The sequence below is a fragment of the Bradyrhizobium sp. HKCCYLRH3059 genome (assembly GCF_051168035.1).
Taxonomy (GTDB): domain Bacteria; phylum Pseudomonadota; class Alphaproteobacteria; order Rhizobiales; family Xanthobacteraceae; genus Bradyrhizobium.
Map to the genome: position 1 here is coordinate 1 of NZ_JBNPUF010000007.1, position 57,671 is coordinate 57,671.

At 66.6% G+C, this 57,671-nt stretch carries 49 protein-coding genes and 1 pseudogene (1 of these 50 running past the window's edge); 13 read left to right on the plus strand and 37 right to left on the minus strand.

The window, feature by feature from the left end:
* The 10 genes and pseudogenes from ACQR13_RS21665 to ACQR13_RS21710 form a co-directional block, all read right to left on the minus strand.
* Positions 1-203: pseudogene (locus ACQR13_RS21665) on the minus strand (flagellin); the annotation flags it as partial.
* A 345-nt stretch (positions 204-548) separates the two neighbouring features.
* On the minus strand, positions 549-1,985 hold the full coding sequence (locus tag ACQR13_RS21670) for a pyridoxal phosphate-dependent decarboxylase family protein (RefSeq protein WP_315713620.1): 1,437 nt from the start codon (positions 1,983-1,985) through the stop codon (positions 549-551).
* 68 nt (positions 1,986-2,053) lie between these two features.
* On the minus strand, positions 2,054-3,244 hold the full coding sequence (locus ACQR13_RS21675) for an ATP-grasp domain-containing protein (RefSeq protein ID WP_315753289.1): 1,191 nt from the start codon (positions 3,242-3,244) through the stop codon (positions 2,054-2,056).
* 52 nt (positions 3,245-3,296) lie between these two features.
* A complete protein-coding gene (locus tag ACQR13_RS21680) occupies positions 3,297-4,925 on the minus strand; it encodes a hypothetical protein (RefSeq protein WP_434863232.1) in 1,629 nt (542 codons plus the stop codon).
* Between the two features lie 11 nt (positions 4,926-4,936).
* Positions 4,937-5,743: a hypothetical protein gene (locus tag ACQR13_RS21685; protein WP_315712667.1), complete on the minus strand. Its 807-nt coding sequence runs from the start codon at positions 5,741-5,743 to the stop codon at positions 4,937-4,939.
* 92 nt (positions 5,744-5,835) lie between these two features.
* Positions 5,836-7,707 (minus strand): flagellar protein, encoded by a 1,872-nt coding sequence (locus ACQR13_RS21690; protein ID WP_315753153.1) that lies wholly within the window; start codon positions 7,705-7,707, stop codon positions 5,836-5,838.
* Between the two features lie 15 nt (positions 7,708-7,722).
* Positions 7,723-9,585, minus strand: a complete 1,863-nt coding sequence (gene flgK / locus ACQR13_RS21695; RefSeq protein ID WP_315753154.1) for a flagellar hook-associated protein FlgK — start codon at positions 9,583-9,585, stop codon at positions 7,723-7,725.
* A 44-nt stretch (positions 9,586-9,629) separates the two neighbouring features.
* The gene (locus tag ACQR13_RS21700) at positions 9,630-11,432 is read right to left on the minus strand and encodes a flagellar hook-basal body complex protein (protein WP_315712671.1); all 1,803 of its coding nucleotides are present in this window, start codon (positions 11,430-11,432) and stop codon (positions 9,630-9,632) included.
* 295 nt (positions 11,433-11,727) lie between these two features.
* A complete protein-coding gene (gene msrB / locus ACQR13_RS21705) occupies positions 11,728-12,231 on the minus strand; it encodes a peptide-methionine (R)-S-oxide reductase MsrB (protein ID WP_315753155.1) in 504 nt (167 codons plus the stop codon).
* Positions 12,232-12,328: 97 nt separating this feature from the next.
* Positions 12,329-13,756 carry an NAD(P)/FAD-dependent oxidoreductase gene (locus ACQR13_RS21710; RefSeq protein WP_315753156.1) on the minus strand — a complete coding sequence of 476 codons (1,428 nt, stop codon included), beginning with the start codon at positions 13,754-13,756 and terminating at the stop codon, positions 12,329-12,331.
* A 105-nt stretch (positions 13,757-13,861) separates the two neighbouring features.
* Here ACQR13_RS21710 and ACQR13_RS21715 point away from each other — a divergent pair, with 105 nt between their 5' ends.
* The 3 genes from ACQR13_RS21715 (at position 13,862) to ACQR13_RS21725 (ending at position 15,359) form a co-directional block, all read left to right on the plus strand.
* Entirely contained in the window at positions 13,862-14,404 is a 543-nt protein-coding gene (locus ACQR13_RS21715; protein ID WP_315753157.1) for a SixA phosphatase family protein, read from the plus strand.
* 53 nt (positions 14,405-14,457) lie between these two features.
* Positions 14,458-14,883: a universal stress protein gene (locus ACQR13_RS21720; protein ID WP_315712676.1), complete on the plus strand. Its 426-nt coding sequence runs from the start codon at positions 14,458-14,460 to the stop codon at positions 14,881-14,883.
* A gap of 116 nt (positions 14,884-14,999) precedes the next feature.
* Entirely contained in the window at positions 15,000-15,359 is a 360-nt protein-coding gene (locus ACQR13_RS21725; protein ID WP_316167237.1) for a DUF6404 family protein, read from the plus strand.
* Between the two features lie 174 nt (positions 15,360-15,533).
* Here the strand turns inward: ACQR13_RS21725 and ACQR13_RS21730 are convergent, their stop codons facing one another.
* On the minus strand, positions 15,534-16,121 hold the full coding sequence (locus ACQR13_RS21730; protein ID WP_315753158.1) for a YdcF family protein: 588 nt from the start codon (positions 16,119-16,121) through the stop codon (positions 15,534-15,536).
* Between the two features lie 89 nt (positions 16,122-16,210).
* Positions 16,211-16,801, minus strand: coding sequence for a hypothetical protein (locus ACQR13_RS21735; protein WP_409998676.1), 591 nt, complete (start codon positions 16,799-16,801; stop codon positions 16,211-16,213).
* 48 nt (positions 16,802-16,849) lie between these two features.
* On the opposite strand from ACQR13_RS21735, the gene ACQR13_RS21740 reads away from it, so the two are divergent.
* Positions 16,850-17,284 (plus strand): hypothetical protein, encoded by a 435-nt coding sequence (locus tag ACQR13_RS21740; protein ID WP_434863233.1) that lies wholly within the window; start codon positions 16,850-16,852, stop codon positions 17,282-17,284.
* Positions 17,285-17,360: 76 nt separating this feature from the next.
* Here ACQR13_RS21740 and ACQR13_RS21745 read toward each other — a convergent pair whose 3' ends face one another.
* A complete protein-coding gene (locus tag ACQR13_RS21745; protein WP_315753160.1) occupies positions 17,361-17,867 on the minus strand; it encodes a ferritin-like domain-containing protein in 507 nt (168 codons plus the stop codon).
* Positions 17,868-18,238: 371 nt separating this feature from the next.
* On the opposite strand from ACQR13_RS21745, the gene ACQR13_RS21750 reads away from it, so the two are divergent.
* Together ACQR13_RS21750 and ACQR13_RS21755 are read left to right on the plus strand one after the other, a co-directional pair.
* Complete coding sequence (locus ACQR13_RS21750; protein WP_315712684.1) at positions 18,239-19,330, plus strand: lysylphosphatidylglycerol synthase transmembrane domain-containing protein; 1,092 nt, start codon at positions 18,239-18,241, stop codon at positions 19,328-19,330.
* Between the two features lie 103 nt (positions 19,331-19,433).
* Positions 19,434-21,380 (plus strand): hypothetical protein, encoded by a 1,947-nt coding sequence (locus ACQR13_RS21755; protein ID WP_315753161.1) that lies wholly within the window; start codon positions 19,434-19,436, stop codon positions 21,378-21,380.
* 203 nt (positions 21,381-21,583) lie between these two features.
* Here ACQR13_RS21755 and ACQR13_RS21760 read toward each other — a convergent pair whose 3' ends face one another.
* From ACQR13_RS21760 to ACQR13_RS21770, 3 genes are all read right to left on the minus strand, one after another.
* Positions 21,584-21,964, minus strand: coding sequence for a DUF3551 domain-containing protein (locus ACQR13_RS21760; protein ID WP_315753162.1), 381 nt, complete (start codon positions 21,962-21,964; stop codon positions 21,584-21,586).
* Between the two features lie 77 nt (positions 21,965-22,041).
* Entirely contained in the window at positions 22,042-22,650 is a 609-nt protein-coding gene (locus tag ACQR13_RS21765; protein ID WP_316167239.1) for a DUF2147 domain-containing protein, read from the minus strand.
* Positions 22,651-22,822: 172 nt separating this feature from the next.
* A complete protein-coding gene (locus tag ACQR13_RS21770) occupies positions 22,823-23,851 on the minus strand; it encodes an NAD(P)/FAD-dependent oxidoreductase (RefSeq protein WP_315712687.1) in 1,029 nt (342 codons plus the stop codon).
* A 174-nt stretch (positions 23,852-24,025) separates the two neighbouring features.
* Here ACQR13_RS21770 and ACQR13_RS21775 point away from each other — a divergent pair, with 174 nt between their 5' ends.
* On the plus strand, positions 24,026-24,490 hold the full coding sequence (locus ACQR13_RS21775; protein ID WP_315828161.1) for an acyl-CoA thioesterase: 465 nt from the start codon (positions 24,026-24,028) through the stop codon (positions 24,488-24,490).
* A gap of 50 nt (positions 24,491-24,540) precedes the next feature.
* Here the strand turns inward: ACQR13_RS21775 and ACQR13_RS21780 are convergent, their stop codons facing one another.
* Together ACQR13_RS21780 and ACQR13_RS21785 are read right to left on the minus strand one after the other, a co-directional pair.
* A complete protein-coding gene (locus ACQR13_RS21780; RefSeq protein ID WP_172115065.1) occupies positions 24,541-24,861 on the minus strand; it encodes a 2Fe-2S iron-sulfur cluster-binding protein in 321 nt (106 codons plus the stop codon).
* 83 nt (positions 24,862-24,944) lie between these two features.
* On the minus strand, positions 24,945-25,319 hold the full coding sequence (locus ACQR13_RS21785) for an Hpt domain-containing protein (RefSeq protein ID WP_315753165.1): 375 nt from the start codon (positions 25,317-25,319) through the stop codon (positions 24,945-24,947).
* A 381-nt stretch (positions 25,320-25,700) separates the two neighbouring features.
* On the opposite strand from ACQR13_RS21785, the gene ACQR13_RS21790 reads away from it, so the two are divergent.
* Positions 25,701-31,313, plus strand: a complete 5,613-nt coding sequence (locus ACQR13_RS21790; protein WP_434863234.1) for a methyl-accepting chemotaxis protein — start codon at positions 25,701-25,703, stop codon at positions 31,311-31,313.
* 283 nt (positions 31,314-31,596) lie between these two features.
* On the opposite strand, the gene ACQR13_RS21795 is transcribed toward ACQR13_RS21790, so the two are convergent.
* The 3 genes from ACQR13_RS21795 to ACQR13_RS21805 all read right to left on the minus strand — a co-directional run bounded on the left by ACQR13_RS21795 (position 31,597) and on the right by ACQR13_RS21805 (position 34,531).
* The gene (locus ACQR13_RS21795; RefSeq protein WP_315753167.1) at positions 31,597-32,469 is read right to left on the minus strand and encodes an MlaD family protein; all 873 of its coding nucleotides are present in this window, start codon (positions 32,467-32,469) and stop codon (positions 31,597-31,599) included.
* Between the two features lie 151 nt (positions 32,470-32,620).
* A complete protein-coding gene (locus ACQR13_RS21800; protein WP_315753168.1) occupies positions 32,621-33,391 on the minus strand; it encodes an ABC transporter ATP-binding protein in 771 nt (256 codons plus the stop codon).
* A 6-nt stretch (positions 33,392-33,397) separates the two neighbouring features.
* A complete protein-coding gene (locus ACQR13_RS21805; protein ID WP_315713623.1) occupies positions 33,398-34,531 on the minus strand; it encodes an ABC transporter permease in 1,134 nt (377 codons plus the stop codon).
* 158 nt (positions 34,532-34,689) lie between these two features.
* Between ACQR13_RS21805 and dgcA the strand changes: the two genes are divergently transcribed.
* Complete coding sequence (gene dgcA, locus ACQR13_RS21810) at positions 34,690-35,685, plus strand: N-acetyl-D-Glu racemase DgcA (protein ID WP_316169656.1); 996 nt, start codon at positions 34,690-34,692, stop codon at positions 35,683-35,685.
* On the opposite strand, the gene ACQR13_RS21815 is transcribed toward dgcA, so the two are convergent.
* Complete coding sequence (locus tag ACQR13_RS21815) at positions 35,667-36,854, minus strand: MFS transporter (RefSeq protein WP_434841843.1); 1,188 nt, start codon at positions 36,852-36,854, stop codon at positions 35,667-35,669. The genes dgcA and ACQR13_RS21815 overlap by 19 nt on opposite strands.
* Positions 36,855-36,929: 75 nt before the next feature.
* On the opposite strand from ACQR13_RS21815, the gene ACQR13_RS21820 reads away from it, so the two are divergent.
* Together ACQR13_RS21820 and ACQR13_RS21825 are read left to right on the plus strand one after the other, a co-directional pair.
* The gene (locus tag ACQR13_RS21820) at positions 36,930-38,540 is read left to right on the plus strand and encodes a hypothetical protein (RefSeq protein ID WP_434841842.1); all 1,611 of its coding nucleotides are present in this window, start codon (positions 36,930-36,932) and stop codon (positions 38,538-38,540) included.
* A 205-nt stretch (positions 38,541-38,745) separates the two neighbouring features.
* Entirely contained in the window at positions 38,746-40,425 is a 1,680-nt protein-coding gene (locus ACQR13_RS21825) for a caspase family protein (RefSeq protein WP_434841841.1), read from the plus strand.
* Positions 40,426-40,435: 10 nt separating this feature from the next.
* Here ACQR13_RS21825 and ACQR13_RS21830 read toward each other — a convergent pair whose 3' ends face one another.
* The 5 genes from ACQR13_RS21830 to ACQR13_RS21850 all read right to left on the minus strand — a co-directional run bounded on the left by ACQR13_RS21830 (position 40,436) and on the right by ACQR13_RS21850 (position 46,442).
* The gene (locus tag ACQR13_RS21830; RefSeq protein WP_315753172.1) at positions 40,436-41,425 is read right to left on the minus strand and encodes a threonine ammonia-lyase; all 990 of its coding nucleotides are present in this window, start codon (positions 41,423-41,425) and stop codon (positions 40,436-40,438) included.
* A 47-nt stretch (positions 41,426-41,472) separates the two neighbouring features.
* Complete coding sequence (locus ACQR13_RS21835; RefSeq protein WP_315828168.1) at positions 41,473-42,285, minus strand: UDP-2,3-diacylglucosamine diphosphatase; 813 nt, start codon at positions 42,283-42,285, stop codon at positions 41,473-41,475.
* 192 nt (positions 42,286-42,477) lie between these two features.
* Entirely contained in the window at positions 42,478-43,896 is a 1,419-nt protein-coding gene (gene pyk, locus ACQR13_RS21840; RefSeq protein ID WP_315753174.1) for a pyruvate kinase, read from the minus strand.
* A 155-nt stretch (positions 43,897-44,051) separates the two neighbouring features.
* Entirely contained in the window at positions 44,052-45,125 is a 1,074-nt protein-coding gene (locus ACQR13_RS21845) for a tartrate dehydrogenase (RefSeq protein ID WP_315753175.1), read from the minus strand.
* Between the two features lie 21 nt (positions 45,126-45,146).
* Positions 45,147-46,442, minus strand: a complete 1,296-nt coding sequence (locus ACQR13_RS21850) for a D-galactonate transporter (protein ID WP_434863235.1) — start codon at positions 46,440-46,442, stop codon at positions 45,147-45,149.
* Between the two features lie 129 nt (positions 46,443-46,571).
* Between ACQR13_RS21850 and ACQR13_RS21855 the strand changes: the two genes are divergently transcribed.
* Positions 46,572-47,489 carry a LysR family transcriptional regulator gene (locus ACQR13_RS21855; RefSeq protein ID WP_316225699.1) on the plus strand — a complete coding sequence of 306 codons (918 nt, stop codon included), beginning with the start codon at positions 46,572-46,574 and terminating at the stop codon, positions 47,487-47,489.
* 21 nt (positions 47,490-47,510) lie between these two features.
* Here the strand turns inward: ACQR13_RS21855 and glgX are convergent, their stop codons facing one another.
* From glgX to ACQR13_RS21895, 8 genes are all read right to left on the minus strand, one after another.
* Positions 47,511-49,745, minus strand: a complete 2,235-nt coding sequence (gene glgX / locus ACQR13_RS21860; RefSeq protein ID WP_316167136.1) for a glycogen debranching protein GlgX — start codon at positions 49,743-49,745, stop codon at positions 47,511-47,513.
* Positions 49,746-49,810: 65 nt separating this feature from the next.
* On the minus strand, positions 49,811-50,083 hold the full coding sequence (locus ACQR13_RS21865) for a DUF3606 domain-containing protein (protein ID WP_315712707.1): 273 nt from the start codon (positions 50,081-50,083) through the stop codon (positions 49,811-49,813).
* Positions 50,084-50,737: 654 nt separating this feature from the next.
* Entirely contained in the window at positions 50,738-50,989 is a 252-nt protein-coding gene (locus tag ACQR13_RS21870; protein WP_315828174.1) for a DUF3551 domain-containing protein, read from the minus strand.
* A 967-nt stretch (positions 50,990-51,956) separates the two neighbouring features.
* The gene (locus tag ACQR13_RS21875) at positions 51,957-52,652 is read right to left on the minus strand and encodes a VIT1/CCC1 transporter family protein (protein WP_316192937.1); all 696 of its coding nucleotides are present in this window, start codon (positions 52,650-52,652) and stop codon (positions 51,957-51,959) included.
* Between the two features lie 60 nt (positions 52,653-52,712).
* Positions 52,713-53,261: a cytochrome b gene (locus ACQR13_RS21880; RefSeq protein WP_316192936.1), complete on the minus strand. Its 549-nt coding sequence runs from the start codon at positions 53,259-53,261 to the stop codon at positions 52,713-52,715.
* Between the two features lie 108 nt (positions 53,262-53,369).
* Complete coding sequence (locus ACQR13_RS21885; RefSeq protein ID WP_434863236.1) at positions 53,370-54,788, minus strand: sensor histidine kinase; 1,419 nt, start codon at positions 54,786-54,788, stop codon at positions 53,370-53,372.
* Positions 54,785-55,450 (minus strand): response regulator transcription factor, encoded by a 666-nt coding sequence (locus ACQR13_RS21890; protein WP_315712715.1) that lies wholly within the window; start codon positions 55,448-55,450, stop codon positions 54,785-54,787. Before ACQR13_RS21890 ends, ACQR13_RS21885 begins: the two co-directional genes overlap by 4 nt.
* A complete protein-coding gene (locus tag ACQR13_RS21895) occupies positions 55,451-55,756 on the minus strand; it encodes a PepSY domain-containing protein (RefSeq protein ID WP_315712717.1) in 306 nt (101 codons plus the stop codon).
* 360 nt (positions 55,757-56,116) lie between these two features.
* Between ACQR13_RS21895 and ACQR13_RS21900 the strand changes: the two genes are divergently transcribed.
* Entirely contained in the window at positions 56,117-56,386 is a 270-nt protein-coding gene (locus ACQR13_RS21900) for a hypothetical protein (protein WP_434863237.1), read from the plus strand.
* Positions 56,387-56,419: 33 nt separating this feature from the next.
* On the opposite strand, the gene arsB is transcribed toward ACQR13_RS21900, so the two are convergent.
* Positions 56,420-57,448, minus strand: coding sequence for an ACR3 family arsenite efflux transporter (gene arsB / locus ACQR13_RS21905; RefSeq protein WP_434863238.1), 1,029 nt, complete (start codon positions 57,446-57,448; stop codon positions 56,420-56,422).
* 4 nt (positions 57,449-57,452) lie between these two features.
* Positions 57,453-57,671 carry the end of an arsenate reductase ArsC gene (locus tag ACQR13_RS21910; protein WP_316192934.1) on the minus strand. Its footprint extends 309 nt past the window's final position, so the window shows 219 of its 528 coding nt (coding positions 310-528); its start codon lies off the right edge, out of view; the stop codon is at positions 57,453-57,455.

Genomic DNA, 57,671 nt, shown 5'->3' on the forward strand with positions numbered 1-57,671 from the left:
CCGATGCCGTCGAGCAGATTGGAGATGTCGGAAGCGCGGTTGTCGAGACCCTGGGCGGTGAAGAAGTTGGTCGGATTATCGAGCGCCGAGTTGACCTTCTTGCCCGTGGAGAGATTGTTCTGGGTGGTGGCGAGGAGCTGAGCTGTCGACTGAAGCGACAGCAGATTCTGGCGCACCGACGCCGAGAGGACGATACCTGACATTTTCATACCCTTCTGGTGTGAAATAAACCCCGATCCCTTCGAGATCAGGGTGCAGCCCAGGTCGATTTGAACGACCCCGGACGACGGGCGTCACGGTGAATGGCAGTGGCTAACAAACGCTGAAGGGTTGTGGTGCGCAGCCGCCTCAATCAGCGGAACAGGCGCATCGGCGCTGCTGATTGCCGCGTCATCGCGCAAGAACGCCCTTTGAAAAGGCTCGTTGATTCAACAAACGCGCCCGTCGTTCACAACGCGTCAACCACCTTTGGAAAGGTTTCGACGCGCGGCGACATTCTGCCGGCGGTCGTCATCGACCAGCGGACGACGCCGAGATGCGGTTTGCGCTCAGAGCGCCAGCGGCGGCGCATCGACCTCGATCAACGGCGTGAGACCGGCCGCGCGCTGGCGGCCGAACATGAGGACCGCCGCAATCAGCCGGCCGATGTCGCTCGTCCCGGTACGATGATTGACGATCGCGGCACGGATCGCCAGCCGTCCGTCGAGCATCGTGGTCGACGGCGCGGCGAGGCCGGATTCGTGGATGTCGGCGACGATCTCGCCGTTGAGCGCATCGGCATCGTCGGCACGATAGCGGAAGCAGACGATGTTGAGATTGACCGGCGCCAGCAGCTCGAGCTCGGGCTCGGCGCGCACCCGCGCCTCCAGATGGCGCGCGAGCTCGCAGCTTCGCGCGATCACGGCGCCGAGCGCATCCGTGCCGAACGTCCTCAGCGTGAACCATGTCTTCAGCGCCCGGAAGCCGCGCGACAGATCAGGACCGAGATCGCAGGGCCACTCGGCGCCCGCCGCGAGACCACGGGTTTCCCGGCGCAGATAGGCGGCCGGCGAGGCGAAGGCGTCGCGATGCTTGGTGCCATCGCGCACCAGCAGGAAGCCCGCATCGTAGGGCACCTGCCCCCATTTGTGAAAATCCAGCGCAATCGAATCCGCCTGCTCGATGCCGGCGAGCTTCGGTGCGAGCTCCGCTGACAGCATCGCGAGCGCACCGAAGGCGCCGTCGACGTGAAACCAGAGCCCCTCGGCACGGCAGAGCTCGGCAATATCAGCGAGGTCGTCGATGGCGCCGATATCGACGGTGCCCGCCGAGGCGACGACGAGAAACGGATGCAGTCCCGCGGCGCGATCGCGCGCGATCGCGGTCCGCAGCTCGCCGACGTCGATGCGATGTGCGGCATCCACCGCGATGCAGCCGAGCGCGTCGCTGCCCAGTCCGCAGATGTCCATCGCCTTGGCGATGCAGCCATGCGCCGCCTTCGACGTGTAGGCGCGCAAGCGCCGCCCCTCCTCACCGAGACCCGCCGAGCGAACCGCCGCGCCGAGCGCGTTGCGGCGAGCGACCAGCACCGCCATCAGGTTGGCCATCGAGGTGCCGGTGACGAAGATGCCGCTGGCGCTTGCCGGAAAGCCGAACAACTGACGCGTCCAGTCGACGACCTGCCGCTCGACCTCGATCGGCGCGTGGTCGCGGCCGCCGAGATTGGCGTTCAATCCGGCAGCCAGCATCTCGGCGAGCATGCCGACCACGGTGCCGCCGCCATGCACCCAGCCCATGAATCCAGGATGCACGTTGCCGGTCGCGTAGGGAACGACGAGCTCGCTGAAATCGCGATAGACCTCGGCGAGATCGGTCGGCGCATGCGGCAGCGCGCTGCGGAAGCTCTGACGTGTCGCCGGCGACATCGGCTGCCACACCGGCCGGTCGCGGATATCGGCGACATAGTCGATCATGTCATCGAGCATGCGATGACCGAGCGCGCGCATCTCGTCCCAATGTCGCGGATCGAGCGTCTCCGCCGTCCGCGACGCAGGATCGATGCGCAGCCCGGCGGTCACGCCGCCTGCTCCGCCCGCGACGCGGCGCGCTTCTCGATCATGGCCGCGAAGGCCGCGAAGATCTTCTGCATCTGCGGCGGCTTGTAGGGGAAGACCTCCGGCGAATCCATGTTGTGGACGACGGCCGTATTGTCGGCCTCGAACACCAGCAGCGTGCCGTCCCTGGTCTCGGCGCAGTCGATGATGAAATAGTCGAGACCGACGCGCGCGGCGATCGCATCGAGCACGCTGCGATGACGGCGGCCGAAGCCGATGTCGAAGGTTTGCATGAAGGTCGCCTCTTCGAGGCGCTTGCTCTCGCTGCCGGCCATGTTGGCGTTGAGGTACCAGATGTCCCAGCGTCGCGCGATCGCCATGTGGCAGGCGTAGGCCGTGCCGTCGACGAACACGATGCGGTACTTGCGGAACTGACCGTCCTCGCTGGCATAGTCGACGAAGCGCGAGACGAAGAACTCCTGCTCGCTGCGCTCGTCGAGATAGAGCGACAGCTCGAGCGGCTCGTCGACCTTCTCCAGGCCGACGCCGGCATGCGAACCGCGCGGCCGCACGATGACCGGGAAGACGAGCGAGTGGTCGACGTCCGTGATCCATTCGCGCTCGTCGGCGATCCCGATCAGGCGCTCGCGGTCGACGGGAATGGTCGCCGGAATGGTGAGCCCGTCGATGCCGGCGAGCCGCGCATGCAGCTTGTCGCGATCGAGATGCCAGATCCGCTCCGGCGGATTCAGCAGCGGACGCGGCCAGCGCGCCGCGACGGCATCGATCTCGCGCAGCGCGTGCTGACAATCCTCGGAATCGGACGCGATGACGATGGCGACGTCATGAGCGGGCAAAGGCGCCAGCAGGTCCGCGCCCGGAACGACATAGAGCAGCAGCAGCTCGAAGTCGGTGTCCTCGAGCAGGAATTCGATCGGCGTGTTGCTGCCCATGTCGGTGGCCGCCGCGAGCGCGAGCACGCGCAGCCGCGGCGTCGCGCTGTTGCAGGCAACGCGGTAGAGCTGCTGCGACTGCAGAACGTCGTGCTGGATCGCGAGCCCGGACGATTTCTCGCCGATGAGCTGCGCGATCAGCGCGAGATCGAGCCCCTCGCCCGGCTCCGCGCGGCCGTCGAGCAGCTTGGCGAGCAAGGCGGCCCACATCGGTTTCAGGTCCTGGCCGTCGAAGGCGGCCTTGGCGAGCTTGGCCATGCCGATCCGGTCGGCACATCCTGCGTCGGTGGCGTCGGCCAGCGCGAGCAAATCAGTCGGCATTGCAGATGTCCCTGAGATCCTGGCTGCTCAGATCCGATACGAGCAGCTCTGTTTTGGCAACGATGTCGGCGACGCGGTCGATGTCGGATTCGAGATTGACCCGGGCCGCGGTGACGTCGTCGCACCATGCGTCTGTCACCTGGCGCGCGCCGATGCACAGCCGCAGCGCGGCCGACGGCGCCTCGCCCGCGCGTTCAATCCGCACCGGCTGGCCGATCAGGCACTGGCGCGCGGCAATCTCGGCTGCGCGTCCAGTGAAGCGGCTGCCGAGATCGCGCTGCAGCGCGCGATACACCGCCTGCGTCTCACCGAGGCCGAGCGGGCCGCCGTCACGCTGGAGCGCGAACGGGAAGATGGTGGGAAAGCCGAACTCGCCATCGCTCCCATCCGGCGCAGGCGCGCGGGCGGCGATCGGACGCAGCACCGGCGACAGCATCAGCAGGCTTTCGATGGACTCGCCGAGCTGCCGGATCGCCATCCGGCGGAACGTCTCGGGCACGGCGTGATACGCGGCGATCTCCTCCAGCGCGGCCTCCCAGCGCAGCCACTGGCCGATATTGGCGCGCGGCGCCGTGCGCGCGCGCAGATCCGTCCAGGCGAGCGGCCAATCGCTGCGATTGACATAGTCGAACAGGCCGGGCGCGATCGGATGTCCGCGGCGCAGCGCAGCCGATGCGGCCGCGGGCACCAGCAGCGCGCCGCTGAAGGCGGGGCCGCCGAAGAACTTCGAGCCCGTGACGAGCACCAGATGGCCGCGTTCGAGATGATCGCGCAGCCGCGCCGCGCCGAGCCGCATCTGGCAGGCATCGACGACAACCTGCACGCGCCCCGGCCAGCGCCGCGCCACCTCGTCCAGGCAGGCCATGTCCGGCGCGCGCCAGCCGAGCTTGGAGGAATCCATGACCTGCAGCAGGACGCCACGGCCCCTTCGCACCAGCGCCTCGACGCTGTCGAGCATCTCGGCATCGATAGCAACGCGCGGCTGCATCGATGCGCCGTCGAGCAGCGGCAGCGACACGGCGTCGCCCGAGAGCCCCTCGATCGGCGTGTTCGTCCGCACCGCCAGACCGTTCGCCGTCCGCGTGCTGAAATGGTGTCCCCGGGCGCTCGCGGCGGTGCCGCTTCCGGTCTGGTCGCTGCCGACGACGATGCTCGTGACGGCCTCGCCCAGCACCGCCCGCACCAGCGCCAGCGCATGCAGTTGCGAGTCGGTGCCGGACGGCGAGAACACGATGTCGATCTCGTCGGCAAGGCCGAGATATCCGCGCAGTTCGCGACGCATCTCCTCGGTGCGCCGGTCGAGCGCGGCGTCGAGGCCGAGCGAGATCGCCGCATGCATCAGCTGCTCGCGCGCCAGCTCGACGCGCGCATAGGCGCGTTCTGAAATCGGCGAAGCCGTGCTCGATGCGAAGCACAGCACATCGGGTTCGGGCGACGGCCCGCAGCCATAGACGTTGCGGCCCCAGGGGCGATCGAGCGCCAGGCGGGTATCGCCGCCATCGATCAGGAGATCGCCGAGCAAGGCAAAGAGATCGCGCAGTCCGGTCGCGGCGCCCTGCTCGCGCCGGTCGATCCGGGATGACTGGGATATCTGCGACCGGGTTACCGCCGGGGTCATCGCGCGGATCGTCAGGCTGCGTCGGCCGCAGCGGCGGTGGGAACCGCCACCGCCGACGCGAATTGCGAGGCGACATTGCCGTGAAACACGGACGGACCGACGTGATCGAGCCGGCTGTCGAGATCGGCCCAGATCTCGCCGCCGAGATCGGTCCATCGCCTGCAGAACGCGAAATCCTCGCTGAGATAGGTCCCGGTCGCCGGGTCGATCATGCATTCGAACAGCGCGAAGCGGTTCGGACTGCCGGCCAGCGCATCCTGCGAATGCTCGCGGAAGAACTGCAGCGGGGCGTAGGCCGGATGCGCGATCATCGTCTCGATGACGCGGCGGCGGACCATCAGGAAGCCGGTGCCGGCATAGCGCACGCGGGTGAAGCCGTTGACCACCGCAACGTGATCCGGATTGTCGATCTCCAGCACGTAGTCGAGCGATGCCGCCGGCACGTCCATGCGGTTGGAATTGATGGCACGGCGCGCCTTGTTCCAGTTGACCTTCTTGACCGGATAGACGCCGGCGACCATGTCGCCGCCGGACGCGATCAGCCGGAACACCTGCTTCGGCGTGAAGCCGATGTCGGCATCGACGAAGAGCAGATGCGTGGCCGAGGGATCGTTGAGGAACAGGGTGACGAGATTGGCCCTGGCACGGGTGATCAGCGCATCGCCGTCGCGCATGTGGACGGTGAGGTCGACGTTGGACGCGGCGCGCAACTCGCGCTGCAGGGCGAAGATCGAGCTCGCATAGATGCTCGACACCTGGCCGCCGAAGCATGGTGTCGCGACCACCAGATGAATGCGCTCGTCGGTTCCGTCACTCACGTCCGCCTCCAGACAAAGAGGCTCTCGCCCCAGATCTGAACAAAAGCTAAAGAGACGTGGTTAACGAAAACCTAACCGCCGCCCCCGGGGCGCTACAGATATTTCACCAGCGTCAACTGGGCCAGCATCGCCGTCGTCTGGTAGGACGCCTGGAGGTTGGTCTGGAGCTGCAGGATCTGGCTCGCAACCTCCTGCTGCGAGATGCCCTCGGTCTGGTCGACCATGGCCTGCATCGCCGCCTTGGCCTGGGTCTGGCGCGCCGTGGCGTCCTTCATCGTGGTCTGGGCGTTGGCGAACTCGGTCTGGATGTCCGAGATCGCCTGCTGGCCGAGCTGCGGCGTCAGGTTGGCGGCGATGCGCTGGCTGAGCGCGCCGATCTGCTGCGGAGCATTCGCTCCCGCTGGCGGCGTGTTGACGGCGGCATAGACCGCGGTCTGCTGCACGAGGTTGCGGATCGCGAACTCGTTGCCCTGGGCGCCGAACTGAATGCTCTGCGCCGTGTCGACCCGGATGGTCGCGCTCGACCGCGCCGAGCCGGGACCGCTGTTGCCGGTGTACCAGGCGACGGTGTTGGCCGAACCGTTGACGAGGCTGGTCGCCGACCCCAGCGGCGAGCCGGAGACGCGCAACGGCGGCGTCGGCGCCGTCACGGTGCCGGAGAAGCCGAGCGCCCCGAACGCACCCGCGTTCGAGCTCGACACCGAGAAGCCGGCGGCGTCGTTGGTGCGCAAGGTGATCACGCCGCCGCTGACCGTCGACGGCGTCGACGTGCCGCTGAGCGTATCGATCTTCGACAGCAGCGTCTGCACGCTGTCGCCGACATTGATCTGGTTGTTGCCGTTGGCGCCGGAGGCGACGAAGGTCAGCGTCTGCCCGTTGACGGTGATGGTGTCGCCGGTCGCAAAGCTGGTCGCGATCGAGTCGGAGCCCGCCCCGCCCGACAGCAGCGTCGCTCCCGTGATCGGCGCCGGCGTTGCGAGCTTGTTGTTGACCACCGTGCCCGACACGGAGCTCGCCGTGTTGAAGAAGTTGTCACCGGCGACGACCGCCGAGGCAGCGGTCAGCGAGGTGTTGGCCAGTGTCGACAGCGCCGTGTTGAGCGCCGCGTTGAGATTGGCGGAGGTGGCCGCCGGCGTGGCGCCGATGGCGAACGTATTGGTCGGCGCCGGCGTCGTGGTGGACGCCGTCAGCTTGATCGATTCCGCGGTGCCGTCGGGCAGCTTGAAGGTGAAGCTGATCTGGTCGCCCGCATTCGGATTGCCGGCGGTGAGATCGACCGAGATGCCCGGGGGCGAGCCGGACGGTCCGGTCACCGTGGCATTGGTCAGCGACGAGGTGACGCCGCTCAGCTTGAAGCCGAACGGCGAGCCGGCGACGTCCTCCGCCAGCGTGATCGGCATCGTGGCCGACGCCGACAGGTTCAGACGCCCGAGACCGTTGAGCCCGAGATCGGCCTGCTGCCGCTCGGCGATGACCTGCTTCAGGCCGGCCTGCGTCGTGGTGCCGTTCAGGATGTCGTCGGCCGATGCGATCGCCGGCCGGTCGGTGGCGCTGCCGGAGAAGATGTAGCGATCGCCGACCTGGGTGTTGAGGATGCCGGTGATGGCCGACAGGTTGGACAGCGCCGTCAATTGTCCCGTGGTCTGGCCGGTGCTGGTCAGGTTCTGCGGCGTCGCCGAGGCGCCACTCTGGACCTGGTCATGAATCTTGGACAGCGACTGCAGCGAGGTATTGACCGCGCCGATCACGGTATTGACGTGGGTCATCGTCAGCGTGAAGGCCGAGATGTTCGAGAGCTGCGCCCGCGCCGCGATCGCGAAGCCTTCGTCGGGGCCCATGCCGGCGTAGTTGTTCGCCTTGACGCCGCTCGAGAGCTGCGTGGAAAGGTCCGCGAGCTGGTTCGAGATGTTCCGCACGGACAGGCCGAGCAGAGAATTTCCGTAGTTGACACTGCTGATCGACATCTTACACGCGCCTCACTAAAATGCCTGGAGCAGGCTCTGCATCATGCTTTGCACGACCGACATGATATGGGCGTTGGCCGCATAGGTGTTCTGGACCTGGATCAGGTTGGACATCTCGCTGTCCATGTTGACCCCCGCCGTGCCCTGGAACTTCTCCTTCAGCGTGCTGACCACGACGGCCTGGCCCTGGCTGAGCTGGGTCGCCAGCGTCGAGGCACTGCCCTGCTGGCTGACGAACTGCTGCAGATAGCCGGACACCGTGCCCTGGAATGGCTGCGCCGCCGAGCCGAGGCCGGTGGTTGGCGAGTAGCTGAAGGTCGCCGAGGTGAGCTGCGCGAACAGGAAATCCGGTCGCGTCGCGTCGCCGGCCGCGGTCTGCGGCGAGGTCGAATAGGTCGACAGCTTGGTCGGATCGTTCAGCAATGCCGGGTTGACGTTGAGCCGCCCCGCGAGCCCCGTCATCTGCGAGCCGGTCGAGGTGATCGCACCGGTGTAGAGCGCACCGCCGTCAGTGAAAACCGGCAGTTGCGCGTTGCCGCTGGCGAGCGTCTGCACGGTGGTGGTGGCCGAGGCCGCCTTGACCGCCGCCTGGCTGGTGCCGTCATCGGTGATCCGCAGCGTGGTGCCGGAGGGATTGGAAAACTGCAGATGCGCGCCACCGAGCGCGCTGTTGAGCTGCGACACCACCGAGGCCATGCCGAGCGAGAAGTCGACGCCGACATAGGACGGGTTGGCGCCGGAGGCGTTCTTCAGCGGCAGCGCCGCGGGATCGTTGACGTTGACGATCTTGACCTGGCGCTGGACGTTGCTCGAATCCGTGTAGGTCAGGTTGATGGTGTTGCCCGCCAGCAGCCCGCTGGTCGAGACGTCGAAGCCGGCCGGAGGTCCCGCCACCGCGGTACCCGCCGTGGTCTTGTCGGACAGCGCCGAGGCCATCGTCGCCGCGAGCTGGTCGACCTGGGTCTGCGCCTGCACCAGGGTCTGGTCGCGCAGCTTGAGGTCGGCCGCGATCTGACCCGAGTTCAGGAGATTGTTCGACACGACGTCGAGCGACACGCCGTTCGACAGCTTGATGTTGAGCTGCCCGACGCCGGTCTTGGTCGGATCGCTGTTGTAGAGCGAGGTGGCGTCGAGCGTCCCCGGCGACGAGAAGGTGAACTCGGAGCTGAGGCCTGCGCCGACCAGCTGGATGCCCGAATTGGTGAACACGCTCGTGCCGTTGGTCGGATCCGACACGACGCGGATGTCGACATATTTGGCAAGCGTGTTGATCGCGTTGTCGCGCTGGTCCTGCAGGGTCGCCGCCAGCGGGTCGGAGCTGTCGAGGCCCTGCAGCTGCGTGTTGAGCGTCGCGATCTGCTTGATCGCCGCGTTGGCCTGCGTGACCGAATTGCCGATGTCCTGCTCGACATTGGTGCGCAGGGTCTGGATGCCCTTGGTGGTCGCGTTGAGCTGCAGCGCCACGCCCTGCGCCGCCGACAGCGCCACCGACTGCGCCGACTGGTTGCTCGGATTGTTCGACAGCGACTGCAGCGCCGTGGTGAAATTGTTCAGCGCCGTCTCGAGCGTGCCGCTGCCGCCGGGCGTACCGTACACGGTCTGCAGCTGGCTCAGGATGTTGGCCATCTGATTGGCATAGGTCCCACCCGAGGTCTCGGTGCGGAGCTGGTTCTGGACGAACAAGTCGAGCTGACGGTTGACGCCCGTCGTCGTCACCGTCGAGCCGAAGCCGCCGCTGGCGACCTCGATCTGGTTCGGGTTCTGCGCGACGTAGCCGGGCGTGTTCGCGTTGGCGACGTTCGATGAGATGATCGAGAGCGCGGCCTGCGTCGAGCGCAGGCCGGACATCGCGGTGGCGAGGGCAGAACTCAAACCCATGTTCGGTAGCCTTATGTCAATTCAACTGCCACGTCTCAGCGCGATCAGCGCAGCACGTTCAGAAGATCCTGCACCATCGAATTGGCCGTCGTGATCACCTTGGTGTTGGCCGAATAGGCCTGCTGGGTCACGATCAGCTTGGTAAACTCGTCAGCGATGTCGGTGTTGGAGCCTTCCAGCGAGCCGCCCGAGATCTTGCCGGTCGCGCCGATGATGGCCTGGCCGGACTGGTCGGTCGCCTCGTAGGCGCCGCCGTCGAGCGCCTTCAGGTAGTTGGTGCCGTTGAAGTGCGACAGCGTGACCTGCGCCAGGTTGATGGTCTGGCCGTTGGAGAAGGTGCCGGTGACGACGCCGCTGTTGTTGACGGCGACCGACTGCAGCTGGCCGGCGGCGAAGCCGTTCTGATTGATCTGGTTGATCGTCGCCGAGCCGATCGTGCTCGCATATTGCGTCAGCGCGCCCGAGGAGATGTTGAGGCTGACGGTGCCGAGCGTGGTGCCGTCGACCACGACGTTGGGAATGGAGATGTTGGAGGTCGTCGGCGACACGAGCGAGCCGTCGGAGGCGAACGTGAAATTGGTGCCGACGTTCTGCCAGGCCACGGTCGAGCCAGTGGCGCTGGAGTTGGTCTGGTAGAACAGGTTCCAGGTGTCCTTGTGGCCCGTGCCGAGCGTCGAGCTGTCGACCTTGCCCCAGCGCAGCTGCACGTTCACCGGCGTGCCCGACGAGTTGTAGGCCGTGACCGCGCCGCCCGAGATCGTCTCGTTGTTGAAGTTGGTGAGATCGTTGCCGATCACGATGCCGGTGCCGGGACTCGCCGTGCGCGTCAGCGCCACGGGTGACGTGAGGCCGAGCGCGGTGAAACCCGGGGAGGCACTGCTCAAGTTCCAGTCCTCGCCGCTGCCGGAATGCAGCGTGATCTTGCCGGCGGTGATGGTCGGCTGCACGCCGGTGACGGCCGCGATCTTCGCCAGCAGCGTGCCGACGGAGTCGCCGACATTGATCTGGGTACCCGAGGCGCCGGAGGCGACGAAGGTGAAGGTGACGACGTCGCCGGCGCTGCCGGTCATGGTGATGGTGTCGCCGGTGGTGAAATTGCTCGAGATCGAGTCGCCGCTGGCGCCGCTCAACAATGTCGAGGTCGTGATCTGCGCCGGCACCTTGTTCACGGCGGTGGCGCCGGTGACGGTGGAGTCGGCGTAGAAATTGGTGCCGACCGGCAGCGGCACGTTGGAGAGGTCGGCCGAGTTGAGGCCGCCGGCCGCGACCAGCGTGCCGGTCGCAGCGTTGCCGCTGGCGGCGGTCTTCGGCTGCGTCGGCAGGTTGGCGGCGTACTGGATTGCGGTGGTCGCCTGCGCCGGCACGAAATTGTTCGCGAATTGCAGCACGGTCGGCACGTTGCCGGTGGCGTTGCCGGTCTTCGGATCGACCGCGACACCCATCAGGTAATAGCCGGCGCCGTTGATCAGGTTGCCGTTGGCGTTGAGCTGGAAGTCGCCGCGGCGGGTGTAGTTGGTGACGCCAGTGAAGACCGGCACGTTGTCGACGACCGAGGAGGCCTTCTGCACGTTGAAGAAGCCGTCGCCGTTGATCGCCATGTTGGTGGCGACCGAGGACGTCGAGACGGTGCCCTGGGTGGTGATGGTGGCCTTGGCGAAGGCGGTGACGCCGCCGGCATTCTGGCGCGTCGGGTTGGTCGCGTTGGGGATGAGGTCTTCGAAGCTGGTGCCGATTCCCTTGTAGCCGACGGTCGACGCGTTCGCGATGTTACCGGAAATATTCTGCAGCGCGAATGATTGAGCGGACAGACCGCTCACCGAAGTGTTCATCGCGTCGAAGATACCCATACCAATCTCTCCACTGTGATGCCGGTGGCGGGTCGGCCCGCACCGCGTTTCGTGGAGAGCTGTCGCAATCGCTGTGCCAGATGCGAAAATGCTGTGAAATCAGCGGGTTGTAAAACCACAACGTAAAAAAACCGGCGTCAAGACTGGTGAACAATTGCCGAGCCGGCAGTTCTTGCCGGGCCGGGCGCGCCAAATCGCGCTCCGGCACGGCCGCTCGTCACGGCTGCCGGCGCGTCCTGAAGACCCCCATCGAGCCTTGAACGGACGAGCCGGAATATCCGGGCGCAAATTCCTGTCAGGTCGACGACGGATTTGCCGGGTGGAACGTGAGCGAGAGCCCGTCCATGCAGTAGCGCAGGCCGGTCGGCTTGGGGCCGTCGTCGAACACGTGGCCGAGATGGCCGCCGCAGCGGCGGCAATGCACCTCGGTGCGGACCATGCCGTAGGTCTTGTCCTGGCGGGTCGCCACGGCATTGTCGAGCGGCTTGAAGAAGCTCGGCCAGCCGGTGCCGCTGTCGAACTTGGTGTCGGAGGAGAACAGCGGCAGGTCGCAGCCGGCGCAGGCGAAGGTGCCCTTGCGATGCTCCTTCAGCAGCGGGCTGGTCCAGGGCCGCTCGGTGCCCTCCTCGCGCAGGATCTCGTATTGCTGCGGCGTCAATTGCGCGCGCCACTCGGCCTCGGTCTTCTCGATCTCGAACTTCTCGGCGGCGCGGGCCGGCGCGGAACCGCCGAGCCAGCGCAGGGCGGCGAAGCCGAACAGTCCGGCGGCGGTGGTGAACATCATGCGGCGGTCGATCATGGAGGTCTCCGTGCGGCGATGGGTTACCGGATCTACGGACGGGATCCCGCGAAGTTACGTCGGGCGCGGGCGCGACGGCTCACTTTCTTGCGAGGTGTCAGCCCTCCCCGGCGTCGGGACGGCGGTTCAGATCGGACGGCTGTGGCCGCAGCGGCAGCCGCGAGCCGGGCCGTTCGGCCGCCCGGCGCCGCGCTTCGGCCGCCCTGATCTCGCGCACACGCTCCTGCGCGCGGACGCGCTCGCGGTGCCGCGCCAGCGTCCCGGCCGCGGCGGCGCGGCCGCGGATCCAGAGATTGACGACATGGCCGGCGACCCGGCCGCTGACGCCGCCGGCCCAGACCAATTCGAACGGCGAGAACAGCTTCCAGCGGTCGTCGCCGGCGAGGATCGCCTGCGCGATCAACTGCCCGGCCATCGCCGAGGTGTTGAGTCCCTGCCGGCCGAAGCCGCTCGCAACCCACAGGCCTTTGCGGAGCTGGCCGATCTGCGGCATGCCGTGCACGGTCTGGCCGGTGACGCCGCCGAAGGTCTCGGCGATCTCGACGCGGCCGAGTTGCGGGAACACCGTGCGGATCCGGCGCTGCAGCGCCGCGGCAAATCCGCTGGGCCGGGCGTCCCAGGTCGTCTCCGGGCTCGCCCACATCAGCCGGTCGCCGTCGACGACGCGGAAATGATCGATGCCGTCGGTGTCGCTGACCGAGCCCCGGAAGGCGATCGCATCAGCCAGCCGCTCGCCGAGCGGCGCGGTGACGCCGCCATAGCGCCACACCGGCAACAGCGTATCGGACAGCTTCTGCAGCGGCGCGCCGAGATGGATGTTGCCGGCGAGCACGATGTGCGAGGCGCGCATCCGCGCCGACGGCGTCACGATGCGCTTGCGCACGCCCGACGCGTCGATGCTGACCACCGGCGTGTCCTCGAAGATCCTTGCCCCGGCCCGGTGCGCGAGCCGCGCCAGCGCGTGAACGTACCTGCGGCCGTCGAGTTGGAACGCCTTGGGGTAATGGACGCCATGGAAGTAGCGGTCGGTCTTGAGCTCGGTCCTGACGCGCTCGACCTGCCAGCCCTCGACCTCGGTGTCGAAATCCTCGTGCAGCATCTGGAGGCGGCGGATCAAGGCGTCGCCGGCGTCGACATTGGAGACTTCGAGCGCGCCTTCGCTGAGCCCGATGCCCGGCATCGCCGCGGTGGCCTGGGCGCGGATGAACTCGGCACCGGACCAGGACAACGCCCATAGCGCCCGGGCATGCGCGAGCCCGACGCGCTCGATCAGATCCGGCAGCGGCAGGTCGAACCCGGGCATGACCGTGCCGATCATGTGACCGGATGCGTTCCATCCGACCTGGCGGCCTTCCAGCACCGCGACGCTCGCCCCCTGCCGGGCCGCGCACAACGCCACCGTCAAGCCGGCCAATCCCGCCCCGACGACGCAGACGTCGACATCGAGGTCGAAATTCAGCCTGGTGCGGCCGTGTGCACCTGCGGCATCCGCGTCATCGTTCACGCTTGTGGAAGTCTCGTTCATGGCGTTTTCTTAGCGAACCCTGCGCCGGACGTCATGACGCTTTTAATGGCGATAAAGAGACGTGGTACAGGCTGACCCAGCCTGAACGATTCGAGACGGAATTCCATGCGCCGATTGATGCTGCTGCGCCACGCCAAGACCGAGACTGACGCGCCGACCGGCCGCGACCAGGACCGCCGTCTCGACGAGCGCGGGCACCAGGATGCCGCCATGATCGGCGATTTCATCGCCAGCCACCCGCCGGTGCCGGAGCTGGTGCTGGTCTCGACCGCGGTTCGGGCGCAGCAGACCTGGGACCTCGCGCTTGCGGCGATGAAGGACCGCGTCCCGCCCCCGCAGGTCGAGACCGTTCCCGAGCTCTACGGCGCCGAGCCGATGCAGATGCTGCATCACATCCGCCTCGCGGCAGCGCGTGATCCGAAGCAGCTCCTGCTCGTCGGGCACAATCCCGGCATGCACGAGCTGGCGCTGGCGCTGACCGGCGAGGGCGATTCCGAGGCCCGCCACGAGCTGATGCGCAACATGCCGACCGCGGGACTCGCGGTGCTCGATTTCGACACCGACGATTGGGGCGACATCAGCTTCACCCGCGGCCATCTCCTGAGGTTCGTCACGCCCAAGCTGCTCAAACACGGCTCGGTCGATTGACAGGCAGGTCGGGGCCGGCGCGTAATGCCGGCGGACAGAGAGGAGGACCTTCGATGTTCAACTCGATTCTGGTGCCGATCGATCTGGCTGACACCGACCTCGCCAAGCCGGCCATCGCCACCGCGGCCACGCTGGCGCAGACCTGGAGCGGCACGGTGCATCTGCTCAACGTGATGCCGATGACGCCGGTGATGCTCGCCGAATACGTCCCGGCCGATTTCGATGCGCAGCAGCGCGAGACCGCCGAGGAAGCGCTGTCGATCGTGGCGCGCGAATCCGGCATCCCGGCCGAGCGCATCAGCTACACGGTACGCCAGGGCGGCATCTATCACGAGATCCTCGAGGAGGCGGCCAAGGTCAACGCCGACCTGATCGTGATGACCTCGCACCGCCCGGCGATGCGCACCTACTTCCTCGGCTCCAACGCCGGCCACGTCGTGCGCTACGCCAAGTGCTCGGTGCTGGTGGTGAGGCCTTGAGCGTCAGCTCCCCTCGATATCAAGACTTGGCTGATATCAAGACTTGGCTGACGCAAACGGGTTCCTTAAGCTCGGCAGATGAAACGGTCGGTTGCGAATTCGAGTGCAGATACCCCATGAGCTCCCCGTCAAGACTGGATTCCGCATTGGCCATCCTGGCTGCAACCGGCATGTGGCGAAGCAGTTACGAGCCTCCGCTTTATCGCTTGCTCTGGCGCCTCGGATTGCCCTTGCCACCACCGCATTTCGCCAGCTTCGGCTTCAACTTCGCCTTTACGGCGGCGTGGTTTGGCACCGCCTGGGGAGCCATCATGTGGATATTCGTTTGGTCCAAGGTGAGCGGGTCCGGTGTCGTGGCGATCACCGGAGCCGTCGTTGCCGGGGTTCTGTTCGGCTTGATCATAGCGGCCTACTATCGTTACGGCGCTCGCAAATATAAGCTCCCTCTTTGGTCTGAAGTGAATGCTGGCCCGTAACGGTGCAGGCGTCCAAACGTTCTGCATGTCGGGTTTAATGGATTCAATTTGGTGCTAACCGTCATTGCGAGCGAAGCGAAGCAATCCAGGGCTCCGCGAAGATTCTGGATTGCTTCGTCGCTTCGCTCCTCGCAATGACGGAGCTTGTTGCTGCCATTCCGGCTTCGTCTGAGATCACGGCCACTCCGCGATGAAGCCCTTCGCCTTATAAGGTTCGATCTTGTCCCATTCGCTGAGCACGCGACGGCGGAATTCGGGATGGGTGTGCCAGAGATGGCGCGGGATGCCGAAGCCGTCGACCGTGAGCAGCATCTTCTCCACCTCGGGCCAGTATCGCTGCAGGGTCATCGCGTAGCGCCGCGCGGTCCAGCTGTTGCCGAGGCAGATCACGCTGCCGACATTGGCGAGGCCGAGCGCGGCGTCGATCACCGGCAGCGCGAGCGCGACGTTCTCGCCGGTATTCGTGGCGTGGTGCTCTTCGAGGATGCGCTCGGCCGGAATGCCGCGCCTCACCATGGCGGCCTTGATCAGCGTACACTCCGAAAGATCAGCGCCCGGCGTGATCCCACCGCTGACGATGGCGTGGCGGAAGTAGCCCTGCTGCCACAGCTTCACCGCCGTCTCGGCACGCAACTCCTCGTCGACGCGGGTCCCGAACACGAACAGGAGATCGGCCGGCCGCAGCGGCGTATCGGCGAAATGCCGCGCGTTGACCGCGGCGATCTCGGCGTCATCCGGTCTGCGCAGCGCGCGATCCTGCATCGGTCCTCTCCGAAAGCGACTCGCTCAGTCTGGCATGGCGCGCGAAATCTGCATGATCACATTCGGTGACCGGCGATGAGGTTGCGTGATCACGGCAGCAGCGCGGCCGGAATCTCCGTGAACGTGTAGCTGCGCGGCCTGTTGCGGGTGATGAAGCCGCCGACATACCAGGCGAACAGCGCGGCGAATCCGATCAGGAACAACGCGCCCGACCATTCGGCGATGACGAGCGCGCGCACCAGAAGCCCGGCCATCGCCACGGCGAGCAGCGCAATCGCGGCGAGCGCCGCGCCGTAGGTGACGCGGCCGAGGCCCGCGGTCAGCCGGGCGCTGCTGCCGCTGAAGGCGAGCCGCGCATGCAGGCCGAGGATGAAAGCACGATAGGCCTCGCTCTGCGGCGCCATCAGGGCCGCCGTCTGCCACGAGACGGAGATGATGCTGAGGCGGCGGCCATCGCGATGGGTGATGTCGGCCCGAAAACGCCTCGCCTGCATCGACACCGGTCGGTAGGACAGCCGGATCGCGGCGATGTCGGCGTAAGGCCACAGGCCGGTCCGGCCGGCGAACCGCCACGACAGCCCCTGCCCGGTCAGCTCGAACTGGTGCGCGGCCCCGATCAGCGACGCCTTGTAGGCGTAGCGGATCGCATCATCGCCGGCCGTGGTGGTGCGCTCGGAAATGGATCGGTCCTGTTGCGTGTGGCGCGCGCCTTATCCTACAAGCGGAGCATGAGCGAAACGATCTATTTTCCGCGCCACCTGATCCTGGCCGGGGCGATGGCCGCCGGCGTGCTGCTGGCGCTGGCGGTGCACATGCTCGGCGCCCGCTACGGCCTCGATCTCGGCGGCCTGTGGCAGACCGAGAGCGGCGCCTTCATGCCGGCGGGATCGGCGATCGCCTGGTGGCTGATCGCCACCGTCGGCTTCGCCTCGGGCTATTTCATCGCCAACATCATGCACCGCGCGGTATCGGGCGAGATCCCGCAGCGGATGCGCAACTTCCTGGTCGTGGTCGGCGTGCTGATGCTGGCCGGCATCGGCCAGGCGATCTCCGGCCCGAGCCCGGTGCCGTCGGCCTCGGGTGTGCTGGCCGGCCTCGCCGCGCTCTGCCTCGGCGCCCTGATGGCGTTCTGCGGCGCCAATTTCGCGTTGCGTATGAGCTGACGCGCGGCATCCGGATGCGACGACGCCGCGCGGGATGTCCGCGCGGCGTTTTGTCTCATCGGCTCTGGTGACGCGATCAGCTCGCAGCACGCAGGTTGACGCCGCTCTCGGCGAGCTTGGTCAGCTTCATGTCGGTCGCCTTCTCCTCGTCGAGCGTCTTCTGCAGCACGGCGGCGCAGTCGCTGCGGCCGAGCTGCTTGGCCCAGGCGATCAGGCTGCCATAGCGCGTGATCTCGTAGTGCTCGGCCGCCTGGGCGGCGTTGATCAGCGCTGCGTCCAGCACCGCCTTGTCGTCGACCTCGCCGGCGACCTCGTCGGCCTCCTCGATGATGCCGTCGATCGCCGGACAGTCGACCGCCTTGGCCGCGATGCCGTGCATCTTGAACACCTGTTCGAGACGCGTCACATGCGTCTTCGTCTCATCGAGATGGGTCAGAAAGCCCTGCTTGAGCTTCTGATCCGTCGCCTTGTCCGCCATCTTCGGCAGCGCTTTGACGAGCTGGTTCTCGGCGTAATAGATGTCCTGCAGCTGATGAACGAACAGATCGTTCATCGTCTTGATGTCCTTGGTGAACAGTCCCATTTGTTTCACGTCCTCTCGGTTCGGAACATGGCAGGTCCCTCCCCTGACCGATCGTCGCCATGTTCGCTGTGCGCTAACCGGCGGCTACGGCGGTTGTTCCGGCGTACCGCCCCTGCCGAACCGGTCGCAGGGACGAGGGTTCTCGTGAACCGCGCGGGCGACCAGTTGGACCGAATTGAGGCGGACGGGCCGCCAGCTATGTGACCGGAGTGTGACAGACCCGCGCCGCATGGGTCGGAGCTGAGCTGTGTCAAGGACTGCACAAGGCGCGCATTTTAGCATAAGGAACAGGCTGTCACGAATTGCCCGCCCCATCGATCAATGGTTTCGCCTCTTTTCCAAGATCTAGTACCGCCCCGCCGGGAGGATGAATGCAGCGCCTGCTGACCACGCTTGGGCGTGGCTTCAAGAAATGGATCGGCTGGAAGCGGCTGGGGATTGCAGCGAGCCTTGCGATCATCGCCTTCGCGATCACGACACTCGTGCGCACGCTGAAGGGCGTCGATGCCGGCGTCATCCTGACCGCGCTCACCGAAATCCCGCCCGGTCACATCGCCCTCGCGGCCTTGTGTGTGGTCGGCGCGTTCTGCACGCTGACCTTCTATGACTATTTTGCACTGCGAACGATTGGCAAGAAACACGTGCCCTATCGCATCGCGGCGATGAGCGCCTTCACCAGCTATTCGATCGGCCACAACATCGGCGCCACCGTGTTCACCGGCGGCGCCATCCGGTTTCGGATCTACTCCGACTACGGCCTGTCCGCGATCGACGTCGCCAAGATCTGCTTCCTGTCAGGCCTGACCTTCTGGCTCGGCAATCTGTTCGTACTCGGCATCGGTATGACCTTGCATCCGGCCGCCGCCACCGCGATGGACCAGTTGCCCCCGGCGGTGAACCAGTTGATCGCGATCGGCATCCTGGGGGCGATCTTCGCCTATCTCGGCTGGCTGACCGCCGGCAAGAACCGGCGCCAGCTCGGCCAGAACGGCTGGAAGGTGGTGCTGCCCTCGGCGCAGCTCACGCTCGTGCAGATCCTGATCGGAGTGGTCGACCTCGGCTTCTGCGCGCTGGCGATGTACCTCCTCGTCCCCGCCGCTCCGCCGATCGATTTCCTGTCGCTGTCGGTGGTGTTCATCCTCGCCACCCTGCTCGGCTTCGCCAGCCACGCGCCCGGCAGCATCGGCGTGTTCGATGCCGCGATGCTCGTGGCGCTGCCGCAGTTCGGGCGCGAGCAGTTGCTGGCCACCCTGCTCGTTTTCCGCGTGCTGTATTTCGTGATCCCGTTCGCGACGGCGATCTCCATCATGGGCATCAGGGAACTCTGGCTGAACGTCGTGAAGCCGTGGCAGGAGCGGCGCCGGCTGAACTCAGCCTGCGAGGACGAGGTCGCCGCCAAGCGCGCCGCGGCCACGGCGCCCGCCGCGGTTCCCCAGCGCATCAAGCGCCACTCCCAGCGCTGAGCAGCAATCGTCTCGCGGATGACGCGACGGTTCGACCCTCGACCGGTTGAACTCGCGTGCGATCCTCTTATTTCCGCCCCATCCCTGACGTGAATCCTTGCGCATGACCCGAATGCCCCTTCGTCCGCTGCTCGCCGCCTGCGTCCTGGCCGGCCTGCTCGCCCCTCTCGCCGCCACCGAGGCGGCCGCGCAGTTCGGCGCAGCGCCGCTGCAGATCAGCTGGGAGGTGCGCAACCGCTTCCGTCTCTTCCGGGAGGAGCGCGACTTCCTGCTGCATACCGAGAGCACGCGCGACCGCTCCATTCTCGCCGCCGAGCAGGCGTTGGCGGTGCAGAGCGACGGCCGCGGCTGGGCCCGGAACGTCGTCAACCGGCTCTGCATCGACCTCGCCGGCCGCATCAACGAGCCGTGCACGCGCGACAACGTCAAGGAAAGCTATCTCACGCCGATCGACCATCCGATCACCGTGCGCCTGACCGGCCCGGTCCCGGTCGGCGCCACCTGCGCGTGGTCGTTCGACGACGGCGACGGGCCGCAGACCTCGACATTCGACTGCGCCGAACCGGTCAACCTGCGCGTCCGCTACGGCCGCCAGACCGTCGCATCCGTCGATGTCGCCAGCCCGGAAGGCACGCAGCAGGTGTCGACCGGAATCCAGGTCCGCGACATCCTGATCGCCGGCCTCGGCGACAGCATCGCCTCCGGCGAGGGCAATCCCGACCGCCCGATCGCGCTCGCCGACGACGGCTTCTGCTTCCGCTCCTATCTCGGCGGCCCGACCGCGCAATATTATCGGCCGAGCCGGGCCGGCTTCAAAGGCGGCCGCGCCTGCGAGGCGCCGGACACGCTGCAGAACTGGCAGAAGCACAGCGCGGTCTGGCTCAACGCGGCCTGCCATCGCTCGCTCTACAGCTACCAGACCCGCACGGCGCTGGCGCTCGCGGTGCGCTATCCGCACGTCGCGGTCACCTACCTGCCGCTCGCCTGCACCGGCGCCACCATCGCCGACGGCCTGTTCGGCAGCCAGCGCGCGCGCGAATGCACGCCCGGCCGCGCCGCGACCACCTGCGCCGGCAGCGTCAACGGCCAGCTCGGCGAGCTGCGCGAGGCGCTGACCGCGGCCAAGCGTCGCCAGCCGGACCGCAAGCTCGATCTGATTCTGCTGTCGATCGGCGCCAACGACATCAACTTCTCCGGTCTCGTCGCCGACGTCATCGTCGATACGCCGACCGAACGCACGCTGTTCAAGCGCTCGGGCGTGATCGGCTCGGTCGAGGAATCGCGCAGCGAGCTGGCGCGCGACCTGCCGCAGGGTTTTGCCAAGCTGCGCGAGGCGCTGAAGCCGCTGGTCGGCGACCTCTCGCACGTCATCTACACCTCCTACGGCAACCCGGCACTGAGCGGCCCCGGCACGCCCTGCCCGGGTGGTCCGGCCGGTTTCGAGGTCCACCCATCGTTCAATGCCAATCCGCAGCGGCTCGCCAAGGTCGCGGGCTTCGTCGAGAACGAGTTCCTGCCGTCACTGCGCGGGCTGGCGCAATGTACCGCGGGAGTCCTGTGCCGCGATCCGCAGGCCGACCGCATGACCTTCGTCGATGCGCATCAGGCCGCGTTTGCCGATCACGGCTTCTGCGCCCGCTCGACGCAGGATCCGCCGTTCGACCGCGAATGCTTTTCGGCCGACGGCGCCAGCTTCGATCCGAACATCGTCAGCGCCGCCAACGAGCCGCTGCTGTGCGGCCGCGGCGCCAGCGAGTATCGTCCCTATCTGCCGCGCGCGCGCTGGATCCGCGATGCCAACGACAGCTACTTCTCGGCGATGACCTATCCGCAAGGGCTGCCGGCGGCGATGCAGCCGTCCGACATCCACGATGCGAGCTGGGGCGTGCTATCCGCGGTCTATGGCGGCGCCGTGCATCCGACGGCGGAGGGCCATGCCGTGATGGCCGACGCCGCCTTTCCGGCCGCGGCGCAAGTGCTCAACCTCGATGCGGCCGAGCCCAACGTCACCAGCCAGCCGCTGCCGCCGGCGGGCGTGGTGAGGCAGTAGTCGGCCATTCGGGTAGGGATCGCAGAGGAAGAACGGCCTGAAGCGCTCCGCTCCGCTCACCGTCTTTCGGGACGCCCCTCCGTGAGCGGGCGCTCAGGAACAAGGGCTGCGGGGCGGCGAGATCGCGGACCTCATGGTGAGTTGGGAGCGGATGGAGAGCCGGGCCGCCTTGGAAGAACGTGTCGGCCTCGCCGTCCCAACGCTCAGCGCGCAAATCGACGGCGACCACCGCCAAGCGATCCTGATTGTCGTTGTGCCCAATATGGGTTGTTCACGCACATTGCCGCGAGGCCCCGGCCTGCCCTTCGACACTGATCCCAGGACGTATAGGTGCATTCGACATAGGTGCTACCACCCCATTCCCACCTTTGTAGGCAGACAGGATAATTGGAATCATAGGTTTGAGCAGCGGCGATCGGGATCATGGAGATGGCCGCGCTCCCCGCGATGATCCAACGCAGCATCAGTATCGCTCCCTCGTCGAATTCCAACCGCTGCGGCCAATGGCCTGCACGATCACCGGCAAGCAACGCTCGAATAATCATGGAGACCTTGTCCTCGACCACGCGGTTGATCTGGATCAAGCTTTTCGCCGACGCGGTGTCCGAGATCGCGATCCCTTGTCGGCCAGGAGCGAGGACGGTCGCAGTTCGGAAGCAGTCTACTTGACTGCAGCCGGCTTCTTCATCATCGGAGGCGCCTGCTTGGTGGCGGAGCCGGTTGCCGTCGTCGCCTGCGAGGGCAGATATTTGGCGAGGATCGCAGGATCGATCTGCGCCATGTTGCTGTCCGGCAGGCGGGTCCAGGTCTCGTCCTTGCCAAACAGCGAGATGCCGAGATAGCCGTGCAGGATCAGCGTCTGCCCGTCCGGACTGACCCGCATATTGGCCTTCCAGATGTTGCCGTCGCGCGGATTGAGCACGTTGCCGCCTTCGTATTTCAGGCCCTCGCGCTTCATGTCGCGCACGAAGGAGATGCCGAGCACTGGCGCATTCTTGCGGTCATCGCTGCACTTCGAACAGACCTCGTTCGGATTGTCGCCGGGACGCGGAAACGTCTTGGCGATCACGCCCTCGAACACGCCGTCGTGGTCGATGAAGAGAAACCAGCCGACGGGCCTGCCATCCTCGACCTTCTGCCACAGACCGGCCGCGGTCGGCTCAGCCGCGAGCGCAGGCCGCGTCAGCAGAGCACCGGCAACGACGAGCGCGCCGATCGCGAGCTTCGTCACACCAGGCACCAGCCGAAGTCGGGGAAACGCATTGCGCATCATCATCTCACCTTGACCAAGTCACAAAATGAATGGCCGCACAGTACGGCCGTTTCATGCATCGTTCCAGCCCCATAACAGGTCTGGCGCGCCGGTGAAACCGGCACGCGCAGGAAACATTTCTTCACATTTGAGTTGGTCCGGCGGCGGAAGGTTCCATACCGCCGACAAATTAGTTGACGCCGAGCTTCTTCTGCAGGCTCGACGACGACGTCGTGTACTGGAACACCAGCCGCTTCTCCGGATACACGTAGCGGTGCGCCTTCTGCGCCATCAGCGCGCCCTCGTGGAAGCCGCACAGGATCAGCTTGATCTTGCCGGGATAGGTGTTGATGTCGCCGATCGCGAAGATGCCGGGCACGGAGGTCTCGAAGGCAGAGGTCTCGACCGGAATGAGATTGTGCTCGAGCGCGAGGCCCCACTCGGCAACCGGACCGAGTTTCATCGTCAGTCCGAAGAATGGCAGCATCATCTCGCAGGGGACGGTCTCGACCGCGTTGTCGTTGCCCTTGATCGTCGCAGCCGACAGCTGGCCATTGGCGCCTTCGAGCGCGGTCACCTGGCCGATGCGCAGATCCATCTTGCCGCCGGCGACGAGCGCGCGCATCTGCTCGACGCTGTGGGGCGCGGCACGGAAGTCGTCGCGGCGATGAACGAGCGTGATGCGCTTCGCGATGGGGTGCAGGTTGAGCGTCCAGTCGAGCGCGGAGTCGCCGCCGCCGACGATGACGACATTCTTGTCGCGGAACTGCTCCATCTTGCGCACGGCATAGAATACCGAGGTGCCTTCATAGGCCTCGATGCCCGGCACCGGCGGGCGCTTGGGCTGGAACGAGCCGCCGCCGGCCGCGATCACCACGACCTTGCACTCGAACACCTTGCCGGCATCGGTGGTGACGCGAAAACCGGGATCGCCGATCTTTTCGACCTTCTCGACCATCTCGCCGAGATGGAAGGTCGGACTGAACGGCTTGATCTGCTCCATCAATTGATCGGTGAGGCCCTGCCCCGTCACCATCGGCACGCCGGGAATGTCGTAGATCGGCTTCTCCGGATACAGCTCGGCGCATTGGCCGCCGACCTTGTCGAGGATGTCGATCAGATGCGCCTTGATGTCGAGCAGCCCCAGTTCAAAAACGGCAAACAGTCCGCAAGGGCCCGCGCCAATGATCAGCACATCGGTCTTGATCGCTTCGCTCATGTCGCTCTTCTCGTTGGAGGCGCCGCTCGACGGATGGCGGCAGATGGCGGTTCCGAATTTGTAGCCATTGGTGTGGTCGCAGGGAAGGCACAAAAGCCGCCCCTGGCTCGCGCGCGGCTTGCAGCGGTGGGCTTAGCCGGGTTTGAAGGGGACATGAATGATGGAGATCAATCGGTGACAGAGACGGCCCGCGGCGACCACGCGCCACGCCTGGAGGACTTTCCCTACCGCCTCGCGGACAATGTCCGCTTCGGCGACCTCGATCCCAACCAGCACGTCAACAATGCGGTCTACGCGACCTACTTCGAGACCGGCCGGGTGACCTTGATGAAAGACCCGCGCCATGGCCTGACCCAGGACGGGCTGGCCTGGATCATGGTGCGGCTGGACATGCATTTCCGGGCCGAGCTGCGCTGGCCGGGCACGATCGAACTGGGACTGGGGGTCGTGAGGCTGGGGCGCACGTCGGTGACCTGCGAGCAGGTCGTGTTCTCGGACGGGCGCTGCGTGGCGTCGGCCACCGCGGTCATGGTCCTGATCGACGAGGTGACGCGCAAACCGGCGCCGCTGACGCCGAATCTCGTTGCTGCGCTACAGCCCTGGGTCCGCCGCGGCATGGCGATCGCGCCGCCGGCATAGGCCTGGCGGCGATCAGCCGAAGCGCGGCGACGAGGGCGCGAGGCGAACGGTCAGGCCTGACGCTCGGGGGTGGCGACGACGAGGCCGTCGAGTTCGTCGGAGACCTTGATCTGGCAGGAAAGACGGGAATTCGGCCGGACATCGTAGCCGAAATCGAGCATGTCCTCTTCCATCGGGGTCGGCGGGCCGACCTTCTCGCGCCAGGCTTCGTCGACATAGACATGGCAAGTCGCGCAGGCGCACGCGCCGCCACATTCGGCCTCGATGCCGGGAATGGCGTTGCGGATCGCCGCTTCCATCACGGTCGCGCCGTTTTCGATGTCAACGGTTCGGGATTCGCCGGTATGGTCGACAAAGGTGATCTTGGCCATGTGTGCTCGTGCTGCGCAAGAAATGAGGTCGGGCTGTCCTATAACGGACCGCTCCGCTCCGCGCTAGTGCTGCCGCCGGCCGCTCAGGCCGCGCCGAGCATCTCCGAAATCGCCGCGCGGGCCTGCGCGATCGCCGTGCCGAGCCAGGCCAGCGCATCGGCCGGGTCGCCCGCCCGCAGCGCCGCTTCGAGCCCTTCCGCCGCGTCGGCGACGTCGAGCGCGCCGACGGCGCGGGCCGAGCCCTTCAGCGTGTGGGCGACGGTGGCGGCGTCCTCGGGCATCACCTGCAAGCGCTCCAGCAGGCGGACGGCCTGGCTGGAGAACATGGCGAGCACCTCGCGCTCGAGCGCGCTGTCGCCGAGCGTCATCCGGCGCAGCAGGTCCAGGCTGATCGGCCCGTCATCGGGAACCAGCGGGGGCGAGGGCATCCATTCGATCCGTGAAAGGTCGGGAATCATGGCGGCAATCCGGTCCGGGCGCGCCGCGCGCGCCTGTGGTAAGCCAAGCACGACAATGGTTAATGCATTGTTACCGGCCCAATTGCCGCGGGTTTGCCGTGATTTGGGCCCGGCTCTGCCCCAATCACGGCAGAAACGGGAATTCGCAGAACTTCTAGAGTGTTAACGGCGGCTGCTGTTAACGATGATTAAGAATCTCTTAACCACGGCCATTTCTTTCAACAGGCACAGCCAATAGGATGATGCCCGGATGGAGTGGGTCACCTGGCGGAATTTGCCACCCCTGGTGCCTGCGAGGGATGACGTCCGGTTCGAGCGTTGCGAGAGGGCACTCGTACGCGGCTCGCCGGATCGAAATTAAGACGAGGGCTCGGACTCAACATGGCGAACACTCCGAAAAAGGTCAAAGACCCGACTGAAGTTGCGCTGTCCGCCATTCAGGAGGCTTTGAACATCAGCGATTCGTCCGCGCCCACGGACTCGCAGGGCTCGGTCCACGCTGACGGGGCTCCGCCCGTCATGCCGAACGGCGTGTCCAGTCTGGATTCGTTCGACTCCCGTCCGGGCATCGACCGCAGCAGCCTTGACGAGATCGAGCCGCCGCCGCTCGCCGCGCGCCACCCGGCCAATGACGACCGCGAGACTATCGGCCAATTGCTGCAGGCGATCCAAAAGGGCCGCCCGTCACGCGGCGTCTACACGCTGGCAACCGCCTTTGCAGGCATCTGGATCGTCGGCTGCGTCCTGCTGACCATCGGCTTCCTGCCCGCTTTGCAGACCTTGATCGGCCAGAGCGGCGGCGTGCTGGTCATGGCAGGCCTCGCCGCAGTGTTCTTTGCCCCGGTTCTGCTGTTCTATTTCCTCGCGAGCCTCGCTTGGCGCGGCCAGGAGCTGCGCATGATCGCGCAGTCGATGGCGCAGGTCGCGATCCGCTTCTCCGAGCCGGAAGGCGCCGTCAGCGATTCGATCGTGACCGTCGGCCAGGCCATCCGCCGCGAGGTCGCGGCGATGGGCGACGGCGTCGAGCGCGCGATCGCTCGCGCAGGCGAGCTCGAGATGCTGGTCGCCAACGAGGTTGCGGCGCTCGAGCGCGCCTACAGCGACAACGAGGTCCGCATCCGCGCCCTGCTCCAGGACATCGCCCATCAGCGCGACAACCTCGTGGGCCAGGCCGAGCAGGTTCGGAGCGCCATCTCGGGCGTCCAGATCGACCTTCGCCACGACATCGCGCTGATCTCGGACGCGATCGCCTCGCGGGTCGACGAGGTCGCCAAGAGCATCACCGGCGCGCTGGAAGAGCGCGGCGCCCACATCACGGCCGCGCTCGGCAACGCCGGCGACAACATGATCCTCGCGCTCGGCGAGCGCGGCGGCGATCTGCTCGACCGGCTCGAAGAGGCCAGCGCCGAGACCACCCGCGCCGTGCTCGACGCCTCGGAGCGGCTCACCACCAGCCTCAATTTCAAGACCGGCCACGTCCACGACGAGTTCGCCGACCTGTCGGACCGAGTCCACGAGATGCTCAACGAGCGCATCGACCGCATCACCAGCGAGTTCGAGCAGCGCACGGCGGCCATCGTCGACGGCATCTCGGTGCGAACCGAGCAGGTTCACGACCAGCTCAAGGCGTCCGGCGAGTCCCTCCTGTTGGAGCTCGAGCTGCGCAGCGGCGATCTCGTCACCAAGATCGACGAGGCGAGCCAGCGCATGTCCGGCCACATCGTCACGTCAGGCGAGAAGGCGAGCGAGTCGCTCGATGCGACCGTCAATTCGCTGGTCGCCAAGGTCGTCAGCCAGACCGAGAGCACCCACGACACGCTGTCGATCCAGATCAGCGCCTTCGACGAGCTGGTGAAGAACCAGGGCACCGAGCTCGCCGAGCGCTTCGCACGCGACAGCTCGACGCTGGGCGCGCTGATCACCCGGCACATCACCGAGTTCGACCGCACGGTGAAGACCTATGGCGGCGAGATCGTCGAGCGCATGGGCCAGCGGACCCAGGAAATCTCCGACAATCTCAAGTCCTATGTCGATACGTTCGATACGCGGCTGTCTTCCAACAGCGGTGAGATCACGGCGACGCTGGATCAGCGGCTGAACCAGTTCGAGACCAATCTGCAGGCCCGCATCACCACCCTCGACACCTCGCTCGATGCGAAGATCAAGACCTTCGACGACAGCGTCGAGGGCCGCCTCAAGTCGCTCGAGGAGAACTTCGACAACCGCGCGACCTCGGTGACCTCGACGATCGAAGGCCGCCTCGGCACTCTGTCCAACTCGCTGACCGACGGCGCGGCGCAGGTGCTGCACGCGATCGACTCCCGGCTCACCGTTCTGACGACCTCGCTGACCGACGGCTCGGCGCAGGCGATCCAGTCGATCGATTCCCGCCTCAACATTCTGACCTCCTCGCTGACCGACGGCACCGACAAGGCGCTCGAAGCGATCGATCAGCGCATCCACAGCCTGTCGAACATCATCGACGGCCGCAGCTACGAGCTGACCGAAGCCGTCACCGCGCGCTTTCAGGACATCCATCAGGGCATCGAGACCCGCGTCGGCTCGATCGCCAAGGACATCGACCATCGCGTGTCGCAGTTCGAGGACCTGCTCGGCTCGCGCGTCGAGGCGGTGGCCGGCCGCATCGAGAGCAGCGGCCGCCAGGCGAGCGACGAACTGATGACGCGCGCCGAGCTGCTGTCCGCCAGCATCAAATCGCATGTGGAAGATGCGGAGCGGGCGCTGACCAACCTCGTGGTCAACACCAGCGAGACCATCCAGACCGGGGCCCGCTCGGCACAGCAGGCGCTGCTCAACGTCTCGACCGACGTCGGATCGCAGTTGAAGAACACCTCCGCCGAGGTCGAGCGTGCCCTGTCGAACGCAGGCAGCAGCGCGGCCGAGGCCGTCCTGACCAGCGCACGCGAGGCCCAGGCCACGCTGGTCGCGGCCTCCGGCGAGACCGCCGACCAGATCAAGTCGCTGTCGGCCGACGTCGAGCGCACGCTCACGGCGGCAGGCTCGACCACCGCAGCCTCGATCCTCGCCGGTGCGCGCGAGGCCCAGAACACGCTGGTGTCCGCCTCCTCCGATGCCGCCACCCACGTCAAGTCGCTCGCCGTCGACGTCGAGCAGGCGCTGACGGCCGCCGGCTCGGCCACGGCAGCCTCGATCCTCGCCGGTGCACGCGAGGTCCAGAACACGCTGGTGTCCGCCTCCTCCAACGCGGCCGAGCACGTGAAGTCGCTCGCAGCCGACGTGCAGCGCTCGCTGACCAGTGCCGGGACGGAAACCGCCGAAGCCATCACGGCGGGCGCCCGTGATGCCCAGCATGCCCTGCTCGCGGCATCGAGCGAAGCGGCCGAACAGGTCAAGGCGCTGACCGTCGACGTCCAGCGCTCGCTGTCGATCGCGGGGACGACCACCGCGGAAACGATCACCGGCGGCGCCCGGGAAGCGCAGAGCACGCTGATCAGCGCTTCGTCCGAAGCGGCCAATCACGTCAAGTCGCTGGCGGCCGACGTCGAGCGCACGCTCGCCGCGGTCGGAACCAGCACGGCCGCAGCGATCGTCGACAGCGCCCGCGACGTCCAGTCGAAGCTCGTCACCGCCTCGACGGAAGCAACCGAGCACGTCAAGTCGCTGGCCGTCGACGTCGAGCGGACGCTGTCGTCCGTCGGCGCCGATACCGCGAGCTCGATCCTCAACAGCGCGCGCCAGGCGCAGATGTCGCTGACCGCCACGTCAGCCGACACCGCGGCCACCCTGGTCGGCAGCGCACGCGAAGCCCAGGCGGTGCTGACGACGACCACGACCGAGACGGTCGCGGTGATCGTCGGCGGCGCGCGCGAGGCGCAGAACCTGCTGACCGCCACCTCCACCGACACCGCGGGCCAGCTCAAGGCGATGTCGTCGGAGATCGAGCGCGTCATCAATTCCGTCGCGGCGAACACCACCGATGCGATCCAGAGCAGCGCGCTCAATGCGCAGAGCGCGCTCGTCGCCGCCTCCAACGAGGTCTCCACGCGGGTCAAGTCGACCTCGACCGAGATCGAGCGCTCGGTGCTCGCCGCCGGCAACTCGTTCGGCTCGGCCATGACCGGCAAGACCGACGAGATCGTCACCTATGTGCAGCAGCAGAGCGAGCGGCTGTCGCAGATGCTCGACGGCAAGCGCGGCACCCTTGTGGAGGCACTCAACTCGAAGACCAACCAGCTCACGATCGAGATCGATCGCGTCACCACCGACGCGCTGAAGGCGATCGAGGTCCGCGGCCAGAACTTCGCCCAGAGCGTCAATGGCAACGGCTCCGAGGTCGCCCGCACCATCACCTCGGCGGGAGAGCTCGCGACCACCGCGATCACCAAGTCGCTCAAGGAGCTGGAGCAGGCCTCGCGCGCGGCGATCGAGCAGTCGCGCCAGGTCTCGGTGGCTGCGGTCACGGAGATGCAGGAGACGAGCAAGATCCTGCGCACCGACACGGTCGCCCTGTTCGAACGTCTGCGCGAGGGCAACATCCTGCTGCAGGAGGTCCTGACCGGCGCCCACGACAACCTCAACTCGCTGGAGCGGGCGCTGGTCACCCGGGTGGCCGACTTCGTCACCGCGATGAACGACGTCACCGCGCGCAACGGCACCGCGACGCAGACGCTCGAGGACCAGCTCAACGTGTTCAACTCCAAGACGTCGCGGGCGCTGGAGGATCTAAACTCGCTGTCCGGCCAGTTCGACGCGCATGGCAAGGCGCTGATCGAGGCGGCGGCCATCGTCGAGCAGAGCAACCGCGATGCGACCGTCTCGATCTCGGATCGCAAGACGACGCTGGAATCGCTGGTCACCACCATCGATCTGCGCACCGCCGATCTCGACCAGCGTCTGACGCGCTTCACCACCCTGCTCGACGAGTCCTTGGCGGCCGCCGAGGAGCGCGCCCGCGACATCGCCCGGGTCGTGGCGGAAACGGCGGGGGCCGGCTCGACCGCGCTCAGCCGCCAGTTCGAGGCCATCCGCGCCAACGCCGAGGAGGAACGCCGCCTCACCACGTCGCAGATGCAGGAGATCTACCAGCAGAGCACGCAGGAAGCCGATGCGATGTTCAAGCAGTCGGCGGAGAAGTTCGCCACGCTGGTGTCGAGCATGAAGCAGATGACCGCCGAGATGCATCGCGAGCTCGAGGCGACGCGCAACGAGCTGCGCCGCGGCGTGCTGGAGATGCCGCAGGAGGCCGCCGAGAGCACGGCGCAGATGCGCAAGGTCATCGTCGACCAGATCGAGGCGCTGGCCGAACTCAACCGGATCGTCGCGCATCACGGCCGCGGTCTCGACGTGGTCAGCGCGTCGCGTCCCGCCGCGGTCGCGGCGCCAGCGGCCGTGATCCGTCAGGAAGAGCCGATCGTCGCCGCAGCCGTCGGCGGCCGGCCGGACATGCGCCTGCGCGAGCCGGCTGCGACCAGCGTCGCCAACCTGCCGCCGCCGGATCTCGGCATGCAGCCGCCGGCCCCGCCGCCGCAGCCACGCCGGGTCGAGGCGCCGCCGATGGGTCCGGTCGCCGATCAGCGCAGCGACAACTGGCTGTCCGACCTGCTCAACCGGGCCGACAACAGCACCGCCGGCCAGCCCCAGCCGCCGCGTGGCCGCGGTCCGGCGCAGCAGTCGGGCAATCCGCTGGAGTCGCTGTCGCTCGACATCGCACGGCTGATGGACCGCAATCTCGCGGCCGAGATGTGGGACCGCTACCAGCGGGGCGAGACCAAGGCGTTCTCCAAGCGTCTCTACACCCCGGCCGGCCAGAAGGCGTTCGACGAGGTCGCCCGCAAGTACCGCGCCGACCGTACCTTCAAGCAGACGGTGGACCGCTACATCACCGAGTTCGAGCGGCTGCTCGACGAGGTCGCACGCGACGACCGCAATCCGCAGGCGCTGCGTGCCCAGCTCACCTCGGAGACCGGGCTGGTCTACACCTTGCTCGCCCACGCCGCCGGAAGGCTGGCGTGACGGGAGCAGCGAACAGCGACTAGCGGATGGCGAGGAGCCGACCGCGATGAGAATAGAGAACGGAGGCCGCGAGGCCTCCGTTTCGCTTATCGGGGTCCAGTGAAGCGTTTTCGGATTTGCCCGTCGCCGGCCCGACCGGCACGGCAGCCGTCGTTGCAGGCGCCCGGGATGCCAGTCAGCATGAGACGGGACAATGCCAAGCCGAGCGTGGAGCAATCGGTGCATCGCCGCGGAGGGCACCGAGGCGCTGCCTCTCGCTACGCCCTGCGCCCGCCCGCCTCCCTCACCGCCGCCCGCTGGTGGGCGCCGCGGGCGCGGGCTGCGAGGCCTGGGCGTTGCTCGGGCTGGCGTTGCTGGCCCCGAACAGGACCCGGGTCGGATTGCGGTCGAAATTGTTCACGGCGCGGCTGATGTCGGACAGCGTGCGCCGTCCATCGGCCATCAGCGCGCCGGAGCGCTTGTCCAGATCCTCGGCGAGCTCCCGGATCGATTTCACCGTCAGGAACAGCTCGCCGCCATCCTTGCCGCCGGCCAGCGTGTTGAGACCGAGCATCAGGGTATCGGCCTTGCCCATGATGCCGTCGACACGGCTCATGACGCCATCGATGCGCTCGGAATTGCGGGCCAGCGACTGGGTGAACACCTCGAGATTCTTGATCGAGTTCTTCACGGCGTCCTGGTTGTCCGCGACCACCTTGTTGATGTTCTGTAAGGTGGCTCGGATCGCTTCGGTCACGTCCTGCAGCCGGGTCGGATCGGCACGCAGCACCGGCACGCCATCCTCGTCGAGCGGCGGCGGCGGCGCAGCCTCCTCGCCGCCCTTCAGCGAGATCGCGGCGACGCCGGTCAGGCCCTGGAACTCGAGCCCGACCAGGGTGTCCTTGCGGATCGGTGCGTTGTTCTCGACCATCGCCAGCGCGACGACGCGGCGCGGATTGTCGAGCTTGACCGAGATGACCTCACCGACCCGGATACCATTGAAGTTGACGCTGCCGCCGTTGCGCAGACCCGCGGCCGGACCCTCGAACACGACCCGCAGCGGGCTGCGCTGCTTGGTCGTGTGCAGGCTCTGAAACCAGAGGACAAATCCGATCGCCGCGGCAATCACAGCCAGCGTGAACGACCCGATCAGGACGTAATTCGCCCGCGTTTCCATTACCAACTCCGGTACCGGCACGTCGCGGTGGTCATCCGGCCCCCGCTTCCGTGCACTGTCGGTTGGCGCCGGACAGCGGCACCCACCCCATCAACTTTGTCGCGGCAGTCCCCACTCCCGCTCACAAAAATCGTCCCTGGGGCGCGTCGCGCTACCCCATCACGGCTCGGGCACGCTTGCCGTGGAAATACTGTCGGAGCCACGGATGTTCCGAGGCCTGCATGTCGGCCATCGATCCCGCGGCGATAATCTTGCCGTCGCCCAGCACGGCGATGCGGTCGCACGCCGTATACAGGCTGTCGAGATCATGGGTTACCATGAAAACCGTCAGTCCCAAAGTGCGCTGCAGGGTCCGGACGAGCTCGTCGAAATCGCCGGCGCCGATCGGGTCGAGCCCCGAGGTCGGCTCATCGAGGAACACCAGCTCCGGATCGAGCGCGAGCGCGCGTGCCAGCGCCACGCGCTTGATCATGCCCCCCGACAGCTCGCTCGGGAAACGATCAGCAACATCGGGCCGCAATCCGACCATCACCAGCTTTGCGATCATGATCTCGTCGAGCAGACGCTGCGAGACCTTGAGATACTCCCGGACCGGGAACTGGATGTTCTGCCGCACGGTGAGCGAGGAGAACAACGCGCCCTGCTGGAACAGCACGCCCCAGCGCCGCTCGACGGCGCGGCGGCCGGCACGATCGGCGGCGTCGAGATCGACGCCGAACACCTCGATGTTGCCCGACAGCTTCGGCACGAGGCCGATGATGGTGCGCGTCAGCACCGACTTGCCGGCGCCGGATGGACCGACGAAGCCCAGGATCTCGCCGCGCTTGACGTCGAGGTCGAGCCCGTCGAGCACGCGCGTCTTGCCGAACTGCACGGTAACGTCACGCACGCGGATGATCGGATCGGAGACCTCCTGCGTCATCTCAGCTCACATCCCGACCGCGGCGAAGAAGATCGCGAACACGCCGTCCATCACGATGACGAAGAAGATGCCCTTCACCACCGACGAAGTGGTGTGGCGCCCCAGCGACTCGGCACTGCCCTGCACTGCCAGTCCTTCGACGCAGGCGACGATCCCGATCACCGCCGCCATCACCGGCGCCTTGAGCAGCCCGACCTTGAAATGATCGATCGAGATCGCATCGCGCAGGCGCAGCAGGAAGGCCTCGGGATCGACGCCGCCATAGAACCAAGCCACCAGCCCACCGCCATAGAGCGCGGCGATGTCGCCGAGGAAGGCCAGGATCGGCAGTGCGATCACCAGCGCGAGCATGCGCGGCAGGATCAGGACCTCGATCGGATCGAAGCCCATTGTGCGCAGCGCGTCGATCTCCTCGCGCATCTTCATCGAGCCGAGCTCGGCCGTGTAGGCGCTACCCGACCGGCCCGCGATCATGATCGCCACCAGCAGCACGCCGATCTCGCGCAGCACCAGCACGCCGAGCATGTCGACGACGAAGATGTCGGCGCCGAACCTTCGGAAATGGAAGATGCCCTGCTGAGCGATGATGCAGCCGATCAGGAAGGTGATCAGCACGATGATCGGCACCGCGCGCCAGCACACCTGCTCGAGATGATGGATGGTCGAGGTCAATCGGAAGCTGCGGGGATGAATGAGGACCCGGCCGCTGGCGACGATCACGGCGCCGAGCATGTCGATCAGCGCGGCGATCGTGCCGAAGATGCCGGCGACACTGAGACCGATCTGGCCGAGCATGCCGGTGATGGTCACCATCGTCGCGTCGCCATTGGGCGCGGTGCTGACGCGTCGAACCTCGTCGACCAGGCTGGCGTAGTTCGCAGAGAGCCCATCGATCCGGACCTCGACGGTTCCGGTCGTGAAGCTGCGGCGCAGCCGCTCGATCAGCCAGGCACCGAACGTGTCGAGCTTGGAGACTTGGGAGACGTCGATGGAGACATCGATCTTCTTGCCGGCGAGCTTTTCGGCATCGGCGACGAGCCGTTCGAGCGACGGCGCAAAGGGCGCAGTCCAGGCGCCGGTCGCGCGCAGCGACAGCGCGTTGCCATCGCCACTGCGCTGCAAATCAGGGCCGCCCTTCACGACGGCCATCCTCGGAGCCTTGGACGTCCGCTCCTTGACGAGAAAAATCCCACCGCGTCGCTACCACCTTGCCGGAGACCACTATCAACAGCCATAGTCGGTCAGATCGCGCAAGTCCCAAGCGCCTCATTCCGGTTCACAAAGCGCCAGACTTTCAAATGACTTCCAACGGTTTTCCAATACTGGACGCCCGGATCGGCCACTGGCCGATCGCCGGCAGCTTCACGATCAGCCGCGGCGCCAAGACCGAAGCCGTGACAGTGATCGCGGAGCTGCGACACGGGACGATGGTTGGCCGCGGCGAATGCGTGCCCTATCCGCGTTATGGCGAAACGCCCGATGCGGCGCTGAGCGCCCTGCTCGCGATGCGCGATGCGGTCGCCTCTGGTCTCGACCGCGCCGCCCTGCAGACGGCGTTGCCGCCGGGCGCGGCGCGCAATGCGCTCGACTGCGCGCTGCTCGACCTCGAAGCCAAGCGGAGCGGCCGGCGCATCTGGGACCTGCTCGGACGTCGCGCACCGGCACCGTGCGTCACGGCCTACACGATTTCGCTCGGGAGCCCCGATGTGATGGCCAAAGCTGCGGCCAAGGCCGCGCATCGCCCGCTGCTCAAGATCAAGCTCGGCGGCGACGGCGATCCTGCGCGGATTGCAGCCGTGCGAGCGGCGGCGCCGCAGTCACAACTGATCGTCGACGCCAACGAGGCCTGGACCGAAGCGAATTTGGAATCCAATCTCGCAGCCTGCGCCATCGCCGGCGTCACGCTGGTCGAGCAGCCGCTGCCCGCAGGGAAAGACGAAGCGCTCGGAAAGATCGCGCGCCCGCTCACCGTCTGCGCCGACGAGAGCGTGCATGACCGCGACTCGCTCGAAGCGCTGCGCGGACGCTATGACGCCGTCAACATCAAGCTCGACAAGACCGGAGGACTAACCGAGGCGCTTGCGATGGTCGAAGCCGCGCGCGCGGTCGGCTTCGACATCATGGTCGGCTGCATGGTGGCGACATCGCTGTCGATGGCACCGGCCATGCTGCTGACGCCTTTCGCCCGTTTCGTCGATCTGGACGGTCCGCTGCTGCTCGCCGAGGATTGCGAGCACGGCCTGCACTACGAGGACAGCCTGGTCTATCCGCCCGATCAGGCGTTGTGGGGCTGAAACGACAGGCTTCGGTGCGCGATCCACATCAGGACGCCGCCCGCTCCGGCCATCGCGGCCATCACGTAGTAGACACCGGGTCCATAGGCCGCATAGACCGGCCCCGAGAGGGCCGATGCCGCCGAGCCGACCACGCCGCTCGCAGCCGCATAATAGCCCTGCCCGCGCGCCGTCAGCTGCGCCGGCACTTGGCGGACCAACAGCCCCATGGTTCCAACCAGGGTCAGCCCGAAGGTGAAGCCGTGACTGATCTGGACCGCGGCGAGCCCACCCGCATGGGGCTCCTGGGCCGTGAGGCTCCAGCGCAGCACGGCCGCCATCGCGCCGATCATGACCAGGCTCGCGGGCGCCAGCGTGAACCGGGGCGACAGGGCGAACACGACGATCTCGGCCAGCACGCCCATGGTCCAGAGCCAAGCGATTGTCAGCCCGCTGAAGCCCTGCGCCTTCCACTCGATGGCGGAGAACGTGTAGTAGGCCGCATGGCTTGCCTGGATCAGCGCCGAAGCGGCGATGATGCAGAGGAAGCTCGGATTGCCCAGCAGACTGCGCCCGTCCCGGGCCAGGCCGGCGCCATGCGGCAGCGGCGGCAGCGCCTGCAGCAGCAGGCTGCTTGCCGCACCGCACAGCGCGACCGAGACGATGATCCAGATCAGCTCGGACGACGGCGCGAGGTCGACCAGCCCGCCGCACAGCAGCGTTCCGGCGATGAATGCGGCCGATCCCCACAGCCGCAGGCGACCGTAGTTCAGGCCATAGCTCATCACGCCACGGAGCGCATAAGCGTCCGTCAGCGGGACAACGGGTGTCCAGAGACAGCAGGTTGCCACGTAGACCAGGAATACCAGCCAGGGTTCGCGCTGGAAGGCAAGAGCCACAAAGCCCGATGCCGTTGCGAAGGTGGTCAGCCGCATCGCGGCGCGCAGGGCCTGCCGGCGCTCGGCAACCGCGGTGATCAGCGGCAGGACGGTGAAGCGGGTTACGGCGGGAACCGCAACGATGACCCCAATCCATGCGGCATCCAGGCCGATCGCCCGTAGCCATACGGGAAAGAACGGCAGATGCGTGCCCGAGAGCACGAACACAGCGCCATAGAACAGCCCCAACCTGTCCGCGAATCGGCGCGACAATACCGGCGATGTGGTGGAGATTTGTCGGGACAGTGGCATCAATTCAATTGCGATTCGATCAATATCATGGTGATCGTTATGCCAACGCGCAGCAATGTGCGCGATAGGTTTGCCATGGTCGATGAAGTCTTCGCCCTCTCGCCGATATCCGCCCGTGCGGCTCAGCCGAACGAGGCCGATTACGAGGCGATCCGCGACGCCTTCATGGAGACGTCCCGAGGCCGCTGGTTCCTTGGCGAATACGCCAAGCGCAACCGCAATGCCGACACCAGCATGGTGCTCGACGCGGTGGCCCGCATCGAGCATGCGCTGGCCTCACAGCGTCAGCAGCAGCAGGAGTTCGAGCAGGCCGACAGCAAGGCACTGCCCGAAGCGCTGGCCGCGATCCGCGCCACGGTCGAAGACGCCGCACTCGCCGCCGCCACTGCGGTCGACAGCATGGCCCTCGAGCAGAACCTGGCGCCGGTGCGCAAGGGCATCCGAATCATCAAGGAAATTTCCTGGCGCTGGCGCGAGATCGGTGCGGACTCGCGGATCTGCGACCTGATCGATTCACAGGTCACGTCGATCGAGGCCGCCTGCGACCAGCTTGCGTGCGCCGACCCCAAGGTCGCGCTGCTTGCGGCCTTCGAGATCATCAAGACGCGGCTGAAGGAGTTCGACGCGGAGAAAGCAAGCATTCCGCCCGCGGCTGACGAGATCGAACCGGCGACCGAGGCTGCGGCCCCGCCGACACCCGATGTCGCATCGGGTCCGACTGCGGCGGCGACGGTCTCGGCTGAGCCACAGGTGGCTCCGGAGCCGCAGCCCGTGCCGGAACAGATGGAGGCGGCCCAAGCCGGGCTCGAGATGACCATTCCGCTCGTTGCCGCAGTGGCCGCGATCGAATCGGTCGAGACATCCTCCGGCGCTGATGCCGTGATCATGGCGGCTGCAGCGGTTGAGGCCAGGATGGTCGACACCGCCGCTTCGGCGGTGGTGCAGCCCCCGGAAGCTGCGACCGAGCCGTCGGTGGACGAAGCCCTGCTCGAGATCGAGCAGCACGCCGCGGCGGCCCTGGATGACGCCGTCGCCGCAGAAGCCCACGACGAAGCCATCCTGGAATTGGTCGCGGCGGAGATGGGTGCCCCCGATCCGATCGACGATGAGGAGTTCAGCCGGGCCAGGACGCTCGGCTTCGATATTGAGGAGCCGACCTCGGTCGACGACGACATCGTCGCGAGCTTCAGCGAGACGGCGCCGTCGGAGCCGGATCTCGTGCTGACCACGGCAGAAGCCCCAGTTGCCAGCGCAGCGCCGGCTCCCGCTGCGCCCACGATGTCGGCTCCGCCGATGTCTTCCCCTCCGATGCCAGCCCCGCCCGCGGCGCCCCCGCGCATGGCCTCGCCTGCAGCCCCGGCGCCGGTCCCCAGCGTGCCCGTATCGCCACCGCTTCCGGAGGCGATCACCATCGAGACCCTGGCCGCCGTGGCGGCTGCGGTCGCAGCTCAATCTCCCGCAGCGGCCCCGAAGGCCGACGTTGCGCCGATCCAGCAGGTCCGCCCGACCGCCGCCGCGGCTCACAGCACCAGCGCGTCCGCGATGCCCAAGCCTGCCTACGAGCCGTCGCTGGGATCGACGCTGCTGTCGAACGGCCTTCTGCAGCGGCCGCAGGCACCCGCCAACGACTCGTTGGCGCCGATCCGTCGCATGACCCAGCCTGAGAAGATCGCATTCTTCTCGTAGGGCGAGTGCATCTCGGCCGCCTCCTGTTGAACCTCGATCACTGAGCACCGAAAGGTGCCGCGTTGATGGGTGACGCGGATCACGTACGCTGCTGCGTGATCTGCGTAGCCTGATCCTCAAGCCATTCGCTTTGCGCATGCTCGAGGAGAACGCCGTGTCCGTTCCGAAATTTCGCGCTGTAACATCCGCCTGGAAATCCCTGCTCATGTCCGCGCTGCTGGGCCTGATGGCCTGGGTCGGCCCGGACTCGGCGTTCGCCGCCGGCAGTGAGCTCGACATCCTTCACACACCACCGCGCGCGCTGGCAGCTCCCTCACCGGCAAAAGAGAGCAACACGCCCGCCGCGATCCCTCAAGGAGCCGAGCCACGCGTCGCGCTCGTGATCGGCAATGCGAGCTATCAGAACGCGCCGCCGCTGGAGAACCCGGACAACGACGCCCATGCTGTTGCCAAGCTGTTGAACTCAGCCGGCTTCGAGGTGATCACGGCGACCGACCTGACGCAGAACGAGATGCTCAAGGTCGTCGAGGATTTCTCGAGCCGGGTGGCAGCACACGGCCCGAACACCGTGGCAATGGTCTACTACGCCGGCCACGGGGTTCAGCTCGCGGGCGAGAACTATCTGATCCCGATCGATGCCCGTATCTCAGCGCCCTCCGACCTGACGACGGGGACCATCCGTCTGGTGGACCTGATGGCAACGCTCGACGCCATCCCGAGCCGGATGCGGATCGTCGTGCTGGACGCCTGCCGCAACAATCCATTCCCTGCCATCAACGATGCCGGACGCGGACTTGCCATCGTCGACGCGCCGAACGGTTCGATCCTCGGATACTCGACCTCGCCTGGCGCGGAGGCGCTCGACGGGCGTGGCGAGCACAGCCCGTACGCGCAGGCGTTCCTGAACCTGGCGCGGCAGCCGAACCTGCCGATCGAGCAATTGTTCAAGCGCATTCGCCTACAGGTGAACCAGAGCACCGACGGACGACAGACGCCATGGGAAAGCTCCTCGTTGACCAGTGATTTCACCTTCTTCGGGGATACGCTGGTCGCGGCGGCGCGCCCTGCCGAGAATACGCCGGTGATCCAGATGGCGGCCAACCTGCCGAGCCGTTCCGTGCGGCAGGCCTATGACTACGTGCTGTCGGAGAACCGTCCGCAATATTATCGCGAGTTCATCGAGCTGTATCCGCGCGATCCGCTCGCCGACCGCATCCGCGCACTGCTCGCCGGCCTCGTGCAGGCCGCGGCGTGGCACCAGGCCGTGCTGGCGAATTCGCCGGCCGCCTATCAGAGCTTCCGTGAATCCTATGCCGACAGCCCATATGCGCCGGTCGCACTGCGGCTGCAGGGACAGCCTCGGCCCATCCCCGTGCTGCAACCGAGCCGTCTCATGATGCCACCGCAACTGGCACCGATCGCGCGACCGTTCAATCCCGGTCCGCAGATCCAGAGCCATCCAGCCCCGCAACCGACGCTGCCGGCCGCCACCGTGCCGCACGGACCGCTGCCGCCAACGGTGGTCACGAAAGGCAATGCCATCAACAACGCGGGTCCCAACAAGGTCGTCGATCCCGGGCCTATCGCTCAGACCAAGTTGCGCGACAGGATCGTGCCGCCGACAAATCCGCCCGTGGCTACGAAAATCCAGCGCGATCCACTGAAGCGCAGTCCTGGGCGGCCATTCGACGCCCGCGAAGTGCGGCGTCCCTTCCCCGGCAATTCCGGACCGTTCAAGCCGAACATCAACGCGTCGCATCCGTCGATGGCGCGTGGCCAAGGCGGGATGCAGGGCGGCCCGGCGCGGAGCACGCCGCACGTCGCGCAGTCCGGACTGCGGATGGGCGGCGGGGGATTTGCAAAAGGCGGCCTCAGCTTTCACTGAGGCTTGATCGTCAGGCGATCAGCCTGGCGTAGAGCTCAGCATCGACATTGCCGCCGGACAAAACGATCACCACCGTCTTGCCCGCCACATCCAGCCGGCCGGCCAGCAATGCTGCAAGCCCGACCGAACCGCCGGGCTCGACCACGAGCTTCAGCTCCCGGAAGGCAAAGCCGACCGCGCGCCCCACCTCCTCATCCGAAGCCTCGACCGCGGCCGACAGCAGTTGGCTGTTGATGGCGAAGGTGATCTCGCCTGGAATCGCCGCCATCAGCGCGTCACAGATGGTCCGGCCCTTTGCGTCGTGCGCCTCGCGGTGGCCGGCCCGTAGCGAGCGCGCATGGTCGTCAAAACCCTTTGGCTCGGCCACGACCATCCGGGTGTTGGGAAAGCGCGCCTTGACCGCGGTCGAGACGCCGGCAAGCAGTCCACCGCCCGAAGCCGGGACGATCACCAGATCCGGCGACAGGCCGAGCGCCGCGAGATCTTCGGCGATTTCACGACCGACGGTGCCCTGCCCTGCGATGACGTAGGGATCGTCATAGGGCGGCACCACCGTCGAGCCGCGCTTTGCTGCGATATCGCGCGCGATCGCTTCGCGGTCCTCGCGATCGCGATCATAGAGCACGACGTCGGCGCCGAACGCCTTGGTGCGCTCGCGCTTGGCCGCTGGCGCATCCGAGGGCATCACGATCGTGGCGTCCATGCCCAGCAATGTGGCGGCATGGGCGACGCCCTGCGCATGATTGCCGGAGGAGAATGCGACGACGCCGTTGCCGCGCGCTGCTTGCGGGATCGACGCCAGTTTGTTGTAGGCGCCGCGGAACTTGAACGAGCCGGTCCGCTGCAGCACCTCCGGCTTCACGAAGACGTTCGCTTTGAACCGCTCGTTGAGCACGGGGGCTGGCAGCAGCGGAGTCCGCACGGCCACGGGCGCGAGGACGCGTGCCGCCGCCTCGATGTCGGCGGCGGTCACGGGCAGGATCGGGGAATGAGCTGTCATACCCCTATTTTACCGCGCCCGATTGCCGAGAGGCAAGGGAACCGGTGTCAGGCGGCGCGGGCGGCCAGCTGCGGAACCGGCGCGGGTTGCCGCTGCGGATCGGTCCAGGTCAGGATCTCGAAACGGCCGTCCTCGTGCTCGACCAGCGCCGTGCAGCTCTCGACCCAGTCGCCGCAATTCATGTAGCGAATGCCGTCCTGGTCGCGGATGACGGCGCAATGGATGTGGCCGCAGATCACGCCATCAGCGCCATGCCGCCGCGCCTCCGAGGCCAGCGCCGTCTCGAACGCGCCGATGTAGTTGACGGCGTTCTTGACCTTCTGCTTGGCCCATTGCGACAGCGACCAATAGGGAACGCCGAACATGCGACGGAAGAAGTTGACCAGACGGTTCATCTGGATGGCGAAGTCATAGGCCTTGTCGCCGAGATGGGCGAGCCAGCGCGCATTCTGCACGACCAGATCGAAGATGTCGCCGTGGATCACCAGATAGCGTTTGCCGTCGGTGCCGGTGTGCAAGATGTTCTCGACGACGTCGATGCCGCCGAAATGCGTGCCGTAATAGCCGCGCAGGAACTCGTCGTGATTGCCGGGGACATAGACGATCTTGGCGCCCTTGCGGGCCTTGCGCAGCATCTTCTGCACCAGGTCGTTATGCGACTGCGGCCAATGCCAGCTCGATTTGAGCGCCCAGCCGTCGATGATGTCGCCGACCAGATAGATCGTGTCGGCATCATGGTGACGCAGGAAATCGACGAGGAGATTGGCCTGCGAGCCGCGGGCTCCGAGATGAACGTCCGAGATGAACAACGTCCGAAAGCGCCGAGCCGGGCTTTCTTCACCAGCAGTCTCAAGTCCCATGCGCGCCCACCTAACAGTCCCTGATGACACCGCGATGACGAAACGCCGCACCGGCAGAACCCATCCTGCCGGACCGCGACCGGACACCGCTCGTTTGACGACTCGCGATGTCCCTCGTCACTGCCCCGCGATACCAGCGGGGTGCGACAATCAGGCGACAGGCGGGCAGCGCGAACAGGGAAAATCAGCCTCCTATCTCGGCACGGTGACGACGCGCAGATTGTTGGTGGTGCCGGTCTGCGCGAACGGAATGCCGGCGACGACGACGAGCAGGTCGCCGGCTTCAGCGAACTCCTCCTGCACGGCGAAGAAGGTCGCGCGCTCGACCATCTCCTCGTAGCTCTGCACGTCCTGCGACAGCACGCTGTGCGCGCCCCACAGCAGGCACATCCGCCGCGAGGTGTCCTCATTCGGCGTGATCGCCAGAATCGGCAGGCTCGGCCGCTTGCGCGCAACGCGCGAGGCCGAGGTGCCGCTCGACGTATAGGCCACGATCGCCTTGGCGTGGATCGCCGAGGCGAGATCGGCCGCCGCGGTCGCCACCGCATGCGGCGGCGTCTGCTCCTCGCCCGGCTGCGTCGCCTCGACGATCGAGCGGTACATCTTGTGGCCTTCGGTGGCCTTGATGATGCTGTCCATCATCGCCACCGCCTCGCGCGGATATTGCCCGCTGGCCGATTCCGCCGACAGCATCACCGCGTCGGCGCCGTCATAGATCGCGGTCGCGACGTCGGAGACCTCGGCGCGCGTCGGCGTCGGCGTCGCGACCATCGAATCCAGCATCTGCGTCGCGACGATCACCGGCTTCACCGCGAGCCGGCAGGCGCGCACCAGCTCCTTCTGCTTGCCCGGCACGTCCTCGTTGGGAATCTCGACGCCGAGATCGCCGCGCGCAACCATGATCGCGTCAGAGAGCTGGATGATGTCGTCGATCCGCTCCAGCGCCGCCGGTTTCTCGATCTTGGACATGATGCCGGCGCGGCCATTGATCAGGCCCCTCGCCTCCAGCACGTCGGACGGCTTCTGCACGAACGACAGCGCCACCCAGTCGACGCCGAGGTCGAGCCCAAAGGCAAGATCAGAACGGTCCTTGGCCGTCAGCGGCGATAGCTCCAGAATGGTGCCGGGCAGATTGACGCCCTTGTGATTGGAGATCGCGCCGCTGACGATCACCTTGGCCTCGATCCAGTCGTCGCCGAGGCCGGTGACGCGGACGCGCACGCGGCCGTCATCGATCAGAAGATCGTGACCGGGCGAGACTGCCGCAAAGATTTCCGGATGCGGCAACGGAATCGATGTCTTGTCGCCCTCGGTGCCGTTGAGAACAAATCGAATCGTCTCGCCGGCTTCGACCTGGATCTTCTTGTCGCGCAGCGTGCCGACGCGAATCTTAGGACCCTGCAGATCCATCAAGATGCCGATCGGCCGCTGCACTTCCTTCTCGAGGGCGCGGACCGCGGCATGGACCTTGGCGTGATCGGCCTGGGTGCCGTGGCTGAAGTTGAGACGAAAGGTGTCCACACCGGCGAGGAACAGCGCTTTCAGCATCTCCGGAGAATTGCTCGCGGGACCGACAGTCGCGACGATCTTGGCTCGACGGTGACGACGCATGATGTGTCCTTTCTCCTTAAGCCGTGTCTCGCGTCTCTATGACACGCATGTGATTGGCATGCGCGGACGCAGCGGAAGCGCTGATATACGCCCCGCAGCGTCCATTGCAAGCGCGACACGGAACACGCCAGAATTGTGCAAGAGAACAGCACGCCTCAGGCGTTGGAGCCGTGGATCGCGTCGATGACGGCGTCGGTCACCTGCTTGGTCGTCGCCGTGCCGCCAACATCGGGGGTCAGGATGCCGGCTGCACAGACTTTCTCGACCGCAGCCATCAGCCGCGCGGCCGCGTCCGTCTCGCCGAGATGCTCGAGCATTTGCGCGCCGGTCCAGAACGTCGCGACCGGGTTGGCGATGCCCTTGCCGGTGATATCGAACGCCGAACCATGGATCGGCTCGAACATCGACGGGAAGCGCCGCTCCGGATCGATGTTGCCGGTCGGCGCCACGCCGAGGCTGCCGGCCAGCGCGCCGGCGAGATCGGACAGGATGTCGGCATGCAAATTGGTCGCCACGATGGTGTCGAGGCTCTTCGGCTGCAGCGTCATGCGCACGGTCATCGCATCGACCAGCATCTTGTCCCAGGTCACGTCGGGGAATTCCCGCGCCACCTCGGCGGCGATCTCGTCCCACATCACCATGCCATGGCGCTGCGCATTCGACTTGGTGACGACGGTGAGGAACTTGCGCGGGCGCGACTGCGCCAGCTTGAACGCGTAGCGCATGATGCGGGTGACGCCGACGCGGGTGAAGACCGCGACCTCGGTGCCGACCTCCTCCGGCAGGCCGCGATGCGCGCGGCCGCCCATGCCGGCATATTCGCCCTCGGAATTCTCGCGGACGATCACCCAGTCGAGATCGCCGACGCCGACATTGCGCAAGGGCGAGGCCACACCGGGCAGGATCTTGGTCGGACGGACGTTGGCGTACTGATCAAATCCCTGGCAGATCGGCAGCCGCAGGCCCCACAGCGTGATGTGGTCGGGCACGTCGGGAGCGCCGACCGCGCCGAAATAGATCGCGTCGAACTTTTTCAGCTCCGCGAGTCCGTCGGCCGGCATCATCACGCCGTGCTTCTTGTAGTAGTCCGAGCCCCAGTCGAAGGTCTTGACGTTGAAGCTGATGTCGCCCGCGCGCTTGGCGAGCGCCTCGAGCACGCGGACGCCTTCGGAGATGACCTCGGGGCCGATGCCGTCGGCGGGAATGGCGGCGATGGAATGGGTGCGCATGAAAGAGCTCCGTTGATGAGGTCAGGACGGCGTGGCAGCTTGGGCCTTCGCACTTTGTGAACGTGACAGCAACAGGGTCAGCACCGCCGATACCACCAGCAGGCCGGCGACAAAATAGAGCCCGCCATTGAAGCTGCCGGTCTGGTCCTTGATCCAGCCGATCATCGCGGGACCGACGAAGCCGCCGAGATTGCCGATCGAGTTGATGGTTGCAATGCCCGCCGCGGCGGCCGAGCCGGACAGGAACATGGTCGGCATGCTCCACAGCGGCGGCTTCGAGGAGGAGATGCCGACATTGACGAGCGTGAGCGCAGCGAGGACGGCGGCGACACTGGTCGACAGCCCGGCCAACCAGAGCCCGACGGCTGCGGCCACGCAGGCCAGCACGACGTGCCAGGTGCGCTCGGCGGTACGGTCGGAATGGCGCGCCCACAGGATCATGACGACCACGGCCACGGTCGGTGGCACCGCGTTGAGGAAGCCGACGGTGAAGGACGACAGGCCGAACTGCTTGATGATCTGCGGCGCCCAGACGCCGAGCGTGTAGAGGCCGGCCGAGGTGCCGAAATAGACCAGCGCGAGCGCCAGCACGCGGATGTCGGCCAGCCCGCGCCAGATGCTGTGGCTCGCGGTGGCGGCCTTGCTCGCCACCTCTGCATTCATGGTGCGCACCAGCCAGTCGCGCTCGTCGTCGGCGAGCCAGCGCGCCTGCTCCGGACGATCGGTCATGTAGGCGAGCACGACGAAGCCGAGCAGCACCGCCGGCAGCGCCTCGATCAGGAACAGCCACTGCCAGCCCTTGAAGCCGAGAATGCCGTCCATCTCCAGCAGCGCGCCGGAAACCGGAGAGCCGAGAACCGTGGAGAGCGGCGCGGCGGCCATGAACAGCGCGGTGACGGCTGCGCGCTGGCGCGCCGGGAACCAGTAGGAAAGATAGAGGATGATTCCGGGGAAGAAGCCTGCCTCCGCAGCACCAAGCAGGAAGCGCAGCACATAGAAGCTCGTCGGTCCCTGCACGAACGCCATCGCGCCGGAGACGAGGCCCCAGGTGATCATGACCCGCGCGATCCAGATGCGCGCGCCAAACTTGTCCAGCGCAAGGTTGGAGGGGACCTCGAACAGGAAATAGCCCCAAAAGAAGATGCCGGCGCCGAACCCATAGGCCGAGGCTGACAGCCCGATGTCCTTGTTCATGGTCAGCGCTGCGAAGCCGACGTTGACGCGGTCGATGAAGGCTACGAAATAGAGCAGCATGATGAAGGGCACGATGCGCAACGTGACCCTGCGCAGCACGCGCGTTTCCAGCTCTCCGGCCATCGTCACCTCCCTGTCCCGTCTTGTCGTTGATCTGACAAGCGTAGGCGGCGAACCGGGCCGGCTTCAATGCTCGCATCATTATACAAAAAAATGATATAATCCGGCCCATCGCCTCTTCAGGACCCCACCATGGAATTGCATCAGCTCCGCTGCTTCGTGGCCGCCGCCGAGGAACTGCATTTCGGCAAGGCGGCGCAGCGGCTGCAGATGCTGCCCTCGGCGCTCGGACGCCAGATCAAGCTGCTGGAAGAAGACCTCGCGACGCCGCTGTTCGCCCGCACGACGCGCGCGGTGTCGCTGACCGAGCACGGCACGACCTTGCTGCGCGATGCCCGGGCGATCCTGGCCCGGGTCGAGGCGGTCGAAACCGGCTTCCGCCGCCGTACCCGAAGCACAAAGGCGCAGCGGCTGCGCGTCGGCGCCATCGACAGCGCGGCCGCCGGGCTGCTGCCGCAATTGCTGCACGATTTTCGCGCGCGGCATCCCGACATCGCGGTGCAGCTCACGGAGGAGAAGACGATCCGGCTGCTGCCCAGGATCCTGTCCGGCGCGCTCGACCTCGCCTTTGTCAGGCCGCCCGAGCGCACCGATATCAGGCTCGAATTCCGCGCGCTGCTCAGCGAGAGCGCCGTGGTGGCCCTGCCGCAGCGGCACCGGCTGGCCTCGCGTGCTGTGGTCTCGCTCGCCGACATCGCCGACCAGCCGCTGATCGTCCCGGACCGCCGGTCGCGGCCGCACAGCCACGACCTCACCATGAAGCTGTTCGCACAGGCCGGGCTGTCGCCGGCTATCGCGCAGTTCGCCGATGAGAAGCAGACCATCGTGCATCTCGTCGCCGCGCGGCTCGGCATCGCCATCGTGCCGCGCTGGACCTCGCGGCTCGCGGTCTCCGGCGTCCGCTTCGTGCCGCTGCGGATGACACGCGGCAGCACCGCCGGACGGCTTCCGCTCGCGGCCGTCTGGCTGCGCGGCTCGCGCGATCCGGCGCGCGAGGCCATGCTCGGCGTGCTCGACGCGAGGCTTGCGAAATACGCCCGCGGTGCCTGACCGCAAAATCCGCCGAACATCCTACCCCAGCGGCGCCTCCGCGACGTCGAGCAGCGCGCCGAGGCCATGGCGCAGGCCGCGCATCGGCTGCTGCTCCGACGACAGGCCGAAGGCCAGCAGCGATCGCCCGGTCACCGCGTAGACGTGGCCGAACGGGAACGACTGCGGCTGAGCATCCGGCTGGTTGGTGTCGAGCAGCGCCAGCCAATTGTGGCCTTCGGGCACGGACGGAAGCGTGAAGTTCACGACGTCGAAATGCGCGTTGTAGACCAGCAGGAGCGTCGCATCCGAGCCACGCCGCTTGACGCCGGTCTCCTGGGCGCGGCCGTCGAGCAGCATGCCGAAGCAACGCGCGTGATCGTCGGTCCACTGCTCCGTCGTCATCTCCTCGCCCGACGGGTCGAGCCAGGTCACGTCGTTGACGCCGAGGTCCTCATTGTGCGAGCCGATCAGGAAGCGGCTGCGATAGAGGATCGGAAACGCCTTGCGCATGGCGATCAGCTTGCGCGTGAATTCGCGCAACGCCCGCCCCTGCGGCGTGATGCCCATCCAGTCGAGCCAGGTGGTCTCATTGTCCTGCGCATAGGCGTTGTTGGTGCCGTTCTGGGTATGGCCGAACTCGTCGCCGGCAAGCAGCATCGGCGTGCCGTGCGACAGCAGCATCGTGGCGAGGAGATTGCGCTTCTGCCGCTCCCGCAACGCGGTGATCTCGGGGTCGTCGGTCGGTCCTTCGACGCCGCAATTCCAGGAGTGGTTGTTGCTGTGGCCGTCGCGATTATCCTCGCCGTTGGCCTCGTTGTGCTTGTCGTTGTAGGAGACGAGGTCGTTGAGGTTGAAGCCGTCATGCGCGGTGATGAAGTTCACGCTCGCCCAGGGCCTTCGGCCGCGCTTGTTGAACAGGTCGCCCGAGCCCGAGATGCGCTTGGCGAAATCGGCGAGCGTGCCGCCGTCGCCCTTCCAGAACGCCCGCGCGGTGTCGCGGAACTTGTCGTTCCACTCCGCCCAGCCCGGCGGAAACTGGCCGACCTGATAGCCGCCCGGACCGATGTCCCAGGGCTCTGCGATCAGCTTGACGCTGGACAGCACCGGGTCCTGACGACAGGCATCCAGGAAGCTGCCGCCCTCGTCGAAGCCATAGGGCTCGCGCGCCAGGATGGTGGCGAGGTCGAAGCGGAAGCCGTCCACCCGCATCTCGGTCGCCCAATAGCGCAGCGAGTCCGCGACGAGCTGCAGCACGCGCTGGTGCGACAGGTTCACCGTATTGCCGGTGCCGGTGTCGTTGATGTAGTAGCGTTTCTGGTCCGGCATCAGCCGGTAGTAGCTGGCATTGTCAATGCCTTTGAACGACAAGGTCGGCCCGAGCTCGTTGCCTTCGGCGGTGTGGTTGTAGACCACGTCGAGGATCACCTCGATGCCGTTGGCGTGGAACTGGTTGACCATGGTCTTGAATTCGGTCGCGAACGGCGTCTTCAGATAGCGCGGCTCCGGCGCAAAGAATCCGATCGAATTGTAGCCCCAGTAGTTGCGCAGGCCCTTTTCGACCAGATAGCTGTCATCGATGAAGGCGTGGATCGGCAATAGCTCGGCCGAGGTGATGCCCAGGGAGCGCAGATAGGCCGGAATGTCCTGGTGCGCGAGACCGGCGAAGGTGCCGCGGTCGGCTTCGGGCACCATTGGATGCAGCTTGGTGAACCCCTTGACGTGCATCTCGTAGAAGATCGTCCGCTCCCACGGAATTTCCGGCTTGCGCGAGCCTCCCCAGGTGAAGGCGGGATCGATGACCCGGCACTTCAGCATCAAGGGCGCACTGTCTCGGTCGTCGAACGACAGATCCTTGTCGGCATGATCGAGCCGATAGCCGAACAGCTCCGGCCCCCAGCGCAGGTTGCCGACGAGCTGCTTGGCATAGGGGTCGATCACGAGCTTGTTGGGATTGAACCTGTGACCGGCGTCCGGCTCGTAGGGTCCGTGCACGCGATAGCCATACACCGTGCCGGGCCGCGCGGCCGGCAGGTAGCCGTGCCAGACCTCGTCGGTGTATTCGGGCAGCTCGATGCGCTCGAGCTCGGTCTCGCCGGTGTCGTCGAACAGACACAGCTCGACCTTGGTCGCATGCGCGGAAAAGATCGCAAAGTTGACGCCGAGCCCGTCCCAGGTCGCGCCGAGAGGAAACGGACGGCCTTCGCTGATCCTGGTCTTGCGCAGATTGAACGCCGCCTGCGTCAAAGCGTCACCGAGGTCGGTGCGTTGGTCCATCCTTTGCCCCCTTCGTCCGATTCCCCAGATCGATTGCCGGGGGTCTCGATGATCAGCGTCGATGGCTAGGTTGCCGCTGGCGTCTCGTCCGGCACGATGACTTCCGCCTTGGTCTCGGTCACCGTCACCGAGGCGATCACAGCTCCTTCCGGCGCAGCCTTCGCGGCCCGCTGCTGCGCGACTTCCTTGGTGATGGCTGCGATGGAGTTGCCAATGCGTTCGACCATCTCGGTCAATTCCCCGGGCGACATCTTCAGCCGCTTGGTCACCACGCGGACCTGGGCCTGATCGGTCATGTCGAGCTTGTTGCGGGACGGCTGAATCTTCGGACGGCGCATCGGGAGTCCTCCTGCATGCCAGCTAACCTTGGCTGCGGAATTTGGTTCCCGCGACCGGCTCCCTCCCCCCCTGGGCATCGCCATGAAGACGTGCGTCACTGCTCTCGCGGCGCCATGCGCCCGAGTGATGTCATCGGTGTTGCCCCCTGATCAGGCAGAGGGCGCAGGGAATGCCGGGAGCTGGCCGCCCCCATGGCCCGCCTGCAGAAAAAAAGCAGGCGGCAGTCACCACAGGTTCAGCCGAGACATCCCGGCATTCCCCGCGCGATGGTTTTCACGCTTACTTCGCGATCTCCCCGGTGTCCGGCTTGGTAGCCACCGTCGCCCTCGGGATCATCGCCCGACGACTTGGCGCCAGCATCGGGGCGCCAGGACCACGCGACTTCGCGTCCGCAAGCTGCCGTTCGTCCGCGCGGGTCGCCCCACGCTGCGGCATCCTGCAGCCATCGCATCCCGCGCCCAACGTTCCGTGACGATCGCGAAGCGCCCCTCTCGAGGAGCACGGGACGGCGACAATCAAGCATGTATTCTGAAAAATAGCAATCGATTTATTTTTCTCAGAACGAAGACCGGATCCAATCAGCCCGAGCAAACATCGGATGGCACGTGCCAGCTCCGTTGAAGCTTGGGGTGTTGTCAGATCGCAATGGGCGCCTACCGGGGAGGCCGACGGCGGCTTGGCTCAGACGGGCGTTGTGCATAGGGGTTCGGCAAGCACATGGCCGAAAGGCCCGCAGCCCCCGCTCTACACGCCTCCCACGACCGATACTGGCACGAGATTGTGCTGGACCCGCCCCATTCCCATGTCTGGAGGCACACCGGATCATTGCCATCGAACCGTTGAGCTGCGGCTGGAGCGGTTGCAAGCACGATGATCGAAGTCATGAGGAGAAGCGCGCGCATCATCACACATCATGGCATGAGGCTGACCAATCCGAAAGGGTGTGCCGCGGCCACGTCCACGCGGGCTTGATCGGCAGGCGCGGCGGGTTTCGGTATTCGCGTCGTCGGGTGACCATCTCTTGCTCCGGTGCACAAGCCCGCCGATGGCCCGAAGCTGATCGGGGGCCTCCGCCGATGTCTGCCACCTGGGTGAAACCGACCGGCCTTCCTCGACCGCTAGAGGGCAGATTTTGGCCCAAAGCAGAAGAAGTCAGGGCTATCGAGATTTCGCCGCTCGTTCGTACCAATATGTCTCCAGCGCTTCGGCAATGCCGCGATTCATGATGGGTCGTGATCTCGTAGTTCTCGATGACTCGCCATTCGAGATCATGAGCGATCGCGAGAGCTTGCTCGTCCCAAAGGCGGCGCGTGCCCACCATCGGTGGCGCTGGGTGCGGGCGGTGGGCACGGCGCGCGCGAAAGCTCGCCCGACAAGGCCGTACGCCGGCGCGCCTTTGCCCACCCTACGGTCCCTCGTTGATCCAGCGCGCCATCAATCGTGACTGTGCGTCGAGCTGGTAAAGCCCACCATCGCCACCGCCCGAATCGCGGTGGGCGCGATGCGACGCGTACGCTTCCTCACCCCCTTTCGACCGACGATCTACGTGGAATGGTGCTTCACGCACGGATGCAAGTGCGCTTCGCAACTCCCTCCTCGTCGTCATTCCGGGGCGCGCGTCTGCGCGAGCCCGGAATCCATACTCAGGATGGCCGTAGGGCCCGAGAAGCTCGTCGCCGCCGTCGCGCACTCCTCAGCAGTTCGTGGTTATGGATTCCGGGCTCATCGCTTCGCGATGCCCCGGATTGACATCGGGAGATATCTCCGCTGCCGTGGGCAAAGCAACGTGCGGAGGCGTTGCGCCGCATGGCAGGCGGAACCACTAAGGCCCGTGACGGGCTCTCGAATGTCGCAGCCGCAATCCTGCCCGCCCTAGCCGAACAGATGCGCCAGCCAGAACGCCGCGCCGGCGGCAAGGCCACCGACGAGCGCCGTCTGCAGTGCGGACTTGATCTTGTTGACACCGGTGAAGTGGCCCTTGATGGCGCCGAAGATCAGGAGCGCGATGCCGGTCGCGATCACGGAGATCCGGAGCGCGGACGAGATGTCAGGCGCCAACATGTAGGGGATCAGCGGGATCAGGCCGCCGATCACGTAGGAGCCGCCGATGGTCACGGCGCTGACCGGCGCGCGCTTGGGATCCGGGCGTTCGAGGCCGAGCTCGAAGCGCATCATGAAATCGACCCACCGCTTGCGATCGGACGCGATCGCGTCGACCACGGTGGTCAAGGCCTGGCCTTCGAGACCATAGCCGCGAAAGATCGCCGCGACCTCCTCGACCTCGCGACCGCGAAGCTTCTCGATCTCGTCGTGCTCCCGCGTCTCCTCGGCGGCATAATGCTCGGCGTCGGAGCGGGCGGCGAGATAGCCGCCGAGCCCCATCGCGATCGCGCCGGCGACGACCTCGGCGAGGCCGGCCGTGACGATCACGTCGGTCTTGGCGACCGCCGCCGAAAGACCAGCGGCGAGCGCGAATGGCACGGTGAGCCCGTCGGCCATGCCGATGACGACGTCGCGGACGACCTCCGACGCGGTGAAGTGCTTTTCAATATGCGGCGTTGCCGGCATGGCGGCCTCCGATGGCGCGATCGACGGAGGCCTTTTAGCAGGCCCGGATGACAGGAGCGATCACCGCAGTCCCGGCACCATCCGCCGCAGGGTGCGATCGTGCAGCCAGTAATGGTGCAGCAAGGCAGCGCCCGCGTGCAGGCCGATCAGGATCATCAGGCCATTGGCCAGCGCCTCGTGCATCTCCTTCATGTCGTGGGCGAAGCCGCGGTCGCCGACCCAGGGTGAGGCGATCTCGAACAGGCCGAACACCGGCAAGCCGTAGCCGCGGGCGAACTGGGTGACGATGCCGAGGACCGGAATGGCGAACATGATGCCGTAGATCAGCAGATGCGTGATCTCGCCGACATGAACCGTCCACGGGCCGAATTTGGTCGCTTCAGGCGCCGGCGGCGGATCGGCCAGACGCCAGGCCAGGCGCGCGAGCGCGAAGCCCAGCATCGCCAGCCCGAGCGAGACGTGCATGAACAGGCCCGTGTCATGAGAGGGACGCGGCAGCATGTCGCCGAGATGGCCTGAGATCCAGGCCGCCGGCACCAGCACGGCGACGATCCAGTGCAGTGCGATCGCGACGGAGCCATACGTCTTGGCGGAGTTTCGAATACGCATGATCAGCTTCCTTCGGCCATTTGGCCCCGCTGCCGGCAAGCCGGAGCGCGGGGTGGTAGGACCGGAGGAGATAGCTGACCGGGGGCGTCGCGCCGCTGACGCGGGATGTCAGCCTGCTGTCAGAATGGACGGCGCCGGGGTGGCCTGGGACGTCGCAGCCTGCGGCCAGCGGAGTGCCGAGACGATGGCCGGCGCGATCGTGATCCTGGCGCCGCCGAGCTGGGAACGGCCGATCTGCAGCCGCCAGCCATAGGCTTCGAGCACGTCCTGCACGATCGCGAGCCCCAGCCCGCTGCCCGGCCCCTGCTCGTCGAGGCGGCCGCCGCGCTCGAGCACGCGGCCGATCTTCGCGTCCGGAATGCCCGGACCGTCATCCTCGACAGTGACGATCAGAGGGGTCGCACTGGCGACGATGCGAACCGTGCTCGCCGCATGACGCGCGGCGTTCTCCAAGAGATTGCCGAGCACCTCGGCGAGATCCGTCCGATCCATGCCGACGCGCAGGCTTGGGGGCACCTGGCCATCAAAGCTGACATGGGCGGCCGCCGGCGTGCGGCCGAGCGTCCCGAGCAGCGCATTCACCAGGGGCGCCAGCTCGGTCGCGGCCTCCGGCCCGCCGCGGGCCTTGCCGCGCAGCCGCGCCAACGCCAGTTCGCGATCGACCTGCCGGCTCATCGCCTCGGCGACATCCTCGACGTTGCGCGCCAGCTCGAGCTGGCCGAGCTCCCTCAACCGCGCGGCGTCGGCCGCGAGTGCGGCGAGCGGCGTCTTGAAGCCGTGGGCGAGATCGGCGGCACGGCTGCGCGAGCGCATGATCTCGCGGCTCTGCGCATCAAGCAGCGCGTTGACCTCGTCGACCAGCGGCGCCACCTCGGTCGGCACGTCCACCGGAAGATGCTGGCGCCGACCGCTGCGGATCTCGGCGACGCCACGGCGCAGCACGCCGAGCGGACGCAGGCCGAGCGTGACCTGAACCGAGGTGCCGACGGCGAGGATGACGGCCAGCACGGCGAGCGCGATCGACAGATCCTTGGCGAAGGTCCGCACCGCGCTGGTGGCGCCGTCGAGGTCGTAGGCCACGGCCGCGCGCACGCGGATCTGGCTTTCCGGATTCATCAGGATGCCGCGCTCGGCGACCAGCACGTGTTCGCCATCCGGCCCGGCGAGCTCATGCTGATGCACGTCGCTCGGTCCGGGCTCGTCGATCGGCAGCGGCAGGATGGTGTCCCACAGCGAGCGCGAGCGCAGCAACTGGCCGTGATCGTCCGAGATCTGCCAGTACAGCCCCGACAGCGGGACCACGAAGCGCGGATCGGCTGGCGGCCGCGCGACCACGATGCGCCCTTCCGCATCGACCTCGAGGCCGTTCAGCAATTGGCGCAGGTGAATGTCGAGATCGGAGGCGAGCGTCCGCGCGACGTGGCGCTTGAACAGCACGACCATGCCGAAGCCGGCGACGCCGAGCGCGACCAGCAGCGCGATGGTGCCCGCCGCCACCAGCCGCAGCCGCAGCGAGCCGAGTCTCATTCCGCCGTCTCCGGGATCATGTAGCCGAAGCCGCGGCGGGTCTCGATGATCTCGGCGCCGAGCTTCTTGCGGACGCGCCGGATCAGCACCTCGAGCGCGTTGGAGTCGTGCTCGTGGCCGAGGCCGTAGACGTTCTCCTCCAGCTCATGCTGCGGCACGACGCGGCCGCTCTGCCGCAGCAGATAGGCGATCAGCCGGTATTCGAGCTGCGACAGCGTCACCGGCACGCCGGACAGGCTGACCTTCATCTGGCGCTCGTCGAGCGCCAGATCGCCGGACGAGAGCACCGGCGCCGCATGGCCGGCGGAGCGCCTCACGATCGCGCGCAGCCGCGCCAACAGCTCTTCATTGCGAAACGGCTTCGGCAGGTAGTCATCGGCGCCGGCATCGATGCCATCGACCCGCTCCGCCCAGCTCGCGCGCGCGGTCAGGATCAGCACCGGCACGTGCCGCCCGGCGCCGCGCCAGCGCTTCAGCACCGACAACCCGTCCATGCCGGGGAGGCCGAGATCGAGGATCACGGCGCCATAGTCCTCGGTGTCGCCGAGAAACCAAGCCTGCTCGCCGTTGTCGGACGTTTCGACCAGATAGCCCGCCGCCTGAAGCGTCCGGGCCAGGTCGGACGCCAGCCGCGGATCATCCTCGACCAGCAGCACTCGCATCTATTTTTCCTCGATCCGTTCGATCTCGCCGCTGCGCGCATCGACATAGACCTCGCGCACGCGGCCATCGCGGCCGATCACCCGAAACTCATAGCGCCAGCGGCCCCGCTGGCGGTCGACATCGATTCCCATCACGTCGCCGGCGACCCGGCCGCGCAATCGCGGCAGGATCTCCGATAGCGGCAGGACGTCGCCCGCCTCGACGGCGCGGCGCACGGCGTCACGGCGCTCGCGATCGTCCTCGCGCGCCACCGTCGCCGCGGATGCCGCCGTCGAGATCAGCATCGCAAATACCGTGATGCGCATGAACCGTCCGATTTGAGGCAAATGCATGATCTTCCCGGGGCCTGACGCTCTGATCTTCAAAGCTCGTCGTGATTTGTTGCGCTCTCGCCACTGGGTTCGAATTGCGGAGGTCGACTTGCGGGGGTCGACTTGCGGAGCGTTCGCAAATGCTAAGGAGCTGGTGCGGATTTTAGTTTGAACTTCCGATGTCGGAATTGCGCTCAGGCCGATGCGGGGGTGGGAAACTCCAAGGGATCGGCATCCTGCCCGAGACAAGCTGACGTCTCGCTGACTCAACCTGACAGGATGCTGTCACGCTCGTTGCGACATCATCGCGTCCGGACGGAGCGAGCCGGGGGCGCGGTGAGTTCGGAGACGAGAATGCGTAAGACGATGACATTGGCAGCCGTGCTGGCGGGGCTGGGCGGCCTCTTGGCCATGTCACAAGCCAGCCGGAACGCAGCGCCCACGCTGGTGCCGGTGGCCCGTGCCGTTGACGGTGGTCTTGAAGCTGGTCTTGGAGCTGGTCTTGGGGCCTACCCGCATCTTGCGGCGCTGCATGCGCGGGCCGAAGGCGAGCCGCTGAGCTACGAGCCGGCCCGCCGGGAGCGCGAAGGCGACGACGACGATCAGGACGAGTCGCGGCGGTGAGGCAAACCGGCTCTGCCGAAGTACTGACCGGAGCTAAGCCGGCAGTCCCGCTTCGTACCAGCGACGCGTCGCCCTGACGATGCGCACGACCGAGAGCATCACGGGGACTTCGACGAGAACCCCGACGACGGTCGCGAGCGCAGCCCCCGAGTCGAGCCCGAACAGGCTGATCGCGGCGGCAACCGCCAGCTCGAAGAAATTGCTGGCGCCGATCAAGGCGGCCGGAGCCGCGACGCACCAGGCTACGCCGAGCCGGCGGCTCAGCCAATAGGCGATCCCCGCGTTCAGATAGACCTGGATCAGGATCGGCACGGCCAGGATCGCGATGACGACCGGCTGCTTCAGGATCTGCTCGCCCTGGAAGCCGAACAGCAGCACGAGCGTACCGAGCAGCGCCACGAGCGAGACCGGTTGCAGTACCCGCAAGGTGCGCTCCAATGCCCCGTCCGTGCTACGCAGCAACGCCCGGCGCCAGAGTTGCGAGACGATGACGGGCACGACGATATAGAGCAGCACCGACAGCAGCAGGGTGGTCCAGGGCACCGAGATCGAGGCGACGCCGAGCAGAAGTCCGACCAGCGGCGCGAACAGGAACACCATGATGACGTCGTTGAGCGCGACCTGGCTCAGCGTGTAGTGCGGCTCGCCGTCGCACAGATTCGACCATACGAACACCATCGCCGTGCATGGCGCCGCCGCCAGCAGGATCAGACCCGCCACGTAGGACGACAACTGGCTTGCAGGGAGCATCGGCGCGAACACGTGGCCGATGAAGATGCTGCCGAGCAAAGCCATCGAAAACGGCTTGATCGCCCAGTTCACGACCAGCGTGACGCCGATGCCGCGCCAATGCTCCTTCACATTGCCGAGCGCGGCGAAATCGATCTTCAGCAGCATCGGAATGATCATCAGCCAGATCAGAGCCGCGACCGGCAGATTGACGCGCGCCAACTCCGCCGACGCGACAGCCGCGAACAGCCCCGGCATGAGATGGCCGAGACCGATGCCGACGATGATGCAGAGCAGGACCCAGACCGTCAGATAGCGTTCGAAGATCGTCATCGGATCAGGCCACGTCGGAGCGGAACGACGTTGCGCCCTCGCCCGTCCCGATCTCGCGCAGCCGCGTGCCCAGCGACATCGAATCGATGCGACCGAGCGGCAGATTGATGAAGGCGTCGATCCGGTTCTTCAGATAGCGGAAGGCGGTCGTGAACGCCGCGAGCTTCGCCAGCTCCGTGCCTGCGGCCGCCGCCGGATCCTCGATGCCCCAATGCGCAGTCAT

Bases quoted from the DNA above. Each gene is read 5' to 3' on its own strand.
- ACQR13_RS21670 (WP_315713620.1), bottom strand. From the start codon at position 1,985: ATGCGCGCGCTCGGTCATCGCATGCTCGATGACATGATCGACTATGTC.
- ACQR13_RS21675 (WP_315753289.1), bottom strand. From the start codon at position 3,244: ATGGCCAAGCTCGCCAAGGCCGCCTTCGACGGCCAGGACCTGAAACCG.
- ACQR13_RS21680 (WP_434863232.1), bottom strand. From the start codon at position 4,925: ATGACCCCGGCGGTAACCCGGTCGCAGATATCCCAGTCATCCCGGATC.
- ACQR13_RS21690 (WP_315753153.1), bottom strand. From the start codon at position 7,707: ATGTCGATCAGCAGTGTCAACTACGGAAATTCTCTGCTCGGCCTGTCC.
- flgK (WP_315753154.1), bottom strand. From the start codon at position 9,585: ATGGGTTTGAGTTCTGCCCTCGCCACCGCGATGTCCGGCCTGCGCTCG.
- ACQR13_RS21700 (WP_315712671.1), bottom strand. From the start codon at position 11,432: ATGGGTATCTTCGACGCGATGAACACTTCGGTGAGCGGTCTGTCCGCT.
- msrB (WP_315753155.1), bottom strand. From the start codon at position 12,231: ATGATCGACCGCCGCATGATGTTCACCACCGCCGCCGGACTGTTCGGC.
- ACQR13_RS21710 (WP_315753156.1), bottom strand. From the start codon at position 13,756: ATGAACGAGACTTCCACAAGCGTGAACGATGACGCGGATGCCGCAGGT.
- ACQR13_RS21715 (WP_315753157.1), top strand. From the start codon at position 13,862: ATGCGCCGATTGATGCTGCTGCGCCACGCCAAGACCGAGACTGACGCG.
- ACQR13_RS21720 (WP_315712676.1), top strand. From the start codon at position 14,458: ATGTTCAACTCGATTCTGGTGCCGATCGATCTGGCTGACACCGACCTC.
- ACQR13_RS21725 (WP_316167237.1), top strand. From the start codon at position 15,000: ATGAGCTCCCCGTCAAGACTGGATTCCGCATTGGCCATCCTGGCTGCA.
- ACQR13_RS21730 (WP_315753158.1), bottom strand. From the start codon at position 16,121: ATGCAGGATCGCGCGCTGCGCAGACCGGATGACGCCGAGATCGCCGCG.
- ACQR13_RS21740 (WP_434863233.1), top strand. From the start codon at position 16,850: ATGAGCGAAACGATCTATTTTCCGCGCCACCTGATCCTGGCCGGGGCG.
- ACQR13_RS21745 (WP_315753160.1), bottom strand. From the start codon at position 17,867: ATGGGACTGTTCACCAAGGACATCAAGACGATGAACGATCTGTTCGTT.
- ACQR13_RS21750 (WP_315712684.1), top strand. From the start codon at position 18,239: ATGCAGCGCCTGCTGACCACGCTTGGGCGTGGCTTCAAGAAATGGATC.
- ACQR13_RS21755 (WP_315753161.1), top strand. From the start codon at position 19,434: ATGACCCGAATGCCCCTTCGTCCGCTGCTCGCCGCCTGCGTCCTGGCC.
- ACQR13_RS21765 (WP_316167239.1), bottom strand. From the start codon at position 22,650: ATGCGCAATGCGTTTCCCCGACTTCGGCTGGTGCCTGGTGTGACGAAG.
- ACQR13_RS21770 (WP_315712687.1), bottom strand. From the start codon at position 23,851: ATGAGCGAAGCGATCAAGACCGATGTGCTGATCATTGGCGCGGGCCCT.
- ACQR13_RS21780 (WP_172115065.1), bottom strand. From the start codon at position 24,861: ATGGCCAAGATCACCTTTGTCGACCATACCGGCGAATCCCGAACCGTT.
- ACQR13_RS21785 (WP_315753165.1), bottom strand. From the start codon at position 25,319: ATGATTCCCGACCTTTCACGGATCGAATGGATGCCCTCGCCCCCGCTG.
- ACQR13_RS21790 (WP_434863234.1), top strand. From the start codon at position 25,701: ATGGCGAACACTCCGAAAAAGGTCAAAGACCCGACTGAAGTTGCGCTG.
- ACQR13_RS21795 (WP_315753167.1), bottom strand. From the start codon at position 32,469: ATGGAAACGCGGGCGAATTACGTCCTGATCGGGTCGTTCACGCTGGCT.
- ACQR13_RS21800 (WP_315753168.1), bottom strand. From the start codon at position 33,391: ATGACGCAGGAGGTCTCCGATCCGATCATCCGCGTGCGTGACGTTACC.
- dgcA (WP_316169656.1), top strand. From the start codon at position 34,690: ATGACTTCCAACGGTTTTCCAATACTGGACGCCCGGATCGGCCACTGG.
- ACQR13_RS21815 (WP_434841843.1), bottom strand. From the start codon at position 36,854: ATGCCACTGTCCCGACAAATCTCCACCACATCGCCGGTATTGTCGCGC.
- ACQR13_RS21820 (WP_434841842.1), top strand. From the start codon at position 36,930: ATGGTCGATGAAGTCTTCGCCCTCTCGCCGATATCCGCCCGTGCGGCT.
- ACQR13_RS21825 (WP_434841841.1), top strand. From the start codon at position 38,746: ATGTCCGCGCTGCTGGGCCTGATGGCCTGGGTCGGCCCGGACTCGGCG.
- ACQR13_RS21830 (WP_315753172.1), bottom strand. From the start codon at position 41,425: ATGACAGCTCATTCCCCGATCCTGCCCGTGACCGCCGCCGACATCGAG.
- ACQR13_RS21835 (WP_315828168.1), bottom strand. From the start codon at position 42,285: ATGGGACTTGAGACTGCTGGTGAAGAAAGCCCGGCTCGGCGCTTTCGG.
- pyk (WP_315753174.1), bottom strand. From the start codon at position 43,896: ATGCGTCGTCACCGTCGAGCCAAGATCGTCGCGACTGTCGGTCCCGCG.
- ACQR13_RS21845 (WP_315753175.1), bottom strand. From the start codon at position 45,125: ATGCGCACCCATTCCATCGCCGCCATTCCCGCCGACGGCATCGGCCCC.
- ACQR13_RS21850 (WP_434863235.1), bottom strand. From the start codon at position 46,442: ATGGCCGGAGAGCTGGAAACGCGCGTGCTGCGCAGGGTCACGTTGCGC.
- ACQR13_RS21855 (WP_316225699.1), top strand. From the start codon at position 46,572: ATGGAATTGCATCAGCTCCGCTGCTTCGTGGCCGCCGCCGAGGAACTG.
- glgX (WP_316167136.1), bottom strand. From the start codon at position 49,745: ATGGACCAACGCACCGACCTCGGTGACGCTTTGACGCAGGCGGCGTTC.
- ACQR13_RS21865 (WP_315712707.1), bottom strand. From the start codon at position 50,083: ATGCGCCGTCCGAAGATTCAGCCGTCCCGCAACAAGCTCGACATGACC.
- ACQR13_RS21870 (WP_315828174.1), bottom strand. From the start codon at position 50,989: ATGATGCGCGCGCTTCTCCTCATGACTTCGATCATCGTGCTTGCAACC.
- ACQR13_RS21875 (WP_316192937.1), bottom strand. From the start codon at position 52,652: ATGCCGGCAACGCCGCATATTGAAAAGCACTTCACCGCGTCGGAGGTC.
- ACQR13_RS21880 (WP_316192936.1), bottom strand. From the start codon at position 53,261: ATGCGTATTCGAAACTCCGCCAAGACGTATGGCTCCGTCGCGATCGCA.
- ACQR13_RS21885 (WP_434863236.1), bottom strand. From the start codon at position 54,788: ATGAGACTCGGCTCGCTGCGGCTGCGGCTGGTGGCGGCGGGCACCATC.
- ACQR13_RS21890 (WP_315712715.1), bottom strand. From the start codon at position 55,450: ATGCGAGTGCTGCTGGTCGAGGATGATCCGCGGCTGGCGTCCGACCTG.
- ACQR13_RS21895 (WP_315712717.1), bottom strand. From the start codon at position 55,756: ATGCGCATCACGGTATTTGCGATGCTGATCTCGACGGCGGCATCCGCG.
- ACQR13_RS21900 (WP_434863237.1), top strand. From the start codon at position 56,117: ATGCGTAAGACGATGACATTGGCAGCCGTGCTGGCGGGGCTGGGCGGC.
- arsB (WP_434863238.1), bottom strand. From the start codon at position 57,448: ATGACGATCTTCGAACGCTATCTGACGGTCTGGGTCCTGCTCTGCATC.